Raw genomic sequence first — 57,671 nt, forward strand, 5'->3', positions numbered from 1 at the left:
AGCCGGCAGGCCTGCCGGCGCCACAGATGGAGACAACACATGATGCACGCCCGCATGAATCACCCGGTCATGGTCATCCCCGACGCCATGAACGTCCTGCAATCCCTCGGCAACCTGACCAAGCGGGGATTGCCGGAAAAGCTCCTGGAACTCGTGCACCTGCGCGCCAGCCAGATCAACGGCTGCAGCGTCTGCGTCGATATGCATCCAAAGATCGCCCGCAAGGCCGGCGAGACCGACGAGCGTATCTTTGCCGTCTCGGCCTGGCGCGACACGCCCTATTTCACTGACGCCGAGCGTGCCGCACTGGCGCTCACGGAAGCGCTGACGAGGCTCTCCGATCGTGCCGATCCCGTGCCCGACGATATCTGGAACGAGGCCGACACGCATTTTGACGAAGCCGAGCTCGCCACGCTGATCCTGGCCATCGCCACCATCAACGTCTGGAACCGGCTCAACGTCGCGATCAAGATGCCGGTCGGTGTGTGGAAGGTGTGAGCTTTTTTCGCCTCTCCCCGCTTGCGGGGAGAGGCCGGAATGCGCGCGTAGCGCGGATTCCGGGTGAGGGGGAGTCTCCGCGAGCTCCGTTCTCACCGTCCTTGCGGAAGCTCCCCCTCACCCCACCCTCTCCCCGCAAGCGGGGCGAGGGAGGTCGCGAGCGGCGCTCGCCTCACCCCGCCAAAAACTCCGTCACCACATCGCCAAACGCCTGCGGCGCCTGTTCGAACATCCAGTGGCCGGCGTTCGGGATGACCGCCGTCTTGGCGCCTCGATATGCGCGGCGAGTACGCGCCAGATCGACGACAGGCTGCCCGTGGTGGCGCCGCCGCCGATCAGCAGCGTCGGCGTCTTGATGGCCAGCGCATCGGCGCGCGTATAGGGCTTTCGCTGCTCGTTGATCTGGCCGAGGAACGTGATCACATTGTCGCGCAACTGCTGTTTTGCGGCCGCCGGCACGCGCCGCCATGAGCCGTCGCCCTCGATGCCCTCGAAGAAGTTTTGCAACGCGCCCTCGATATCGCCGGCGCGCAGCATCTCGACCGAGCGTATCGTCCGTGCGGCGAGCGGCGGATGCGCCGGCGTGCCCTCGGGCAGTGGCAGCGTCGCATCGAGATCGCCGCCGGGCTCGGCCAGCACCAGTTTTCGCACGAGCTCAGGCCTAGCCTGCGCGACACGGAACGCGATGTGTCCGCCGCGGGAATGGCCCATCAGATCGACGGGCGCGGGTTTGACCTGCTCGATGAAGGCGGTGACGTCAGCGACATGCTGCGCCATCTTATAATCGTCGCCGGTGCCGTTCCAGTGCTCGGGAAAGAAGTGCCTGAGACTCACCGAGATCACGCGATGCGTCTTCGACAGCGGCCCGAGCACGGAATACCAGGTACGGAAATCGCCGAGCGTGCCGTGCACGCAGACCAGCGGCGGGCCTTCCCCGACCTCGAGATAGGCCATGTCGTATCCGTTGACGCGAAATGTCTGCATATCAGCCTGCCAGGAAGTCGAGAACGATTTCGGAGTATTTTTGCGGCGCCTGCTCGAACATCGGATGCGTCGCTTTCTCGATGATCGCCGTCTTGGAGTAGGGCACATGCGCGGCCAGCGCGTGCAGCACTTTTGGCAGCAGGCCCTTGGTGCGGCCACCGAGGATGAACAGCGTCGGCATCTTGATCGCCTCGGCGTCCGCCTTGGAGAATGGCGGGCGGTTGTCGCGCACCTGGCCGATCAGGGTGGTGGCGTTGTCACGCAGATTCTGCTTCACCTTCGCCGGCAGTCTTGGCCATGTGCCCGGTCCTTCCAGCGTGTCGACGAACACGGCGAGACCGCCATCGACATCGCCTGCCGCGATCTTCTCGGCTGAGGCCGTGAAGCGCGCCAGCAGCGGCGAGGGGCCGCCCGTGTACTCCGGATCAAGCGTCGCATCGAGCTCGCCGCCGGGCTCGGCGAGGATCAGTCGGCGCAACAGATCCGGCCGCTTCTGCGCGACACGGAAGCAGATGTGGCCGCCACGCGAATGACCCATCAAATCGATCGGACCGGTGTCGAGTTTTTCGATGAACGCGATGACGTCGTCGACGTGTTGATCGATCGAATAGGTGTCGCTAACACCGTCCCACCGCTCCGGGAAGAAATGCCGCAGGCTGACGCAGATCAGCCGATGCTGCTGCGAGAGCGGGCCGAGCACGCAGCCCCAGATACGGAAATCGCTGAGCGAGCCGTGCACGCAGACCAGCGGCGGCCTGGAATTGGCCTCGCCGACGTCGAGATAGACCATGTCGTGTCCGTTGACGTGCAGGCTTTGCATTTTGGGACTCGCGGGCAGGGAATGTCGGCTGGAACCAGCCTGTGCAAGATTCCCGGAATCCGGGTGGATCGCAACTATTTCCAAGCCTAGATTTCACGGGAGATCACGATGGGGGCCTGCGACGAGGAACGACCCATGACTGACCAGCATTTTGCCCTGTTCGACACCAAAATCGGCCTTTGCGGCATCGAATGGGGCCCGCGCGGCATCAACGGCGTGCAATTGCCGATGGGCGACGATCAGAAGATCCGCACCCGCATCCACCAGCGCCATCCCGAGGCCAGCGAAGCCGCACCGACGGCCGAGGTGCAGCAGGCGATCGATCGCATCGTCAAACTACTTGCGGGCGGCACCGATGACCTCACCGACATTCCGCTCGACCTCGACGGCGTGCCGGAGTTCAACCGCGGCGTCTACGCGATCGCGCGCAGCATTCCGCCCGGCAAGACGCTGACCTATGGCGACATCGCAAAGCGTCTCGGCGGCGTGGAATTGTCGCGCGACGTCGGCCAGGCGCTCGGCCGCAACCCATGCCCGATCGTGGTGCCCTGCCATCGCGTGCTGGCAGCCGGCAACAAGCCCGGCGGCTTCTCCGCCAACGGCGGCGTGGTGACGAAGCTGAAGATGCTCGAGATCGAAGGCGCGCTCGTCAATCACACGCCGAGTTTGTTTGATTGATGAGCCGCTTGCGCGGGAATCGTAGGGTGGGCAAAGGCGCGTAGCGCCGTGCCCACCATTTCTGCGGAGAGAGAGACGAGGTGGGCACGCTACGCTTTGCCCACCCTACGGCAGCTCGATCTACGCTCCCACGCACACAAACCCGTTCCCCTTGCGCCGGATCTTTCCGGTCGACGGCGAAGGGAAATGCGCGGTGCAGCACAGCGTGTCGGTGTCACAATAGCGCTCGAGAAAGCTGCGGCGGGTCTTGGCGGCTGCGGCCGGGTCGACATCGAACTTGATCGACAACTCCGGATAATGCGTCTGCAGCGGCGAGTGCATGAGATCGCCCGAGAACACGGCATCATCCTTGCCGCGCCCAAAGGTGAAGGCGGTGTGGCCGGGCGTGTGGCCCGGCGTCGGCAGCAGGCGGACATGGTCGCCGATCTCATGGTCGTTGGTCACGACCTCATGCCGCCTGGCTTCGACCACCGGCAGCACGCTGTCGACGAACGGCGGCACCGGAGTCTTCGCGTTCTGCTCGGTCCAGTAGTCGAACTCCTGCTTGGCGAAGACGTAGCGCGCCTTGGGGAAGGTCGGCACCCAGCGGCCGTTCTCCAGCCGCGTGTTCCAGCCGACATGATCGACATGCAGATGGGTGCACATCACGAAGTCGATGTCGTTGACCGAGACGCCCGCCGCGCCCAGCGCGCGCAGATAGGTGTCGTCGGTCTTCATGTTCCATTTCGCGCGGTTCGGCCGCGGCTTGTCGTTGCCGATGCAGCTATCGACCAGGATGGTGTGATGCGGCGTCTTCACCACATAGGACTGGAAGCAGAGGATCAGCGTGTCGGTGTCGTCGAGCGCCTTGGCCTCCTTCATCCATGCCCGATTCTCGGCCAGCACCTCCGGCGTCAGGGAGGGCAACATCTCCAGCGCCGGAACGAAGGTGGTTTCCTGCTCGATGATGCGCTGGATGGTGAGATCGCCGACCGAGAATTTCAGGCTCATGAGAACTCCGTTCGCTTACGCTGCCGGCGGCACCGAGATTTTCACCGACGGCCGCTCCAGCATCTTCTGATGGAAGGCATCGAGCTTTGGAAACGCCTTGCGCCAGCCGCAATCGGCAAAACGAAAATCGGCATAGCCGAGCACGCAGACGAGGCCGATCTGGGCAATGCCGAACGGGCCATTCAAGACCTCGGGCTGGTTTTCGAACCGGGCCATGCCGCTCCAGGCGCGGTTCCAGTGGTCGTCGGCCCAGGCCTGCCATTGCGATCCCTGCGGCCGCACCATCTTCTCGTAGCGGCACAGCAGCATGGAATCGAGCATGCCGTTGAGCAGCGAATGATCGGTCTTGGCCTTCCAGCGCGCCTGCCCGTATTCCGGGATCAGGCTGCCGCCGGCCGTCTCGTTGAGATATTCGACGATGACGTACGAGTCCAAGATGACGTCGCCGTCATTGGTGATCAGCACCGGCAGCTTCTTCAGCGGCGTGATGCGCTGATAGTCCTCGTTGGCCGTGCCCGGCGCGACCGTGGCGGGGACCAGCTCGATCTTGTCGATCACCCCAAGCTCGATTGCGGCAATGCGCACCTTGCGGGCGAACGGCGAGGCGGGGGAGAAGGTGAGTTTCATGGAGATGTCCTGGGTTTGCTCGGCACTCGACGATCGTCATTGCGAGCGAAGCGAAGCAAAGCAATCCAGGAATGTCTACGCGGAGACAATCTGGATTGCTTCGTCGCTTCAGTGCAAAATTGCTTCGCAATTCTGTCACGCGCTCCTCGCAATTGTCGATGTTCAATAATTCGCTGATTGGATCGCGGTGGTCTTGGTAGCTGCGATGGCCTTGGGAGTTTGTCCTGCCAAGGCCTGATGGGGTCTGTGGTTGTTGTAGTAGACGAGGTACTCGAACAGTTCGTTGGCGAAGTGGTCGAGGTTGTCGAAGGTCGCGCCGTCGATGACGTCGTCATCGAGCGTGCGCCAGAAGCGTTCGACTTTGCCGTTGGTCTGCGGCCGATAGGGCCTGGTGTAGCGATGTTTGATGCCGAGCTCGAGCAGCATGGCCTCGAACGGGTGCTCGTCCGGCTTGGTGCGGGCGGCGAACTCGGCGCCGTTGTCGGACAAGATTTCCTGGAAGACGAGCCCGTAGGTCATGTTGAGGGTGTTGATCATCTTCAGGGTCTTGAACATGACCGGCAGCGCCTTCTTGGAGGTCAGGACCTCGGCCCAGGCCAGGCGCGAGCAACTGTCGATCAGACTGACGATGTAGGCCGTGACCGGGGGTGGCGCGAGGAACATATCGCGCGGCAATTGATGCAGATCGACGTGGCCCAGCTCCCCGAGCTTGTCCTTGATAATACGGCGTTTCTCCTCGCGCATCGCCGGCGTGCGGCGGTTCAGGCGGTAGCGCCTCAGCACCCGGTAGATCGTGATCGGCGAAGGTACCGCCTCGCGCGTCTCGCGCAAGACGGCATGAATCTCATAACGGTTCATCCCCCGCTTGCGATGGGCGACGATCTCCGCCTCGATCCCTTCCGGTTCGCGCCGTTCCCGCCATTTGGGGCCGCGCCGCCGCGGCAGAAGATCCGCTTCCTCGCCGCTCTGCAGATAGCGATTGTAATACTTCCGGAACGTCTGCGAGCAGGTCCCATGGTGCCGATAGAAGTCGCCGACCCGCTTAAACAGCGCCGATCGGCCAGCCTTCACCGCCTCATACTCCGGGATCAGAAAACGCCACTTCTGTAGATAGTTCCGCTCGATCGTCCGGTCGTAGCTGTTGTCGCGCATCGGATCGTCCTCCGCTGGAGCGATCCAATCAGCGAATTAGTGAACATGCACAGCAATGACGAGGCTCACGCCGCAATGATCTCCTGGCGCTGCTCGCCGAGGCCCTCGATACCCAGCGTGACGACGTCGCCGACATTGAGGAAGGTCGGCGGCTTCATGCCGAGGCCGACGCCGGGAGGCGTGCCAGTGGTGACGATGTCGCCGGGCAGCAGTGTCATGAACTGCGAGACGTAGGAGATGCAGTGCGCCATCGAGAAGATCATGGTCTTGGTCGAGCCGGTCTGGCGACGCTGGCCGTTGACGTCGAGCCACATCGAGAGGTTCTGCACGTCCTTGATCTCGTCCTTGGTGGCGAGCCACGGGCCGACCGGGCCGAAGGTGTCGTGCGACTTGCCCTTGGTCCACTGCCCCAGACGCTCGGCCTGGAAATTGCGCTCGGAGACGTCGTTGCAGACGCAGTAGCCGGCGACGTAGTTCAGTGCGTCAGCCTCCGAGACATACTTTGCGCGGGTGCCGATGATCGCGGCGATCTCGACTTCCCAGTCGAGTTTTGTCGAGCCGCGCGGCTTCTCGACCGCGTCGTTCGGGCCTGACAGTGACGTGCTGGCCTTGAGGAAGATGATCGGCTCGGTCGGAATGGCCGCGCCGGTCTCCTTGGCGTGGTCGCTGTAGTTGAGGCCGATCGCGACGAATTTCGAGATGCCGGTGACGGGGGCACCGAAGCGCGGCTTGCCGGAGACCGCCGGCAGGGAGGCCGGGTCGATCGCAGCGAGCTTTTTCAGGGATTCCGGCGAATAGGCCTCGCCGGTGAGGTCCTTCACATGTGCCGAGAGGTCGCGCAACTGGCCGGATTTGTCGATCAGGCCGGGCTTTTCCGCACCCTTTTCGCCATAACGAACAAGCTTCATTCTCGTTTCTCCCTGAGTGTGGACTGATCGGTTAAATAGCTTCATGGAACAGGGCGGCGGGAATTTCAACCGCCCTCAGGCCCTCGCATTGCTGCCCTCCTAATTCGGTGGGCGGCCACCCTAGGATTGCAGCGCCACATATCTGAACGCATTGCCATCGCGCCGGATATGGCCGCCGGAAAAGTGCCCGCCGATCACCAGCGTCGGCGTGTCGGCAAAGCGCGAGAACAGCGTGCGGCGGCTCTCAGCCGCCTGGCCGGGGTCGGCGTCCACGGTCGAGGACCAGTCGAGACGGGCCATCTGGCAGGGATGGTGGGCGGCATCGCCCGTGAGCAGGGCCTGTTCGCCCTCGGACTGGATCAAAATGCTCATATGGCCGGGGCTATGGCCGGGCGTCGGAATCAGGCTGATCTCGTCGCTGATCTGGTGGTCGCTCGGAATCAACTCTGCGCGGTCGGCATCGACGATCGGCTTGATCGAGTCCGCGAACAGGGCCGCCTTGTCGGCTTCCGTGGAGTTGTCGCGCCAGTATTCGTATTCAGTCCTGCCGAATAGGTAGTGTGCCTTGGGAAACGCCGGCACCCATTTGCCGTCAACGAGCTTCGTGTTCCAGCCGACATGGTCGACATGGAGATGCGTGCACAGCACGGTGTCAAAACTGTCGGGCGCAAAGCCCGCCGCCGTCATCGTTTCCAGGAACGGCGTGTCGCGATTGTTCCAGGTCGGGACGTTGCGGCCCTGCTTGTCGTTGCCCAACCCGGTATCGACCAGGATGCGCCGCGTCGGCGTCTCCACCGCGAGCGAGTGGATCGCCATCTTCAGCCGGCCTTCCTCAGTGGCGAAATGCGGGATCAGCCAGGGCATTTTCTGGATTTCGTCGTTGGTCGCGGCGGGAAGGATGAAACGGGTCGAGCCGACCGTCTCCATTTCCACGAACCGGGTGATTTTGACTTTGCCGACCGTCCACGACATCCCTGCGTTTCCCCTGTTGTTTTTTGTTGTGTCTATTTTGCGCAGTCGACGATGACAGTGCCGACCTTGTCGCCCTTCTCGACCGCCATGTGGGCTTGAGCCGTCTCCGAAAGCGGAAACTGCCCGGCGATGTTGTGAATGCGTGCGCCTGCGGCGAGCCATTTCGAAATGTCGGCCTGCGCAGCCGTGAGCAGAGCAGGTGGCAGCGCGAACAGCACCAGCGAACGCAGATTGATGCATTTTTCCATGAGATCACGCATCGGCACCGTCGGCGTGCGGTTGCCGTTGGTGGCGTAGACGGCGATCGTCGAGTTGACAGCCATGAGCTTCAATGTGGTCCCAATGTTGCCGCCGAAATCGACATCAACGACATGATCGACGCCGCGCCCGCTCGTGAACGCCATCGCTTTTGCTGCGACGTCGTCGTCCTTGTAGTTGATCACGAGATCGGCGCCGCCGCGCCGCGCCTGCTCGGCTTTCGCGGCCGAACTGACAGTCGTAATCACCTGCGCGCCGCCCCATTTGGCGAGCTGCACGGCATAATGCCCGACTGCGCCGGCACCGCCGGTGACCAGCACCGTCTTGCCGACGATCGGGCCGTCCGAAAACAGCGCGCACCACGCCGTCATCGCGGGGATGCCGAGCGTTGCGCCTTCGGCAAAGGACAGGTTTTGCGGCAGCGGCGTCACCAGCCAATCGGCAAGCGTGATGTATTCCGCCGCCGTGCCAAACGCGCGGCCATTGCGCTGGCCGTTGAACAGCCAGACGCGGTCGCCGATGCTGAAGCGCGTCACGCCGTCGCCGATCTGGTCGATGAAGCCCGCACCGTCGCTGTTCGGGATGACGCGCGGATACTCCATCGCGCGATAGCTGCCGCCGCGGCGGCCGACATCGGCGGGATTGACGCCGGAGGCTTCCAGGCGAATGCGCACCTCGCCGGGGCCGGCGACCGGCGTCGGCGTCTCACCATAGGTGAGAACCTCCGTCGCCGATCCGTTCGTTTCGTACCAGATCGCTTTCACAGCGTTCCCGGGAAGGCGCCGCCATCGAGCAGGATGTTCTGCCCGGTGATGAAACCGGCCTTGGCGCCGCACAGGAAGGCGCAGGCATAGCCGAATTCCTCAGGGTCTCCGAAGCGGCCCGCGGGGTTGAGCTTGGCGCGCTCGGCCAGAAGCTGGTCCGGCGTGATGCCGCGCTTCTCCGATTCCGCCTTCGCCGTGCCGCGCAGGCGGTCGGTGTTAAACGGGCCCGGCAGCAGGCCGTTGATGGTGACGTTGTTGATCACGGTCTTGCGCGACAGGCCGGCGATGAAGCCAGTGAGGCCGGCGCGCGCGCCGTTGGAGAGGCCGAGGATGTCGATCGGCGCCTTCACCGCGGCCGAGGTGATGTTGACGATGCGACCGAACTTGCGCGCCATCATGCCGTCCACCGTCGCCTTGATCAGCTCGATCGGCGTCAGCATGTTGGCGTCGATCGCCTTGATCCAGTCGTCGCGGGTCCAGTTGCGGAAATCGCCGGGCGGCGGGCCGCCGGCATTGTTGATCAAAATATCCGGCTCGGGGCAGGCCTTCAGCACGGCCTCTCGGCCCGCAGGCGTCGTGATGTCGCCGACGATCTCGGTGACCTTCACGTTTGGATAGGCCTTCCTGATCTCGTCGGCCGTTGCCTTCAGGGCTTCGGCGCCGCGCGCGGTCAGCGTGACGTCGACGCCTGCTTCGGCCAGCGCGAAGGCGCAGGCACGCCCCAAGCCCTTGCTGGATGCGCAGACGATGGCGCGGCGACCCTTGATCCCAAGATCCACTGTTTCACTCCCGTAAATGTCGGATGGGGTTTGGATGCGGCACTCTAGCCAACATCGGTGCCGCTGATAAGGGCGCGGGCCGCGTCAAAACGCATGGCGCGCCCGCGTGCCATGAAATGCGCTGCGGCGTTAGATGCGTTGCTCCTTCTTGATGCGGTCGATGGCCGCGGCGGCCTCCGGCGGCAGCGACTTGAAGCCCATCTGGCCTGCCGCCGAGAACAGCGGGCGAAGCTGCGAGCCCACCAGGAACGGCGGCTGCCGGTTGGCCGGCACGAGCTGGTCGAACACCAGCACCAGCGTGGTCGCAACGAGGCCGACCCTGACGGCGCCGAGCGCGGCACCGCCGAGACGATCGGGCAGGCCGGCTGCCGCGGCCGTGTCGTCAAGCGCGAGCCGGCCGAGATGGCCGAGCGCCATGCCCACCACGAGGAATATGCCGAAGAACCACATCCAGTTCTGCAAGAAGGTCGCGGCCGGATCGCGCGCGAGTTGCGGCACAATCACCGGCATCAGCCAGACCGCGATGGGCGCTGCCAGCAGATAAGCCAAAATCGTCATCGCGCTGCGGAGCAGGCCGGTGCGCAGACCCATGCCGACCGCAATCGCCAGTGCCGCATAGACCGCGAGATCGAAACTGTTCATGGCGATACCCTGCCTGTACCAACCTTAGAAACGGCGAACCGATCAATCTGGTTTCAGATCGTTAAAATCGTCTGTAATGATGGGACGGAAAAGTTTCGGGGAACTCAGCCAATGTCAGGGACTTTCGACGTCAGCAGGGAAACCATTCTCGTCACCGGCGCCAGCCAGGGGCTCGGACGCCAGTTCGCCCGCGTGCTCGCCGCCAACGGTGCCGCCGTCGTGCTCGCGGCGCGCCAGACCGACAAGTTGAAGAGCATCGAGGACGAGATCCGCGCCAAAGGTGGCCGTGCAGCAGCTGTCGCGCTCGACGTCACCGACACCGCCTCGATTCCCGGCGCGGTCGATGCCGCAGAAGCCGCCCTCGGGCCGATCACGGTGCTGATCAACAATGCCGGCATCGCCATCGAAAAGCTCGCGACCGATCAGACGGAAGCGGATTGGGACGCCGTGATCGGCGCCAACCTCAAGGGCGCCTATTTCCTCGCGACGGAAGTGGCGCGGCGCATGATCGCGCGCAAGCAGGAGGGCAACATCGTCAACATCGCCTCCGTGCTCGGCACCGGCGTGTTGAAGGCTGTGTCGCCCTACGCGATCTCCAAGGCCGGCATGATCCAGGCGACGAAAGCGATGGCGCTCGAACTCGCCGGCCAGAACATCCGCATCAACGCGCTGGCGCCCGGCTATATCGACACCGAGATGAACCACGATTTCTGGTCCACCCCCGCCGGCGAGCGCCTCACCAAGCGCATTCCCCAGCGCCGCATCGGCGCGGAAAGCGATCTCGACGGCGCGATCCTGCTGCTGGCGTCGAAGGCGTCGCGCTACATGACGGGGAGCGTGGTGACGGTGGACGGCGGGTTCTTGCTGGGGTGAGCCCCACTGTCGTCCCGGACAAGCGCGCCATAAGCGCGCGCAGATCCGGGACCCATACCCCCAGGGAGAAGTTTGACGAAGACTCGGAGTTGGCAGCTTCGCGCCACAACCACTCCCTGTGATTATGGGTCCCGGATCTGCGCTTGCGCTTGTCCGGGACGACAGCGGAGAGCGGGCGCCAGCTTACGCCCGCCCCTCCGCCTGGATCATATCCGCCGCCTTCTCCCCGATCATGATGGTCGGCGCATTGGTGTTGCCGCCGATCAGCGTCGGCATGATCGAGGCATCGACGATGCGAAGCCCCTCGACGCCGTGCACCTTCAGCTTCGCATCCACCACCGCCATCGCATCGCTGCCCATCTTGCAGGTGCCCACCGGATGATAAACCGTGTCGACGCGGCTGCGCAGGATGGCGCGGATGTCGTCGTCGGTCTTCACGTCAGCGGTGAACATGTCCTTCTTCTGCAGCGCGCGCATCGCCGGCGTTTCCATCAGCCGCCGCGTGGTCTTGAAGCCCGCGACCATCGTCTCGACATCCTCCTCCTCGCCCAGAAAGTTCGGATCGATCATGGGGGCGGCCAGCGGATCGGCGCTTTTCAGCCAGACGCTGCCGCGGCTCTTCGGCCGAAGCAGGCAGACATGGCATGAGAAGCCGGCTTCCTTGTGCTTCTTGCGGCCGTGGTCGTCGAGCATCGCGATGATGAAGTGGAGCTGGATGTCGGGCACGTCGAGATCGGGTCGCGTCTTCAGGAAACCGCCGCACTCGGCAAAGTTGGTGGTCATCAGCCCGCGCCGTTCCCTGCGGTACTGCTGGATGGCGCGGAGCAGCGAGGGCAGCCGGCCGAGCGAGGCGTGCACGAAATGCGGATAGTCGGAGGCGTAGACGAACACGAAATCCGGATGATCCTGCAGGTTCTGCCCGACACCCGGCAAATGATGCATGGTGCCGATGCCGTGCTTGCCCAGCGCTTCCCCGTCGCCAATGCCCGACAGCATCAAGAGCTGCGGTGACTGGAACGCGCCGCCCGCGAGGATCACCTCGCGGCGCGCGCGGAGCTGTTTCTTCTGCTTGCCCTGAAGATATTCGACGCCGACCGCGCGCCCGCCCTCGAACAGGATTTTTGTCGCCTGCGCGCCCGTCTCGACGCGCAGATTCGTGCGCTTGTCGATGTGCGGAAACACATAGGCGCGTGCCGCGCTCCAGCGTTCGCCATTGTGCTGCGTCGCCTGGTAGCTGCCGAGCCCCTCATGATCCTCGCCGTTGAAATCCTCGCGGATGCGGAACTGCGCCTCGCGCGCGGCCTGGTGGAAAATGTCGTGGATCGGATTGTCCGTGCGCAGCTTGTTGACGTGCAGCGGGCCGCCCTTGCCGTGATACTCGCCGTCGAAATCGACGTTGTTCTCCGAGCGCTTGAAATAGGGCAGCACGTCCGCATAGGACCAGCCGGCATTGCCGAGCGAAGCCCAATGGTCGTAGTCCCATTTGTTGCCGCGAATATAGACCATGGCGTTGATCGCCGAGGAGCCGCCAAGCCCCTTGCCGCGCGGCTGATAGCCGATGCGGCCGTTCAGGCCCTTCTGCGGCACGGTGTCGAATGCCCAGTTTGCCGCGCTATAGGGCAGCGCGAGCCCGAACGGCGTGGTGATCCGCCAGCTATCGTTCCTGCCGCCGGCATCGAGCAACGCCACGGATGTCGCCGCATCCTCCGACAGCCGCCCCGCCACCGCGCAGCCGCCCGAGCCCGCGCCTACGACTACGAAATCGAATGTATCAGTCACTTCTCGTTTCCCCCATTTTCCCCGTCATTCCGGGGCGCGCCTCTTGGCGCGAGCCCGGAATCCATTTGACCGCAGAGACGGTGGCGCAATGGATTCCGGGTTCGCGACTTTGTCGCGCCCCGGAATGACGAGCTACTCTACGACATGAACCGCATCATCTTCTCCAGCCGCGCGATCTTGCCGCCATAGGGTGGGTAGAGATCGGCGAGCCGGTTGAACTTCGAACGATAGAACACCGGCTTTAGCTTGCTGAACGTCCGAAAGCCCCATTCGCCGTGATAGGCGCCGGTGCCGGATGCGCCGACGCCGCCCATCGGCTGGTTGATTTGCGTGAAATGGAACAGGCAGTCGTTGACCGTGACGCCGCCCGATACGGTGCGCATCAGCACCTCGTCGCGCGCGCTGCGGTCCTTGCCGAACCAGTACAGCGCCAGCGGCCTGTCGTGCTTGTTGATGAAGGCGATCGCCTCCGCCGTATCGCGAACACCCATCACCGGCAGCACGGGCCCAAAAATCTCCTCCTGCATGATCGCCATCTCGGGCGTGGCGCCGACCACCAGCGTCGGCGGAAATTTGCGCCGCGCCTTCCAGTTGGGATCGTCGGCCTTCGCCGGCTGCAGGATCTTTGCGCCGCGCTGCGCGGCGTCAGCGACCAGGCCTTCCAGCCGCGAATAGTGGCGAACCGAAATGACCGAGGTGTAATCCTTGTTGTTGGGATCGGTGCCGAACATGCGCTTCATATGCGCGCGCACCTTTTCGGCGAATGCCTGCAGCGAGGTCTCGGGCACCAGCACGTAGTCCGGCGCGATGCAGGTCTGTCCGGCATTGAGCAGTTTGCCATAGGCGACGCGCTCGGCGGCTTCCTCCAGGTCGGCGGAAGGATCCACGATGACGGGCGACTTGCCGCCGAGCTCGAGCGTGACAGGCGTGAGATTGCGCCCCGCGGCCTCGGCCACGATGCGCCCCACCCGCGTGGAGCCGGTAAACACCAGGTGATCAAATGGCAGCGTCGGAAACGCCTTTGCGACCTCGTCCTCGATGCCGGTGACGAGCATCTCGGTCGCGTCGAACTTTTGCGCCACCATCTCCCGCAGCAATGCGGAAAAGTGCGGAACGAGCTCGCTCGGCTTGATGATGACCCGATTTCCCGCCGCGATCGCACCGATCGCGGGCGCGAGCGTGAGCTGCAGCGGATAATTCCAGGGCGCGATGATGCCGACCACGCCGAGCGGCTGCGGGATCAGCCGGTTGCGCGCCGGCATGAATTGCAGCGCGGTGGCGATGCGCTGCGGCGCCATCCATGTCTTCAGGTGTTTTGTGGCGTGGCGGATTTCGGAGAACACCAGCAGCGTCTCGGCAATGGTGGTCTCGACCGCCGAGCGATGGCCGAAATCGGCCGAGATCGCCTGCTTGAACCGGTCTTCGTTGTCGGCGACCACGGCCCGCAATCGCGCCAGCCGGTCGAGCCGCTCAGCCAGGCGCGGCGCCGGCTCGGCTCGCGACCGCTCGACCATGGCATGGAAGGCATCGTCCAGCGCGCACAGGGGCGCGCTCTTCACGGGCTGGTCCAGTACCCTCCCTAACATGGCGTCCTCCCCTGGGTTGTCTTTTGTTGCCGCAAGCTGGCCCTTTGCGGAACTTATGGCAAGGCTTGGGTTTTTTGTCCCCAAAGACCGTCATTTCACCTGTCATAAAGTGGAAAAAATCGCCCCTGCAGGCCTTTCCAAAGCCAGCCCGGGTTGATAGATAACCCCCGCACCCGACGGCCTCAGTGCTTCGCCGGGTTGCCTTCCAAGGAAGCCCTCGGGACGGGAACACCACGCGACAAGCGCTGGTCCCTCGACCGTCGGCAAATTATGCGAAGGCGCGCAAAGGTTTAACGCGGGGTGGAGCAGCCCGGTAGCTCGTCAGGCTCATAACCTGAAGGTCATAGGTTCAAATCCTATCCCCGCAACCAAGTAACCTTCTGTAAATGAGGGGAAATTGGAAAAGGCCGCTCAGTTCGAGCGGCCTTTTCTTTGAAAGAATCGCCACCTAGTCGCCACCGCACTGTTTTGTCCCGGGTCGCTGCTGAAGTGTTAGCATTCGGACATCTTTGGTTTTCGCGGTTCGCTACCTGCCGCACCAGTTAGGCACCTGCCGCACCAGTTAGGCCGTTCTTGAAGGCGAGAGCGACCAAACAGCGGGTCTCCCCGTTTCGGCCTACATCCGGACGTGAGACTGATTAGCGCGATCCGGGTGCGCCGGTTAGATTAACGCGATGCGGGGCTTGCCTTCGCCTGAGGGTTGCGGAACACTTTTCGAAGCTTGGGGCTCACCGGAATGCGCAATTGAGAAATGGTGGCCCTTGGCGTTGCGCCTGTGCGGGCCGCATCCATCGCCTTGTCGCCAATAGCGCAACTGGCGGCGGCAGGAGGAGCTTTGATTGTCCATTCCTGACTATCAATCGTTGATGCGACCTCTTCTCGCTTTCGCTTCGGATGGATCCGAAAAGAACATAAATGATGCGATCAACCACATCGCTGGTCAGTTAAATCTGACCGACGACGAGCGGCATCAACTTCTACCAAGCGGTAAGCAAGCAATCTTTGCCAATCGAGTGCACTGGGCGCGAACCTACTTGGATAAGGCTGGCGCAATAAAGCGAACTCGGCGCTCTCATTTTCAAATGACCGACCGAGGTAAGCAGCTGCTTGCGGAAAACCCAACTCGCATTAATGTGCAGGTTCTCAAGAAATTCCCCGAATTTATAACTTTTCAGACTCCAAAAGTCACCGACGCTGCGGGGGACAACGTTGCCCCTCTGCTTGCTGAGACTGAGATTCCGGAGTCGGCGGTCACACCCGAGGAGGCGGTCCAGCAAGCAGAATCTCAAATCTTCGAAAATTTGCGAAGTCAACTCTTGATTCGGATTTCCGAGTCTTCGCCGAGTTTCTTTGAAGGATTGGTGGTCGATCTCGTTATCGCGATGGGATACGGGGGATCAAGAGCGAGCGTGGTGCAAAGACTCGGCAAGAGTGGCGATGAAGGTATCGATGGCGTCGTTAACGAAGATCCGCTAGGTCTCGACGTCGTCTACATACAAGCAAAGCGTTACGCAGCCGACAATACAATTGGACGCGAGCGTATTCAGCAATTCGCTGGTGCCTTAGTAGGTCAAGGTGCTTCCAAAGGCGTTTTTGTAACGACAAGTTCGTTTTCGAGAGGCGCTATTGAGTACGCCATCAAGGTTCCGCAGCGCATCATACTAATAGACGGTAAAGAGCTTGCCCGGCTCATGGTTCAATACGGCGTGGGTGTCCGAGTCGAAAGAACCGTAGAAATAAAACGAATCGATTTGGACTACTTTGATGAGGGCGACGATTAAGCAAGAGTGATCAAGAAGGGCGGCGCCCTTAAGAGGCGACCGTCGGGGCGGGATTTCTGTATTCATCCAGAGGGTATGGTCCACTCAAACTGGATGAAAGCCTGGGTAAATGCTACTCATCCGCGTGGGGGTACAGTGACGGATGACAAAAAGTGAGGCTCAGACACGGTCAGATTTGATTGACCGCCAACTCGCGTTGTCCGGCTGGAACGTCAAAGATCCCACGCAGGTTCTCGAAGAGTTCGATATCCTGATCGGCCATTTCAATGGCATGGCTGAGCCGAGTACCCCCTATGATGGCCGTCAATTCAGCGACTACGTCCTGTTGGGCAAGGACGGCAAGCCGCTTGCCGTCATCGAAGCGAAGAAATTCGGTCGGGATGCTGCCGTGGGCCGTGAGCAGGCCAAGCAGTATTGCTACAACATCCAGAAGCAGCTCGGCGGCGAGCTGCCATTCTGCTTCTACACGAATGGTCTAGAAATCTACTTCTGGGATCTTGAGAATGCCGCACCCAGGAGAGTCGTTGGCTTTCCTTCGCGCGACGATTTGGAACGGTTCGCCTACATCCGTCGAAACCGCAAGCCGCTAACGCAAGAGTTCATCAATACTTCGATTGCGGGGCGCGATTACCAGATCCGGGCCATTCGCTCAGTGCTCGAAGGTATCGAGCAGAAAAAGCGCGATTTCCTGCTAGTGATGGCCACCGGCACAGGCAAGACACGCACTTGCATTGCCATGGTCGATGCCTTGATGCGCGCGAGCCATGCAGAAAAGGTACTATTCCTGGTGGACCGTATTGCCCTGCGCGAACAGGCGCTCGCCGCCTTCAAGGAGCACATGCCGAACGAGCCGCGCTGGCCCAATATCGGCGAAAAGCTCATCACTAAAGATCGCCGCATCTATGTGGCCACTTACCCGACGATGCTCAACATTATTAGAGACAACGCCCAGCACCTGTCCCCGCACTTTTTCGATTTCATCGTGGTGGATGAGAGCCACCGCTCTATCTATAGCACGTATGGCGAAATCCTCGATTACTTCAAGACTATCACCTTGGGGCTGACGGCGACGCCAACAGACATTATCGACCACAACACATTCCAGCTTTTTCACTGCGATGATGGCCTTCCAACCTTTGCCTACACTTTTGAAGAAGCCGTCAATCGCGTGCCCCCATACCTGTGCAACTTCCAGGTCACGAAAATTCAGACCAAGTTTCAGATGGAAGGCATCAGCAAGCGCACCATTTCATTGGAAGACCAGAAGAAGCTAATCCTCAAAGGCGAGGACATCGAGGAAATCAACTTCGAAGGCACCCAGCTAGAAAAGCAGGTGATCAATAAGGGCACCAACACCCTGATCATCAAGGAGTTCATGGAGGAGAGCATCAAGGACGCCAATGGCGTGTTGCCGGGCAAGACCATCTTCTTCTGTTCGTCTAAAGCCCATGCTCGTCGCATCGAAGAGATCTTCGACAAGCTCTATCCCCAATACCATGGCGAGTTGGCTAAAGCACTGATATCGGATGACCCGCGCGTATACGGCAAGGGCGGCTTGCTCGACCAGTTCACCAACAACGACATGCCACGCATTGCCATCAGCGTAGATATGCTCGACACCGGCATCGACGTGCGCGAAATCGTCAATCTTGTATTCGCCAAGCCGGTGTACTCCTATACCAAGTTCTGGCAGATGATCGGGCGCGGTACACGTTTGTTGGAAACCAGCAAATCCAAGCCCTGGTGCAAGGAGAAGGATGTCTTTCTGGTTCTCGACTGCTGGGATAATTTCGAGTACTTCAAACTGCAGCCCAAGGGTAAGGAGCTGAAACCTCAGTTACCGCTGCCGGTGCGGTTAGTCGGCTTGCGACTCGACAAGATCGAAAAAGCTATCGACAGCGGTCACGAAGACATTGCCGCGAATGAAGTCACCAAACTGCGCCAGCAGGTCGTCGCGTTGCCTACGAATTCTGTAGTGATCAAGGAGGCGGCCGTTGCACTGGCTCGTGTCGAAGACGAAAATTTCTGGATTAACCTCAATCACCAGAAGCTCGAATTCTTACGAACTGAGATCAAGCCGCTGTTTCGTACCGTCTCGGAGGCCGACTTCAAGGCGATGCGGTTCGAACGGGATGTGCTTGAGTACTCGCTGGCCGTGCTGAACGGAGACAAGGAGCAGGCAGGAACGCTCAAGGAAGGCATCGCTGAGCAGATCAGCACGCTACCGCTCTCGGTCAGCTTCGTAAAGCAGGAGGAAGCGCTGATCCGCGCCGCTCAGACCCACCATTATTGGGCGAAGGCCGATGAGAACAAGTTCGACGAACTGGTAGCCAGACTAGGTCCGCTGATGAAGTTCCGCGAGCAGATGGCCGATTCCGGCCCGGTGCACCTCGACCTTATCGACGTGCTTCACAACAAGGAAATGGTCGAGTTCGGCCCGCAGCACGAAGCCGTCAGCATCAGCCGCTACCGCGAAATGGTCGAGGCGTTGATCGCCGAACTTACCGAGCACAATTTGGTGCTGAAGAAGATCAAGAACGGCGGGGCGGTGAGTGCCGACGAGGCGAATCAGCTGGCCGAGCTTCTGCATGAGGAGCACCCGCACATTACTGAAGACCTGCTGCGCCAGGTCTTCAAGAACCGCAAGGCCCATCTCATCCAGTTCATCCGCCACATCCTCGGCATTGAAGCTCTGAGGAGCTTCCCGGATGAGGTTAGCGAAGCATTTGAGCAGTTCATCCGCACCCACACCACTTTGTCCAGCCGGCAGATGGAGTTCCTCAACTTGTTGAAGAATTTCATCCTTGAACGCGAGAAGGTCGAGAAGAAAGACTTGATCAACGCTCCCTTCACGGTAATTCATCCGCTAGGCATTCGTGGCGTATTCAGTCCGAACGAAATCAATGAGATTTTGCAACTCACCGAGCAGTTGGCGGCGTAAAAAATAGGTTTAGGACGTGCTACAAAACAATCCCGAACTCAAAGGCAAGATCGACCTGCTCTGAAATAAGTTCTGGAGCGGCGGCATCAGTAACCCGCTCACCGCCATCGAGCAGATCACGTATCTGCTATTCATGAAGCGGCTCGATGAGCTGGACCTCAAGCACCAGTCCAATGCTGAATGGGCCGGCGAGACGTACAACTCCAAATTCGAGGGCAGCTGGATTCCTCCGGAATACCGTGCGCGAAAAGACGGAAACGATACCGATGCCGATTGGGCGAAGAAGTTAGAGGACGAGAGGCGATACGCCATCGACAAGCGCTCTTTACGCTGGAGCGAATTCAAGCGCATGCAGGCGGAAGAAATGCTGCTGCATGTGCAGAGCAAGGTGTTTCCGTTTCTGAAGGACCTCAATGGTGCAGAGTCCAACTTCGCTCACCACATGAAGAACGCCGTGTTCATCATCCCTAAGCCGGCGCTGCTGGTGGAGGCGGTGAAGGCCATCGACGAAATATTCGAGGTGATGGAGAAAGATTCGAAGGAAAAAGGCCAAGCCTTTCAGGACATCCAGGGCGATGTGTATGAGTTCCTGCTCTCGGAAATTGCAACTGCAGGCAAGAACGGTCAGTTTCGCACTCCGCGCCACATCATCAAGTTGATGGTAGAGCTGGTGCAGCCGCAACTGGGTCATAAAATAGCTGACCCGGCTTGTGGTTCCGGTGGCTTCTTGCTCGGGGCCTACCAATTCATCGTTACCCAGCTTGCCATCAAAGCCGGCGCCACAAGCCTTGCGCCTGATGAGGATGGCTTCGTACGCACCTCGGTAGCGGCCGCACTTACTGAAAAAGCTCAGGGCGTTCTGGCTAGTTCGCTATGGGGCTACGACATCGACAGCACTATGGTGCGTCTTGGGTTAATGAACCTGATGATGCACGGCCTCGACGAGCCTCACATCGACTACAAGGACACGCTCTCCAAGAGTTATACTGAAGAAGCCGAATACGACATCGTGATGGCCAATCCGCCCTTCACCGGTAGCATTGACAAGGGCGACATCAACGAAAACCTCCAGTTGGCAACCACCAAGACCGAGCTGCTGTTCGTCGAGAATATCTACCGCTTACTGAAGAAAGGCGGCACTGCGTGCGTGATCGTACCGCAAGGCGTGTTATTCGGCTCCGGCGGTGCCTTCAAGACTCTGCGCCAGCTACTTGTCGAACGCTGTGACCTCAAGGCTGTAATTACGCTGCCCAGCGGCGTTTTCAAACCCTATGCCGGCGTCAGTACTGCGATCCTGCTGTTCACCAAGGTCTGGGGGCCCAAAGACAAAATCACTAAACCCGCCACCGAGCACGTGTGGTTTTATGAAATGTCAACCGATGGCTACAGCCTGGACGACAAGCGCACAAAGGAAGAAGGCTTTGGCGACTTGCAGGACATCATTGCGAGATATCATGCCCGGAACGCTGAAGCGGACACTGATCGCACTGCCAAATGCTTCGTGGTGCCTCGCGGTGATATCGAAGCTCAAGGCTATAGTCTTTCGCTTTCCGGCTATAAGCAGGACCTATTCGACGAGGTGCACTACGACGCGCCGGGCGCGATTCTGGATCGGCTACTTCGGGCGGAGGTAGGGAATGTCAATGATACCGACCTGGCCAAGGTTCAGAGCGGCATTGTTCGCGAGCTGTTGGCACTGAAGGGAATGGTCGGGTGAGCTCCTTCGAACCCCTTCGCGAAATCATCACATTTAAGGGTGGCGGTACGCCTTCCAAAGCAATTGCTGAGTATTGGAACGGCCAAATACCTTGGGCGACAGTCAAAGACTTTACGTCGACTAGCCTTCGTGCAACGCGTGATTCCATTACGGAAGCCGGTTTGCGCAATAGTTCGGCGAACTTGATTCCCCGCGGGCACGTAATCATTCCAACGCGGATGGCTCTCGGAAAGGCCGCGATCAACGATATTGACCTTGCGATCAATCAAGACTTGCGAGCTTTAATTCCGAAAAGACCTTTGGACGCCAAATATTTGTTGCATGCGATGTTGTCTCTGAAAGAAGCAATTGTACGCAAAGGATCTGGCGCCACAGTCAAGGGCATAACCCAAGACGAGCTTTATGCTCTTGAGATTTTCGTTCCTCCGATCGACGAGCAAATCCGCATTGCTCATCTGCTCGGCAGGGTCGAAGGGATGATCACTCAGCGCAAACGACACCTGCGGCAGCTCGACGACCTGCTTGAGAGCGTCTTTCTGGACATGTTTGGTGACCCGGTGAGGAATGAAAGGCGCTGGGAGAAGAAGGCCTTTTCAAAGTTACTTATTGATATTGAAAGCGGGAAGAGCCCCATTTGTGAAGCAAGACCAGCTTCCGCCCATGAGTGGGGAGTGCTGAAGCTCGGGGCGGTCACAGGCTGTTATTACGATGAAAGTGAGAACAAAGCTCTTCCTGATAAGACAATCCCCTCTGATCGCCACGAAGTAAAAGCTGGCGATCTTTTGTTCAGTCGTAAGAATACGTACGAGTTAGTAGCAGCATGCGCTTATGTATTTTCAACTAGGCCAAAGCTATTAATGCCAGACCTCATTTTCCGGTTCGTATTTAGGGATGATGCTGAGGTCCATCCGATCTACATGTGGAAGCTACTTACAGCCAAATCCCAACGAAAGAAAATTCAATCATTAGCCGCTGGTGCTGCAGGCTCAATGCCGAACATTTCAAAGATGAATCTCAGAGAAGTTCAGCTTCCGATGCCTCCGCTCCCACTTCAGAACAAGTTTGCTGACATCGTAACTAAGGTCGAGGGGCTTAAATCCCAATACCGGCAAAGCCTCAACGATCTGGAAGTACTCTATGGCGCCCTGAGGCAGCGGGCATTCAGCGGCGACCTAAATCTGTCGCGGGTACCGCTGCCGGAGACGCCGATAAGCGGCGAACAAGCATTGGTCCCCGACTTCTTGCAAGGAGAGGTCGCCGCTCCAGCTATCAATCTGCCTGATGGTGGCCTGCTGCTAGCGGCACTGGAAAATCGAGAACGGATTAAAGATCTGCTGAATAGTTGGTTGGACGCCTATCGTGGCCAGTTGGGTGGTGAAGCCTTCTCCTTGGAGCGCTTTATGGCTGCCGCACAATGTCGGTTGGCAGAATTGCACCCGGACACCGACTTCGAGCTGGACAATAATGACTATGAGCACATCAGGACTTGGGCGTTCGAGGCGCTGGTGTCCGGCAAGCTGATACAAACCTACGACGAGGCGAACAACCTCGTGCTGCTCAAGACCGGGCAGGCATGAAGCTGCAGCGCCTAAAGATCACCGATCCGTCAGGCTTTCGCAGCCTGCCGTCTGGTTTTGAGTGTCACTTTCGCACCGAATGGACTCTGGAAGAGGAGCTAGGCAGGCTCGAGGGTTTTGCTCCCTTCGTCTGCGCCGGGCCCAACGGTAGCGGCAAATCCAACTTGCTCGAAGCGCTGGCTGCCATCTTCTTTCAGCTGGAAGTTTTGCGTGTGCGTCGCAGCTTCCTGCCAGAAGTGTTGCAGAACTCTGATCTTGATTTCTCCCCAGTCGGGTTTGAATTGGACTATCTAATTCGGATCCCGACCGAATACCGTCGCCCTGATGGTCCCGTATGGGCAAAGGTCGGGGTTCGGAAGGTCCCTGGCGAGTCAGCTATTTTTCTTTGGGAGAACCAGAGTGACTTCGACATCGACGGATATGAAGTCACCCAAGGCGGCCATGCCAACATCCTATTGCCTCAGTATGTGCTGGGTTACTCGTCCGGCGAGAACGAAATTCTGAGTCTACCATTCTTTAAGCTGCGCTTCGTTCAATTCGATGAATACTGGAATGCCCTGACTCGGCAGTTACCCTATCCGGGACATCCAGAAACACGGCTGGCTTATCTCGATAGCGGCTTTAGTCAGGCCATCCTGCTTTGCAATCTGCTATTTCAGGACGAGCCGACACTACATCCATTCCGGACTGATGTCGGCATCGAGGTGCTAAAAGAATTTCGCATTATCCTCCGGCGCAGTATTCCTCTGCAGCCCGAGCAACTCACTGTCTTTGCAAACGAAGACCAGTACCAAAGCCAGTCGCTCGACGATATTGTTGAAAGCAACCCCGCCTTGCGCGCTGAGACTAACGATCAGGGCACAACTAGTTACCGCTTAAACCTGGTCCAATTATTGGAGGGTGACCAGAAATCCTCACTGATGGTGACAGCATTGAAGCGCTGCGCCACACTGAGCTATTTGGATGAGGTCTCCGACACGCTGATCCTAGATTATTGGGTGAATGACGCCACCAAGAAGGCGTTCCGCGAAAACTTTGACAGCTCGCCGCTAGCGCTCTTCCAAGCCTTTCAGGTGTTGCTGACTTTGAACCTGTACTCAGTTGGCGCTTCGCTAAAGGCCGACCTGTACAAGTCCACCAGCCATTATGTTAGCGAAACGGTGCCAACTCTGGCATCGGACCAGCGCGTTATGCGCTTCAAGTTTGTACGCTTCAGTAAGCGGGATGTGGCCCAGCCGATGATGCTGAAGGAGTTGTCAGACGGCGAGCATCAATTGCTACATAGCCTGGGTCTGTGTCTTCTGTTCCGAAATACCAACAGTCTTTTCCTACTCGACGAGCCGGAAACTCACTTTAACCCAAACTGGCGCGCCAATTTCATTAGTCGCCTGCGTCAGTGCCTACCCGGCAATGGCGATGTTGGACAGGAGATGTTGATTACCACCCACACGCCCTTTCTGGTCAGCGATAGCAGACCCGAGAATGTATTGGTTTTTAGTAAGGACCCATCCACTGGTAAGGCGAGTATCGAGCGGCCCGACTACAACACCTTGGGTGCCTCGATAAACAAGATCACCATAAACACCTTCGGCAAGCGTGAGACCATCGGTGCCTACGCCCAGGCACTGCTGGACGATTTGCGCGGCCGCCTCGAGACGGGCACCGAAGAGACGTCAGCATTGATCGATGAGGTCAACAGAGAGCTTGGCGACTCGGTGGAAAAGATCCTGCTGATGAAGGCCATGCTCGACAAAGCAGAAGGCGCGGCTGCGGAAGGACAAGGTTGATGCTGTTTTCCTACACCTACGTGCCGCATCAGATGGAGAAGATGCAGGAGTTCATCGATTTCATCTTTTTTGAGGTGTGGTGCAAGGCGCCAGACAGTGGGCTTTTTGACCTGAGCTTGTTTGCAACCAAGCCTGAACTGCACGAAGTGATGCAGGCCTTCTTCTACTCGGATGCCAAGGGCGCAGATTTTTTCTATGGGCACGTCGAGCGAATATACGATCTATTCTCGAAATTGGACGAGCCGCAGATCGAGCAGTTCAAGCAATGGTACTGGGGCAATAACAATGTCGAGAAGGTTTGTGCCAACGATCCGGCCACGCAGCTAGTGCGGTATGCCGATATTCCAGTCGCCCTCAAAGACCTGAGCGATCAGCTCTCGTCGTTTTTCAAAGGGCTGTATTCACAGTCACTGCTAGATTTGGTCACTTTGAGGAATAAGATCGGCGACATCGACGATCACTACAGCTCTTTCCTGAAAGCGAACAAGGCAGGCAAGTGCCCGTTTTGCGGCATCAGCGACTTGCACGGTCCATACCACACTAAGCGCGAGGCCTATGACCATTACCTACCCAAGGCGCTCTATCCCTTCAACTCGATCAATCTCCGGAATCTTGTCCCGGCCTGCCACAACTGCAACAGCAGCTATAAGACCAGCAAAGACCCGGCTCACCCCGTAAAGGACCCTACGGGTAGTACCAAGCGGCGGAAGGTATTTTATCCGTACTGTACGGACGCCCAGCCTATCGAGATTGTGGTTAGCATAACAAAGTCGGACGTTTCGGCGCTCACCCCGCAAGACGTCAGCATACACTTCGGCCCGGCGACATTGGTCGATGAGATTGATACTTGGCGTGACGTCTACGGCATTGACGAACGCTACAAGGCCAAGGTGCTAGGCGAGAATGACGGCAAGTACTGGATCACCCAAGTCTTGGATGAGTGGAAGGATGAGGGCAGATCGCCAGAGGCGTTCCTGCAGATGCTCGCTAAGCAAACGTTGAAGAGCCCATTTGCTGAAGCCAATTTCTTGAAGATGCCCTTTCTCGAAGCGTGCCGGGCCAAAGGAGTGTTCGATGCGGCCGATCCGTTGTGATTTTCGTAGCCTGCCCCTTTGCATCAATGGGTCGCGAGCTGCCTTAGGCATTCTGTAAGACGTTGAGGAGGACGCCTAACGCCGCAGGGGCAACCGACCTTTCGCTTGGTTTTGTGGGAAGACCTCAGATGCGCAAATTAAAAGGGGATTGGCGCAGATGCTCCGAAGCCGGGCACAGCCGTGGGCTGATAGTCAATTTGCTAGCATAACATGTCTTCGTACGAACGTCGTTCGAACCAGCTTTCCCGCCAAACTACCTCCGAAATGAGTCAAATTATCAAGTGCTCATCTGCGCAGCGCGAGCGAGCAGGCGATCGGCACTCTCAGATGCGGTTCAACAGAAGGATTGTCGTTATTGTTTATACGCTCCGACCAATTTTCCACCCAGCAGGGTGGCGTGACTGAGGCCGAGCAGCCACAAGAACGTCGCGCTGACTGGCGGCATGCTCGAGAAGACCTGACGCGCTTCGGCGAGAGCTCCGGTTGCAGACAATCCGCCGATTCGTTCGGCCGCCTCTAGGGCCAGGCTCACATAGATCGCTGCGAGCACGCCTGTGATGACGATCGTTTGCACCCTTGTAGAATCGACAACTCCATCATCCTCCTCCGTCTCACCATAGACAAGGTCTGCAAGCGCGGCATCCTTCGGATCATCCTTTGTGAGGATGCGCGTCCTTCGTGGCGGAAGCACAGGCGTGGCGCCGCCAGGGGCAGCGGACGTCGGACCGGGCTGGGTTATGAAGCTAGACAGAATGGTTGTTCCACCTGAGATTCCGAGCAGAGCCCATAATGTCGTTTCCATGCTGGGAGTAAAATCCAGCAAGCCGGACAATTTATTCTCCCAAAGCTTTAGCTCCGGTTGTTGTTTGGCTGCATTGGTCGCGTATGCCGCGCCTTGCTGGATGCGGTCCAAACTCTCCGCCCAAAAACCGACGTTGAACAGAGCGTAGGCCGCAAGCGGTCCCATCAGGATCACGAGCCAGATCGCGAATTGAACTCTGGTGAGGCTCATTCGGTTGCGCTTGTCAATGAACAGGCCAAGCGGCCGACCCATCACGCCGAGACCAGCCGCAAGCGCCATCATGATAATCGATGCCATTGCCAGAAGGATCGGCATTCGCAATGAGAATGCGTATCCTGAATCAGAGACGGTCCATTTTGCCAACCATACCTTGGTCCGCGACCACCAGTCGCGATTGGAAGCGTTCTGCACATCGCTAACAACCTTTAGCCAATCCGTGAGGCAAACGCCGTCGTTTCCTGCGGTTCCTGGCAACCAGTCTTGCGGCGCGCCGAACAGTGTGGATGGCCGCCTAACGTCAAATTGGGTTGAGCACTTTGTCTCAGGTGTCGAAGGGGCGGCAACGGCCGCCGGAGCTGCTGCGGGGGCTGCGGGAGCTCCAGCGGCTGGGGCTGCAGGAGCGGCAGGGGCAGGCGCTGCAGCGGGTACATTAGTCGCAAGTCTGGCCGCAAAGGCGTTCCCAGCCATTCGCGTCACGTCGCCCACACTCATCGACCACAGACATGCCATGGCAAACAGGGCGACCGAGGCGACGGCGAGCCAAAATGCCACTCGTGCTGCTTTCGTATCGACCGGCTTGCGCCGAACCTCGCGCGGCACATACACGGAGGTACCAGGCGGCAGGCCTGTCCCGGTCACCAGCGAAACCAAGCGGGACGCATCTTCATTCGGGCGAACTGCGCGCGAAAATGCCGACACATCGTGGCCATCGACCGTGAAACGTCCAATCAGCTCCATTGTGTCCGGTGTCGCGGTATCCCATGGCGCGGGAAGGGCTTCATCCTTGGTCAGCGTCTTGCCGTCAGCGCTGGGCCACAAGATCACACGCATGTTCTTCAGCGCGTCGGGTACTGCCGCCTCCGCCGCGGCTGTGCAAGCGGCAACATCCGCTCCATACAGATCATCGTCCTGGGCCGGGACGGACTCGAAGCGCGAAAAGCTCTTTTCGGCTTCGCTGGCGATCGCGGCCACTTGCTGCCGAAGTCTGGCTAGCGTCGTCGCATCTCCGCCGGCGGGCACCTGCAGGTCCTTCGTCTCGGTCCACACGATCTGAAATCTCGTCAATGCACTCATTTGTGCCCCCCTAATCCACGTCCTTATGACGCTCCATTGTCAAATATCGGTCCTCGACGAATGCCCCCACCAGATCAATTGAGCGAGGCAAAGCGTTCGCAAGGCGCTACCTCTGCTTTCGGTGGCGCGAAAAAGTATTTCAAGCAAACCAGCAGCACCTCTGGCTGCGAGACGGCGGCGCCGACGGGCGCCGCAATTTCAAGTTGGACTGAGGTACTCGAGGTCCCGGCTTGAATGACCGGTGGCGAGAGCGACAGCCTGCCGTGATAAACGGGCCCGTAAGACTGATCGACAAGCGCGGCCTCGCAGGGTTGGCCGTTCACCTTGATTTCCAGGAGTGGCGGGAGGCTCGCTCCAGCCTCGGGCTTGAAGTAGACGTCGAGCTCTTCGACAACGACATTCTCGTTGTTCCGACTCCAGGGGAACATGTCGCGATCGATCTGTACAGAGAGACGGGTTGCGCTGCCTTCGCGCAGATTGGTCCACTGGGCCGGAAAGTCGTGCTGGATGTCCAGATACCGGTTCGCAGGATTTCCCTCCACGGGGAGATTTTGCCTGGCTGTGGTTCGCGCCTGTTCGCGCATCTCCGCGCTCCCCTCAATGGCGGTGTAGCGGAAGTGCAGCACCACGTCGGTCAAGGAGTCCGGGTCGAACTGAGTCGTAGTCGGGTCCATTTCGATTCGCCACCGGCTAATCATGCCGGCGCCTTCGAAGGGCAGATAGCGTTCGTCGCGCAGATTGGTCTCGAACAGGCCGGTATCGTTCTGAGCCGACGTTGTGACGATCGATTGATGCGCGGCGTAACGGCGCACGAACCGCGGATCGCCTGCCAGCACGACCTGCTCTGGATACTGCGGGTCGACCTGAGGCGACAACCTCACCGCATCCGACAGCAGGGTCAACTTAGCGTTGACGGTCTGATAGGGGCCTGTCGCGCAAAGCACGCTCAACGCCACGTTCTTGATCCGGCGCCGATAGTGTCCCGGCATTTCCAGATCTAGCATCCACTCCGGCAGATCGACCTCACAGTTGCCCGTCAGTCGCAGGCTGACGAGCGCGTCCGGCGCGCAGAGCCGTAGCGAAACACTCTTGCCGAGTTCGTATTCGCGCACGTTCTGCTGCAGGTATGTCTGCTCCATGCGGCGAAGAGCCATCAGTAGGTGATCACCCGCGGTCATGCCCTCGCGATAGTTGGTCCAGGATACCGACGCGAGAAAACAGGAGGATGCATAGTGTCGCTCGTAGCGGAAGGCGTTTTCGGCGTCCCTTGCTGCCGCAAGCGCGACGTCAAACATCTCGCGGTAGAGCCCGGCGAGATTGTCCTGAAGCCAGCAGAAATGTTCAGCATTGGTGAACTTGCTCTGCTGGAAACGCTGGATTTCCTGCGCATTCAGGACGGTGTCCTGATGGATATTCAACTCGCGTAACGCAATATCCTGCCGCCGGTCCGCAGCGAGAATCTGACGGCGCACCTGTTCGAGCTCGATCTTCAGAACCTCCAGCTGGTGGCGCCATTCTTCCTCGCGGCGGGCAAACGACCCTCGCATCGAGTCGATGGAGGCGTCCATACTGTTGACCGAAGCCAGCATGTGCAACAAGCTGGCGCCAATCTTCGAGCTGGCTGAGTACTTCTGCCCACTGACAAACTTCACCATCGAGCAAACGCCGACATACACCTCGGGGACAAGGAGGAGTACCTGCGCGGCAATTTCGAACCCCTCGGTGGCCGCCGTGAGCATCTTCGCCACTTCCATGTGGGCGAAATACGACTGCTCGTCCGAAATAAGCCCCACCTGAATGAGGTGTTCGATATGCTGTTTCTTGGTCTCCAGGATCTCTCGCGCCTTCTCCAGCGCCTGCAGTTGCCAGTCGGCCTCACGCCACTGCGAGCGTCGCACATCGAGTAGCAGGCGATTGATCTGAACTTCGTGCCTGGAGCGCAGCAGGGCGAGCTCTTCTGCATCGCCCCTTTCGAAGGCCGACATCAGTGCCGCACCGAAGCCGCGTGTCTCGGCGCACAGCTCGATCGCCTTCTGCAGGACGACATTGAACCGGTAGTGCGGTGGCGGCAGCAGCCATTCGTCGCGATCGCGTTCGGTGCTGTCGTAGGCATCGCGCCACATCCAGCCGTCATGCAGTCGCATGTCGCCATAGGCCGGCATGGCCGCAGGAGACCGGGACAGGGCGGGCTGTGTTCGATCGTTGCGGATCTGCCGGCTGTTCTCGCAACGCTGGATGGCGGTCGCGAGCCGGTCGGTCCGATCCCAGAGCAGGACAAGACGCCGGTTCAGGGGCGGCGGTTCGGGTACGAAGCTTCGAAGCTTATCCGCAGTGTCGGGATCCTGGTGGCGCAGCCGGCGCGGCCGTTCACCGAGCACCTTGCGCGCCAGGGCGAACGTCTCGCGGGCAAGTTCGGTGGTCGAAAGTCGCTGGCCGGCAAGCTGGGACTCGCCGATATCAAGGATGTTCTCCAGCCAGTTGAGGACGAGGACTCTGGCGTTCGGACGGCCGAAGAGCCCCTTGGGATCGAGCCAGCCGTTGGAGCAGGCGAGCGGCTTGTGCAGGAACTCCAGCCACTCACGTGCCGCGTCGCCGCGGTCGTGCAGGCGCAGATGCTTCTGCACAAGGAGAGCCGGCGCGTGGAATGTCGCAGGCCCCGCTGCGGCGCCGGGCGCCGCCGCCATGAAATGCGGAAACGAGGACAGTCCGCCGGCGGAAGGAGCGGTGCCCGCGCTCCAAGTCGTCTGCACCAACACCCGTGCGATATTCGCGTCGGGGTCATAGACAAAACGTTGGTCGATTTTCGCCGCGCCATCGACTTCGAACACCAAAAGGTCGACATCGCGCTTGTCGAACTTCAACATGCCGTCGCTTGCGACCGGGACGCCGTAATCCGAAACGCGGACATCGTCTGCGATGCCGTCGCGTATCCGGCACCACGCCAGCCGCACCGTCTTTCTCGTGTTCCAGGCCAACAGGTTTGCGGGAATCCCGGCCAGATGGTCGTTGCTGTCGTACGGATGCTCCCAATCCTGGCCGGCATCCTGTGTCGGTTTGTCGTAGGCCGCACCATCGACCAGCCAGAAGTAGAAATCGTCCTGCCTGTCGGTCGTGCTGCATTGCAGGCGGACGAACCTGGGGTCCAGCTCGAGCGGTGCATCGCTTAGCATCCGCATCGAGTTGGTCTCGCGGTTGTCCACCGTGTTCTTGACCTCGGGAGGGCTCAATACGGTCCGGCTAAGTGCGCGGTCGCGCCTTGTCAGCTTCTCATAACCTTCGGGTTTCATCGGAAGCGCCTCGGACACCGAAGGCAACCTGTCGATCCAGCGGATCAGCCCGGGAATCGACGGCATCAGCGGCGCCACGAGATCGTCCCAGTCCTGATCGGCCGTCAGGCTCTCCTGCTGAAGATGGCGCTCGAGAAATTCGAAGGTTTCGGTCCTCGAGGCCGCACTGATCAGATAAGCCTCGCGATAGTTCTCGGGGTAGGCGCCCCGATACTGCCACGCCTCCCACCTGCGATATTCCGCAAGGCGCAGGTCCCAGTCTTCGAGGAAGTCGCGGCTGACATCGTCGGTCGAGACTTTCTCAAGCCCCAATCGCAGCCGCTGGACGTAGGTGCGCAACGCCGCGGCTGCCTCTTCGATGCGAGGCGTCGCCGCGCACGTTCCCGTTTCCACGTCCAGCAGCAGCCGCTCGGACAGATCGCGCGCGGAGCAGGCGTAAGGAGGCCCTCCGTTCATTTGCGGCATCGTACAGCGCTCGAGCGATGCAAGATATCCGACAAGCGCGAAGCGTGCCCTTTCGCGCAAGGGGCCGTTCAGCTGCGCGAGGTTGGCGTAGCGGCGGACCGGACCGTTTTCCAGGTAGGCTTCGTTGATGTATTCGCGCAGCGAAGCCACGTTCGGCTCGAACCTCGCCCATTCCCGATATTTCACCGGCGCAACACCGTGCGCTGCTGCAAACCGTCGCTGCCGGGCGTACTGCCACTGCGCTGCCTGCCAGACGCGGATCGGCCACTCCTCGGTCTTGAGCGCGGTCTTCGCCAGCTCCGGATAGTCGGGACTGGCGTCGATCGTATAGAGCAGGGCGTCAGGTGCCACCTTCGCCTTCAGGCCGAGATGATCGCTGACCAGCTGTTGCGCGGTCGGCGGCGTTACTGGGTTAGCCGCGTCGTTGAAGAGTTGCCACAGCGGCGTGGCGACGCCGGGAACCTCCGAGCGGAGTTGCACATAGTCGTGAAAGCGCTCCCACTGGTCGAACAAGGGCCAGACGCGGTCCGGCATGTGCGTTTCCGGATACTGACGCACATCCTCGCCGACGGGGCGGGGCCGGAAGGCGTCGCCGACGCTCCATTGGTTGAAGTCGAAATCGAGCTTTCGCGACTCCCAGTTCCCGGTTGCCGTCGCGCGTGTGTGCGCGATGCCGCGGAAGTCGGCGCCCTTGCTCAGGAGGAAATCGACTTCCTTCTCCACCAGCCGGAAGCGGTGGCAGAACAGCAGCGCCTTGAAGGCACGCTGGTAGCTGCGGCGAATGTCGCGGATCGAGCTGAAATAGTATGGCTCGGGATAGAAGAATGGCGCGGCGCCGGCGTATCCCGGAAAGTCCTGTGCTTCCTTGAGCTCGATGAACAGCGACTGGGCCAGCACTTCGAAGAATTCTGTGGAAGTTGTGTCGCCGCCTCCCGGTGGGTTCTTCGGAAAGCTCCGCGACACGGCGATTTCGCTCAAGCCATGCAGAGGGGAGGCCTCGGGCGAATTCACGAAAACGCCGAGCCATGCGACATGCCTGTCCTTGCTGCCGCTCGGACCCTTGCTGATCTCATAGATCGAGGGATCGACCGAGTAGTCGACGAAGGTCAATTTGACGTCATAGTGGCCCTGGTCCAGAGGAGCGGCGACCGGAGCCGCGTGGAATGCGCCGTCCGCGTCGTTGCCGAACAGGACCAGCGAATCGGACGCGCCGCCGGGCGTGTGCAGAGGCACGATCTCCTTCGTGTAGGTCGCACCCGCAATCTCGATGCGCATGCCGTCGTCGGTCAGATTTGGAATATTGGTGGTACCGAGAGGTCCGTCTTCTCCATTGGGAAGCTTGAAGGAGGTAACAAATCGGTGCTCGCCCTTGATCGTGACCTGCAGTCGGCCCTTCCACTCGATATGGTAGGGAACTGCACCGCCATAGCGCGCCTTGTCGGCCGGATCGAAGCGCAGCTGGTAGCCGCTTCTCAGTTCAACTTGCTGCTGCCCGGCTGGCACCGGCTGCAGGAATTTGTGGTCAATCGGCTCGGGTACACGCAGCGGCTTCGGAACATTGTAGAGCCAGTCGTTGCTGTTCGGTCCGACGTTATCCCCGTACTTGTCGTTCGCATGATCGAGATAGTTCAGCGAGCCGGAAATCTCGCGCATCAGCGCGGTGGTCTGAGGCAGATTTGCGAACGGCGGAAATACCGGGAATGCGGGGGGCGTCTGCAGCCGCTCGTAGTTTGCATTGGGCAAGCCTGGGGCTCCAGGCACTTGCGCCACATACCTGTCGAAGCGCTGATTGAAAATGTCGGTGTAGGGGCCGGGTGGCTTGAACGACGAGAACGTCGTCCAGATGCCGGTGCCGCGCAGGCCGAGGATGCCGGCGATCGCCTTGGCGTTCGGATTGGCCAGGTACTGGAAGGCGCCGCTGTTGTCCTTCCAGTTTTCGTCCGCCTCGATGTGATGCAGCAGCAAGTAGCGCGCCGTCGTGGACAGATTGTCGAGTTCGACGTCGGGATTCTTGCCAGGCTCGCGCTGCAAGACGTGGGCTGCAAGGTGGTCGGCGACGACGAGATGCTGACGAAAGAAGACGAAGAAATACCGCACGAATAAATTCATGCGGTAGGTCGCCTTCTTGGGACGGAGCAGGCGGCGTGCGGCCTCGCGCTGGTCGGGGAGTATCAGGGAGAATTTGGCCAGCGTGCGCCGCGGCTGTTCGAACAGGTCGCGGATCGCCGTCACTTCGCCGGGGGAGCAGGCTGGAAACAGGGTTGTATCGGTCGTGTCGGTTTTTCTGAGCCTCGTGGCTTCTGTCAGGATATCGACCGGATCCAGCAAGCCTGTGCACGAAAGCTTGTTGGCCGCAGGGTCGAAGGCGAATACCGCAGAGAAATCGTATTTCTTGGGTTGGCCTGCTTTTTGTGTGTACCGCGTGACATCCGTCTCAAGCAGGTCGGTGGTGAATTTCGGCTTGTCTTCGGTCAACAGACTCTTCAACGCGTCGAGATCGGAATAGCCGAGCGCCGTCAGTTCTTCCGCAAGCCTGAGCCACAACTTGTTCAGGTCGTCATTGGTTGGATTCGGCCGCCAGAGTCCGCCGGGCTGGCGATCGGCTGCGAACACGCGATCGAGGCGGCTGAAGTCGTCGTCGCTAAGCGCGAACTTGCCTTTCAGCCTACTTTTTTCGCCGTCGTTCTGGTCCCATGTTGGCTTGTGGCCGTCGCTGGCGTCGGGCCGGGTCGATATCATCGACCCATACGCTGCGCCGCGGAGCAGCCGCTGCAGGCGCAGCATCGACGCGTCGGTGCAGTCGGAAAACTTGTCGGCAAACGGGTTTTCCCTGATCTTGTTCTCGACGGCCTCGACGCGGAACGGATCGTCCTCGAACGTGGTCAGGTGCCGATTGAGATAGAGGAAGGAAAGCTCGCCGACGCTGAAATCCGAATGCGCGACCTTGAAGCAGACTTCGACGAACCGCAGCGTATGGGTGGGTCGCAGGAATGCCGGGTAGTTGTCGTTGCCGCCATCCGAACGAAGGCTGGTGAGGTCCTCAATTTCGCCGAACTCCTCCGCGTGCAGGATGCGTTTCTTTGGTTCCTTGCGGAAGCAGTTCGCCCGCTCCTGAACGACCGCGGCGAGGTCCTTCTTCGCCTGTTCGGCGACGGGAGTGTCGACTCCTCCCGCCGCCGGCAGCCATAGCGGCAGCACGTCGGTCACGCACAGCGCATAGTCGTCGCGCAGCATCTGCATGGCGGCGAGCTGTCTGATGAAATCGGCGTTGATGTTCGCGCCGTTGTAAAGGCCGAGTACGTCGCAGGTCTGCTTCAGCGCCAGAAACGAGTGATCCCTGGCGGCAAGCTTTTCCCACCAGCCGAGCAATTCCTCGATCTCGCCGAGCGGTCCGGTGAACGACCCGTCGCGTGGCTCGGCATTGATGTGGTCGACGAGGTCCTGAAGGCGTTCGCGAGCCGCAGCGGAGTCGGGGAACGTCGCCGGAAGGGAATCGATCTTCACGCTGACGGGAGTGACGGTATCGCGGATTTCGTCCTGCAGCCGGTCGGCATTGAAGGCGGCCAACAGCGCCTCGCATTTATCGACCGTTGCCTGGGTTTTGAATTGTTCCAGCGGCAGCCGGCGCAACTCCTTGGCAAATGTCTTCACTCGATTTGACGCGGCAGGAAACAGGCCGAGCCGCCCGAGTTGCGCTTTCAATGCGGTTGTCAGCGCGTTAAGCTTGTCCTGAATGGTGGCGCTGTCGACCTCGATCGCTGACGGCCACCACCCCGCGATGGCGTTGTCCATGCCGTGACCGGCAGCGGTTGCAGCAGCCTTCACATTCGGGACTGTCGCCAACTCGGGCAAAACGGCGGCAATCTGCTCTCTTGCGTTTCTGATGACGGGGGCGGCGCTGGTTGCAGGCAGCAGGCCGTCGAGCATCGTCAGGGCGGCTGAGAGATCGGAAAGTGAGTCCAGGCTGTCAATCACGTCAGCGAGGCTGACACGCAGCTCGCGGACACGCTGCTTCAGTGCAGTCCGAATTTCACCGCCGGAGATGGCGACAGCCAGCCCTTCGGCCTGAGCCTCGATGTTCTCAATGCCCTTCCGTGCAACTTCCGATGCGGTCAGGCTCGCCTTGATGCGTCCAGCGTGGGTCCTGACGTCGTCCGTGACTTGTGCGTTGGCGGAGCTCTCCAGGCGTTCGAGCCTCGTTTTCAAAACTGCGATCGAATCATCCGCTGCGGCGAGGTGGGTGTATTCGTTCGGCAACGCCGCGAACGCCGACCTTACGGCGTCGCTGTCAGCTTGCTGGTTCGCCGGATCGATCGGAGTTGTTCCTGCCTTCTCGAAGGCGGCGACGAAGGTGCGTACGGCGGCTTCGATGGTGGCAATCGAGGCCCGGGCGCCGTCCCAGTTCCGCATCTGCTCGCGCGCCCTGCGCAGGCGCTGGAGGATGCCTTCGAGCGAATAGTCGGTGTGCGGGATTTTTCGCAGCAGGCGCCAAAGCCGCAGGAAAACCGCCAGTCGTTCGAGGGCGACGTCCGCGTGGAGCGGGGCAAAGTCGATCGTGTAGGCGCCGATATCGCAGGGCTCGTCTTCGGGCAGCCCCGGCGCCACAATTATCGGGACAAAGCCGCAGGCCACCAGATCGCGAAACTCGCGGTAGCTCAGGCCGCTGCGCAGCAGAAATTCCGACAGGCGCCGGACTCCGGCCGGCCGGGCATTCGGATCGGGCCGCATCACGACCTGATGCGTATCCAGCCAGTCGGCCCATTTCGGCGTGTCATTGTGGCCGGTGCCGGTGGCCGACGGATAGCCCCAGAATTGCCAGAGCTTCTGCCGCGAATTGTTCAGCGTTTCGGTGAAGACTTCGCGGTGCTCTTCCACGTTCAGCTTGAGATATTCGCGGGCCGTATCGATGCGCACCGGGTAGCGACGCAGATGCGTCTGAGTGTCGAACTCCGGGGGCAGGTAGGGCACGAACGCTTTCGCGTTGGCCGTGTCCTGCGGCTGCTTGACGAATTCGTGGACGTCCTTGCGGAACGTCCGCATCGTGTCGTAGCGCCGCGACCCAATGTGTTCGAGGTAGCTGCGGGTAATATCGAGTAGCTGATGATAGGGACGCTCGAACGACGAGAAATCCTCGCGCAGCCGGTCGTATGCAGCCTTTTGCCGCGCGAGGGCTACGGCATCGGCCGGATCGGACGGTGTGGAATGCTCAGGGACGGCCGCGAGTTCGTCGGCCGTCACGCCCGCCGAGGTCTGGAAGATTGCGGGCGCCGCTACCGCCGGCAGCTCGCCGTTGGGATGTGCGTCGATATCCGCTTCGGCGAGACCGACAAGGCTTTCAAGCGCCTCGTTGACCACGTCGACGGCGGGAACGGGCGTGAATGTGTTGGCAGCCGTGACATTGAGCGCGCCGAGGTCGCCGCGCCTGCCGGCAATTTCGGCACCGAGCGAGCTAGCTGTTGGATCGCGTTTGGCGTCGAGCAAGGCGCGCGCATAGCCAGCCGGTCCGAATGGCGACAGCTGATCGGCGGGCATGCAATCGGTGAGCAGGCCGTCATGATTGACCGGCCGGAACACCGACGCGACCGGGCTAGCGTCGTCGCGATCGTCTTGCGGCTTCGGGTACTCAAGGGGGGTGGCAGTCGTGAGCGCAACCGCGCGACCATAAATGGCTTGGGCGTCGGCATGGGCGAGGGTGCCCAGCAGTGCCGCCTCAAACTGCTTATCGGAAAGGCGTGCGATCAGCCACGGATCGGTGAAGCCGCGGAAATACAGTGCCTCCATCTTGAGAAGGAGATCGCTCGCGGGGTCGGTTACGCGGTAGAGAAAATGCAGGATAAGCAGTTGTTGCGTGACTGCTTCATCAAGATTGAAGGCCTTGATGCTTGCGACCGACGTCGGCGGAGCGAAGGTGAATGTGGTATTGGCGTCAAAAAAGTCCTTCAACCCGGCGACGCTGGGTGGCCGGCTGCTGAAAGTGAAATTTCCGGGCGGCGCGAACGCAGCGGCCGCCGCCGGCGGTGTGGCGAGGTAGCGGCGCAAGCGCAGCACGAGATTTTGCCATTGTTGGCGGGCAGCGAGCTCGTCGATATTTCCCCAATACAGCTTGAATGCTGCTGCCCAGTCTCCCTCGTTCTTGTCCTTCAGACCATTGACGGTGGCGACGCCCGCAAAACCCGGGTCGGTTTCGAGATGCGTTGCGAAGCTGGGGCCGTGAGCCGGGAGGGGTTTGGAGATGCCGGCACACACAACCTGACGAATGAGCTCGAAATGCTGTGTCTGTGCGGATCCTGCAATGTTCTTCCAATATTCATCGTCGGGCCTGTCGGCACCAAGCCAGTCATCGAACAGGGTCTTGCAATCGGTGTAAGCAAGCTTGACTGCGTCGCCATCGGTGCTGGGTTGCGGCCGACCGTCGAGGTCCAGCGGCGCCAAGCCGTGCAGTCGACGGGCGGCCAGGCGATCGCTCAGGCTAGGGGATGCTGGATCGATCTTCGCAGCGTCCGTGATCGGAGAATGGGTCTGTCCGATCACTCTTCTGGTCTGCGCCTGCCGGAATTTGGCGCGGAGGCTGACTTCGGTTTTCCCTGCAGCCAGATTGTACCGCTCGAGTGCCGGAGTGCCGGCGTCGAGATCCTTCGATATGGCGTAGAAGTACGCTGCCGGTACCAGTAGCGTCGACGGATCGATGTCGGTTACATCGACACGGACCGCGGCGTTCGAATCCGCCGGCTTCCAGTTCGCGGGATCGACCGGGACCAACCAGGAGAAGCTGCCGGCCGTTGCGGGGTTGGCGGTCCATTGCTGGCAGGTAAATCCCGCGGAGAGCGCTGCAACCAGCGCCGCGCGATCCCGCGCTGCCTGCTCCGAGCCGATCTTGCGCTGCTGGACCTCCGCCTCGAGCGCAAGGCGAATGCCATGCGTCTTCAGCGCCGGCATGCTGTCCGAGTCCGGATTGTAGAGCTTCTTGGCGGGCGTCGGCGGCGGCATGCCGATCACATCGAGACCGCTAACTGATTGTGCCGCGATTTCCGCGATGGCAGTGTCGGAAAGGGCAGTTAGCACAGCGCCTTCGTCGGCCAGCACTTCCGCGGTATCGTTGCGGACGCGTTCGTATTGGACGTCGGTCGAGGCGCTTACGGCACCGGGCAGGCGCTCCTGCCCAGCGCTGGAGACGCCGATCCAGATGAGGCTTTCTCCGCCAAGGGGACTGAGGTCGGTAAGATCGTCGCGGCAGTTTCGAAATAGCTCGGACCGTCCAATTTCCCGGTCAGTGCCGTTGATGTTTCGCTTTACCACGATTTGAAAATCGAAGTTACCCTGCGGTTGTCCAGGGGGGGGCGTTGGCCGCTGAACTTCGATACGTTTGCGGACACGTATGTGCTGGTCGGGTGGTAATCCGACGAAGGGCGCGTACTCGGTCCAGACCTCGGCCCATGGTTTCCACTGCGCGGCCAGCACACCCGGAGTGTTAATGGTTCCGCTCATGTCTGTGAGTGGGTCTTCACCGGTGAATAGCTGGGTCGCGCCGGTTACCTGCAGGCTTGGGGCGTAAGCTCCGCCCACGACACGCACCGGCAATCTCTCGTCTGTGCCGTCAATTTTCCGTTCGTAGAACTCGACGCTGACAGGGCCGAGTTCGTCCTTGCCGGTTTGCTGTGTCTGATCGACCAGATAGATAAAAAACTGCAGAGAGGACATAAAAAAGCCCCGACACACAGGGGGCAACAAAAAGAACCGAGCCCCCACTCGGTTGAAGCCCGCAAAAAATGCGGTGTACGGTTGAATTAGGCCAGAGTAATCGACCGCGCGTCAAGCGGCTACGTTAAGTTGATGCAATTGTTTTTACCCGAGAAGCTAGATCTTACAATCGCGATCCTGCAAAGACGTTTCACTTCAAAGGAAGTCTGGGGGGCTGGGTGCGACCAAAAGGAGGAAGCGGTGGTGCTTGGCCGCCGGTTCTGAACGCAGCCGCTTCTCCCCAAGTGAGTGAGGGGCCGAATCGACCTGTCGGGAAAATCATCTCTATCGGCAACGAAGCCCCGAGCTGATGAATATTTGCAGGAACCTGCGGGATTCCCAACTTAAGCGCAACTGCGGGCCGCGTGTTATCGATCGTGAGAGGCCCCTCAGGCGTTGACACTACGTCAATTGGACCTCCCACATATCCCCCGGCCTTCTCCATTGTTTCTTGCAATGCAGCGGCTCTACCTCTTCCTCCTGCCGTTGTCTGAGACCAACGCAGCGAATCCGGCCCAAGCGATCCCGGCTGGGATTGAGCCGTAACATAATAGCTGTAACCCATACTTGCCCACCCAGTTGCCGCACTAATCCATGCGATAGTTTTTTCCGGCGTGCTTAGAGGTCGTCCACTCTCAAAGTCGCCTGTCAGGAAATTGCCAATGTGACTCCCTGAGCTTTTCTCTGTCGCTACTTCTACCGTGCTGACGCCGGTCTCGTAGCTTCCAGCTAACCCTAGAGTGGCCAATACCGGGGCGCTCGCAATTCCCAATTTCCCCGCCTGAGCCAGAGCGCCAAGTCCCGCAGTTCCCAGTGTTATAGCCGTTGTCGGCGCCAATTCTGGCGTCCAAAGCACTGAGAGCAGGCCTCCCGCCCATCCTTTCGTCTGCTTCCAAGCGCCCGAGAAGCCTCCCTCTTTCTCTCCTTCAACAACAAGGTCTGCATAATATTGGGTTGCAAATACGGCTGCCTCTGTTCCCGGGATCAACGAAGTCTTGGCTGGCTCTTCCGTAGCAGTTAACCCGGTCTGATCAGCAAATCTAAGCGGGTTTCCGTGCGCATACGCGAATCTGTTGGGCCCATCCGCCACGTCACTTGGATCCGCCGATATCCATCGCCCCAGCCACGGTGCGTAGTAGCGTGCGCCGTGATAGCTCAACCCGGTCGACTCATCGCGCTCCTTTGCCGTGAAGCGATAGCGGCGCGCGGCCGCGCCCGATGTCGGGGCATGATAACTGGTGCCGCCATAGGGATAGTATTCTTCGCGCGCGAGGAGTTCGCCGCTGGCTTGGTCGACCTCGATGCAGCACGAGCCGAGATGGTCCGGGATCTGCAACCGCACCTGCGCGTTGGCGCCGCCGGCATGGTCGACGATCGCCAGAATCCCGTTGCCGTCGCGGATCACCGAGGAATTTTTCGCCGAGCCGGTCGAGAAGAATTCGAACTGGCCAAGATAATACCGCGTCCCGCGCGGCTCCGATTTGGCCACGCGCTCGCCGGCGGCGTCATAGGCAAAGCGGCTGTCGTCGCCGCCGCGCCGGGTCAGGACGAGGCGGTCGCGGTAGTCCCATCGTAGATCGGTGAGATGAGCCATGCGAACGACGTTGCCGTGGGCGTCGTAGTCGAGGGTTTCCAGCTCGGTGTTGCCGATCGTGACGCTGCGCAGGCGGTTGTTGACCACCTCGACGTTGAAGCTGCGTGTCCAACTGCCGGGGCCCGCGACGTGACGCTGGCGGACCATGTTGCCGACGGGATCATATTGATAGGTTTCGCGGTAATTGCGGAACGCGTGCTGGTCGTGCGCATGGGCGCAAAGGTCGTAAGGGAAGCCATTCGGCTGCTCGTTCCAGGTCCCCGACGTGCGACTGCAATGCTCGCGCCCGCGTGCGGTGACAAGCCGATAGAGCGAGTCGTAGCTGAACGTGCGAAGCGGATCGACACGCTGACCTGCATTGAACACGACCTCGATACTGCGGTCGAAGATGTGGGTGATGTTGCCGACAGGATCGAAGACGTGACGGATATTCTGAAAATCGCCGGCGCGCTGGCTGTGCAGCCGTCCCGTGAGCGGATCGAACACATATTGCAGGCCCGGTCCCGCGCCGCCATGCCGGAGCGACAGGCGCTGGCCGGACGCACGATAGGTGATGCCCGTGACAACCGTGCCGCCCGGAGAGGACGTCACTTCGATCAGTTGCCCCGAGACGGAATACTTCCGGGCAATCCTCGATCCATCGCTTACCGACTCGACCGGACGCGATTGCGCGTCGAACTCGTCCTGACGCGTCTCGGTCCTGGCGGGCTGGCCGGGCAGTACGGTTGTGCGTTCGGTTCGGGTGGGCGATCCATGCCAGTCGTAGCTTGCAATCGTCGATGATCCCCCCTCGTCGTTCTGTCGATACAGACGTCCTCTGAGGTAGTTGGCTGCGCCGTCGGCGACGCTCTCTCCGTAGGCGTAGGATTCGCGGGTGCGTTCGCTGCCTGCTTCGCGCACGGTGACCCTTAGCAGCCGTCGCAGGCTGTCGTATTCATGCACGATGCGACGCTGCATCGCGTCCCATTCGACCACGGTTTTGCCGTCAACGGCCGTGAGCAGTATTCGGCATCCGCTGTCCATGCTGTGGGAGCGCCAGGGCAACCCGATCATCGAGTAGTCCCAGCGCATCACCGCACGCTCCATGGTGTCGATAACGGCGCGCAAATTGCCCTCGACGTCGTATTCTGATCGCGTGCAGATGAATTCGTCCCGCGCTTCTGCATCGCGGCGATGATGCACCACGGAGAGGAACTGCCGCCCGAGCGGATCGAGGAATATGCGCGACGGCGTGGCCGCGTGCACTGCGGTCTGCAAGGCGCACTCGCGTTCGTGTCGTTGCCTCGCCTCGTCGTCCGGCCACGACGCCTGGTTCAGATCTCGGTCGACGCGTTGCTGATACCAGCTAGGCAGCACGTCGCCGGCCGGCAGCTTGCGGAAGAACCCGTGAACATCCGCATCGTGGAGCGGATCCAGCAGCACGGTGTCGTTGGCGTCCCAGGTCTCTTCACCCCAGGGATGGTGAGTCTGCTTCTCGTAGCTGTGGCCAACCGGCGCGGTCGGCGCCACGGCGCCCGAGGCTCGGAACGTCCGGTGCGGCGTCAGCTTCGTGCGCACCCGCTGCAACGCGTCGTAGAATGTCGTGTGCGAGGCGCCTTCGAGCCGGCCGGGCTCAAAGCCGTGGGTCGCCGCGAAGAAAGCCTCGTACTGGCGGACGATCTGGTTCTTGTTGTCGTGGATCTGCCAGCCGGAACCGATCCAGCGAGCGGCGCTTGTGTTCGCGGGATCGTGGATGGGATCGAGCGGACCGGCATTGGTCAGTTGCTTGGTCTGGGCGACTTCGCCAAAGCCGTTGGAGTAGGCGAAAGCGATCTCGATCGTCGCGCCTTTATTTTGTGAGATGTGAAACTGCCGCGCGACTGTCGCGGCCCAAACCGGCTGCATGCGGGACATCGTTTGGCCGGCCGTGACCGCGATCGGCCGCTGCAGATCGCAGGCGGCGAACATGTCATGGACAAAGCGCGAGGTGGCGCTTCCTATCGAGGCAGGTACTCCGGAGCCGGGCTGCGCCAGAGCCAAGGGCGTGTCGAAGAATTTCGCGATGTCAGCCGCCGCGAGATTGACGCTGATGCCCCCCAGACTATCGCCGGTCGGGCGATGCTGGTTACCGCGCAGGGCTGTCGCAGCCACCATTCCGCGGAGGTCGAATCGCACCTCGGCTACCAAGCCGTTGGGATCGGTGATCTGCCGGGGTCGAAGCAGGCGGTAGTCGTTCCTGATCTGGGTCTCGTTTCCGACGGGATCGACGATGCGTTCCGGCATCAGGACGCCGATGCCGAATTCCTGGATGGTCTTTTTGTAGAACGCGTCGAAATGCGTAACGGGAACGAAAAATGCCTTGGGGTCGTATTGCTGAAACGGCGAGGGCGCCCACCAGCTTTCACTATCAGCGTCATCCGGCCAGGCTGCGGCCGGAAAAAGGGACGAGGACACCACGTCGCGGCGCCGCTGGTAGCCCGCACTGAGCAGGCGATCGGCACCGACGGGCTCCCGGGCCTCGTCGGCCAGTCTCTGAATCATCTCTGGCGTAGATGCGAGCTTGAAACTCTGATGGGCGAGAGCCGGCAGCGCGAGGCTGCCGAGCGGCAAGGCCTTGTCTTGCGCTGCGTTCCAGTAGTGCAAGCGGTTGTGCTCGATCCGCCGGCGCGTCGCGCTGCCGTCTTCAACGGACTGGTAGGGGAAATCGACAATTGCGACCGTCGTATCCAGTGCGCTTGCGTCGACCGGCCGATAGAAGCCCTTCGGACCCGTGGGAGGAACGCCCGTGATCTCCCAGTCGATGCTTTCGGCGGGCAGTGCCGCCTGATGATCGAGCGGGTTGGCGAGCGGGTCGGCGACGCCGTTCGTGTAGCGTTTGCGTGAGTAGGTGAGGGACGTGCGGCTCTGGATCTTCCGTGCTTCGTCGTTGAGGAAAGCAAGATCCCGAATCAGGCCCGCCGCCCGTCGTCCGTAGGCGGCGTGCGCGGACTGCAACACGTTGCCCCACTCGTCCGTTTCCAGCGTGAACAGGTGCTGGACGCGCGGATCATCCGGCCGCTGCTCGTAGCTGTAGTCGATCTGCTGCGCTGGATTGACCTGGAAGACGGCATGGCGATTGCCGGCCGTCGGCTGGCAGCGACGAACGGAATAGCTGCGTTCCGAAACGGTGTAGGGCCACGCGCCGGGCAGCACCCCTCCGTCCTCTTCGCCGGAGTAGAGTTCCTGCCGCAGCACCGAACCGCGCAGTGCCAGGATCGCGTCGCGCGTCTCGGCCTCATTCAGTTCAGGCACGGCGGTGTCGGGCAGCAGAAGCGCCTCGGGATCGGCGTCGAAATATTCCATCGCCAGCCGTTCGTTCAGTGTCTCGTCCTTTAACGTTGCCCCGGTGTGAAACCACGTGCGGGTGACAGTCGGAGGAAGCTCGAAGGCGGCGTTTGCGCCGAACTTGGGTGATGGCGCGCGATCGGCCGTGGCTTCGTATCGCACCGCATCTCGCTGTTCGACATGCGCGAAGCCGCAGAACTCGCGTTCCTGTCCGTCGTAGTGACCGTGCCTGTAGCGATAGCTGTTGGTCAGGATCTTGCCGGTGACGAGATCATGATATTCGACGCGTTCGATGACCTGCACGGGGAAGCCGAGGTTGGTGATCCACGGTCTGCTATTGTCTCGGTCCTCGATGCAGAACTGTGCCGACGTCGTATAGCGGAAGTGCGTTTCGCCGCCGAGGTTGTTGGTGTAGCGAACGAGCAGATGCGGTTTTTGCGATCCGCGCGTATCGGCGGAAACGCCGGGATCGGACGACTGGCCTCCGACGAAATGCAGATAGCGAAGCGGTGCCGACGGGTCGGGACTGCCCGGCGCGAACACCAGGCAGGAGGTGCCGTTGGCAAGCAAATCCACGACCGATACCGCGCCGGGGTCGTCGACCGGCGGAAACGGGATCGTGACGGCGCGGCTGAAGCCATTGCCCGACTGGTTGCGCCAGCAGCGCAGTCCGTCGGCGCCAAGGTAGATAAGATCGGTCGAGCCGGAGCCATCGACGTCGACCAGCCGGATGCGGCTGGCGCTGAACAGTTCCGACCGGTCGAATACGACGTGCTCGCTGGTTTCGCTCCCGTCCGCTTCGCGAATGGTGAGGGGGGTGCGCGCTCCAAAGCGTCCTGCGCCGAGGTTCGGCCAGTAGCAGATTTCGCCGTTGCGGATCCGAACGAGGTCTGTCAGGCCATCGCCTGACATGTCTGCCAGATACACTGTGTTTTTTCGATCGGCGAACAACAGGCGCGGCCCGTTCTTTTCCTCGCTCGCCCAGCTCAAACGCTCCGGGGGAGCGAAGCCGTTTTCGCCGAGCGAACGCTGCCAGACATAAGCTCCTTGTTCAGACCACACGAGGTCGGAAAGTCCGTCGCCGTCCAGGTCGAAGAGGCGCACGTTCGGATCGTCGGGATCGAGCGCCGGACTGTGGGCGAAGGGGACGAATTGATCCCACTTGTAGTCGGCCGTGCGTTCGCGAAAACCGGCGGCAGGCCGACCGAACTCAACGGCCTCGAGTTGGCCGTCACCGCCGAGGTCGAGCAGCGCAACCGAGCCGCTACTTCGTGACGTCGTTGCGCCCGATAGCGGGGCTGGATAGCCGACCGGCTGCGGCGCGCTGAACCGCCCACCGCCGCTGTTGCGCGCGTATAGCCAGGTGCCGTCGGGCGACCGGAACAGGGCGCCCGGGGCTCCCTCGGCGTCGAGATCGATCCAGGAATAGTGGGGTCTGTCCAGCGCAGCGCGTAATGCCGGCAGGGCGTCGGGCGCGAGCCTCTCAACGCGCGCCTTAGCAAGGTCCGGCACGCCGGCATAGGCAAACTGCAGGGGTGGAAATGCCTTGCCAGTAACCCCGTCCCAGGCCACCTGGGTGACCGCCGCGAGCTTGCTGAGGTAAGGATTCTCTTCGTAGGTCAGCTCAAGCGAGCGAGTGAGCCCCTCATAGGCGTCTGACAGATGGTGATATGAGAGAATTCGCCGGCACAGCCGGCGAGTCCGGATGGCAAATCCGCTTCGATAGGACGTAAAGCTGTCCTGCCGGAAACGGCCTGCCGCCGGCAGGACGCAGCGGTCCTTGTCGACCGGCCGTTCCACGAGCGTGAGGATATCGGCGATGCTCTTCGAGGGATCGCCGATCGCATCGCCATAGTCGAACTTCAGTTCGAACAACCAGGCACTATGCTGCGAAACGGCAGGAAACGCCGCCGTCAACCAACCGTGACGATTGTAGGGCGTAGCGTTTCCGTATTTAACGGAGACGAGGTAGCGCGGCGATGCAAAGGGCGGACTGACACGTCCGTCGTCGTCGGCTGCGTATCCGTAGAGAACTGCGTTGCCGCGATCATCGAAAGAGCGCTCCAGCTGCCACTGAAATATTTTTTGCGTATCGTCGGCGGCGCCAGGGGCACGAAGCTGCGAGGCTGCTGAAAAGCCATACAGGCTGGTGACGTTCGACCGGCTGATGATCCGCCAGAAGCTATGCGGGCACGATCGCCTGCCGTTCTCACCGGGCACGATCCTGCGCCACCACTCGATGCGGCTGCGTGTGTTGTCCACGCGCGGTAGGTAGGGACGCACCTCGTAATATTCGGATGCAGGAGGTGACGAAATGAGTTCACCGTCGAGGGAGTAATACCGCAAGACCGCCGCACCTGCGCCATCGACTAGGCGAACAAGCTCGTCCGAACCTGCAGCCATGAAGCGGTCGGAGTCGATCTCGTCCTCGTAACGCGGAATTCCCTTGTCCGTCCTTCGGGAAATTGCGGGGGCTGCAACGTTCCAGCCGATGCCAAACGGACCATTGCCCGAGCCGGATTCGTAGTTCAGCGAGAGCTCTGGGACGACACCCCCGCGTACTGCATCGATGCCAAGAGGCACCGAAAGCCGTGCGGTTCCGCGATAGGCATCCACGCTGGCCTTTTCATCAATGCTACGAATAGCCCCGCCGCCCTTGGGAAGGTTGGCCGCAAAGCTCCGGCTTTGAGTTGCTGCCTCGGCAGATAGGGGCGTCGGTCCGGAGGCTTGTCTTGCTCCGCTCGCAACAGGGTGAGGTGGGAATGCATTGGACATCGGCTGTTACCTGAGCCGCGAGCGGCAATCTCTCATTCAATTCGTCTACCAAGCAATCGAGAACATCTGGAATCGTTATGAAGCCGCCAATCGAAGGATCTATTGAGTTTACGTGCTACTCTGCTTTCGGCAGTACTAGCCCCGTCATTTTGGTGCCGTCCACCGACCGAGTGGGCCGCGCTCAAACATCCTAATCCCATCAGGTTCTACCAAGGCGTGTACAAAAGCAATCTCTATTCGAACCGGCGCGGGCCCAAACCGTCATGGCCATTGACTTCGTCAATGAGCAACGGGCCACAAGCTACGTTTGTGGCGAGTGTCGATGCGGTCTCGCCCTTCTCGTCCTCCAAAGTTCGGTTGACCTTCCGCGACACTGACCTAGGAAATATCGGAAGGTGCTCGTGAAGCAGGGCATTCCGGGCAACGATCCGGGTCGATCAACGACGGAGTGTCGCGGCACCTGGACCTAACCGGCGAGGGCGTTATGGAGTGTCGCATTCGCCCAGCCTACAGCACATCTTACGCGAGTAAAAATTTTCAGTTACACTATCCCCAGCGCGGTCGAGGTTGAGGGGCGCCTAGCTGTTTTTCGCGTTGGCGCCGTGGGTGACGGAGTGGGGGCTTGATGACGGACATCGCAGCCGGGTCGCCGGTGCTGCCGCTAGGGCGGAAGTTCGTGATCTTCGCCGACGGCACCGGCAACGCATTCAGCACTCAAGAATCGAACGTCTGGCGCCTCTATGACGCGCTCGATCGCACCAAGACGGACCAGGTCGCGTACTACATCAAGGGCGTCGGCACCGCCGGTTGGAAACCGTTCACCCTATTCGACGGCGTAACGGGCGTTGGCGTGCCGTCGAACGTGCGCACTCTCTACCGCTTTCTCTCCTGGAATTGGCAGCCGGGTGACCACATCTACATATTCGGTTTCAGTCGCGGCGCCTTCACCGCGCGCACGCTCGCTGGCATGATCGCCGCGCAGGGGCTGATGCCGGCTGTGATAGACGGCAAGAGCGTCTCGCATGCCGACATGGCGCGTAACACGAAGGCCGCCTGGCGCGCCTATCGCAGCGCCAGCGTGACATGGCGCAACGTTTGGCCGACGGTCACTCTCGCCCGGGTCGTCCGCGACGTGTTGCTGTGGATATGGCAGGAGACCGGCGGCCAGCTGCTCGGTCACCAGCGTTACAGCGATGTGCTCGACAAACGGAAGGAGCAGGACGACAAGCTCACCGACGGCGGCGCCAATTCCGAGAGCCGGCGCGATAATGTTCACATCGAGTTTCTCGGCCTGTTCGACACGGTCGAGGCGTTTGGCGTGCCGATCGAGGAGCTGCGCGTCGCGATCGACTATGTGATCTGGCCAATCTCGTTCCGTAATGGCAAACCGAGCCCGAAGGTCAAGCGGGTTCGGCACGCGCTGTCGCTCGACGACGAGCGCGAGACCTTTCATCCACTGCGGTTCGAGCGCGAGGTTATCAAGGACCAGGACGGCAAGGAGTCCATCAGCCCAGCAGAGCAGGAGCGCATCAAGGAGGTTTGGTTCGCCGGCGTGCATTCCGACGTCGGCGGCGGCTACCCGGACGGCAATTTGTCGTATGTGCCGATGACGTGGATGGCAAGCCAGGTCGAGGGTCAGCTGCGCTTTCAGGACGGGCGCATCGATTATTTCCGCGCCTATCAGTCGGCGATCGGTCCGGTGCACGACTCGCGCGCGGGCGCGGCTGTGTTCTATCGCTACAGCCCGCGCGGTATCGCAAGCGACTTGAAGGATGGTGGGCCGCCGGTGCTGCATCACAGCGTCGTGCAGCGCATGCTCAAGGGCTGCGACAACTATGCGCCGGTGACGCTGCCGGCGAAGTCGCTGGTCTGGCTCCCCGGACCGACCGGCGCAACGGCGGAATTGATCTTGCCACCGGAGAAGCGCGCGCGGGTCCGCTGGCAGCCGGCTGCCAATGCGGCGCAAGCGCGGCGCGACAATGCTGCGGCCGGCGAGGCCGCGATCGACCAGTTGCCGCCGCCCAGCGAGACGATCGTCGAACGGACTCTCGATACGGTGTGGTGGCGGCGCGTTTCCTATTTCTGGCTGCTCGCGCTCGCCGCGGTGGCCCTGGCCTGGCCGGTTCTCGCGCCGAAACTTGTGGCCGTACTGCGCGGCCTCGCCGTTCTGGCGGGACTTGGAGGGGTCTTTGGACAGCTCGAGGAGGGCAACGATCGGTCCGTTCGCGTTCTCGCGGTGCCCTTCGATCTGTTGCAGGCTTTCCTGCCTTCGGCAGCCGCCGCGTGGCTCGAGACGGCACGCACCTATCCGTTGCTTACGCTCTTGCTCGCCACCTTCATCTTTTTTGCCTATCGATGGTCGACGTCGCTGCGTGACAGGATCCGCGAGCGCGCGCGACTTGCTTGGTATCACCCGGAGCGCATTGTCGCGGGCAAAGAGCGCGAAACGCGCGAGGCAGTGCGGGAGCATGCCGGCCGACGCAGCTTCGCGCGCGAGATGCGCAACTGCCGTCTCGCGAACGGGCTGGCGATGCTCGTATCGACCTGGGTCTTTCCGGGGGTGCTGCTTACCGCTCTTTTCGGCTCCGTATTCATCGCTGGCAACCGCTCATTGTTCGACTGGTACGCCGGACGCAACACCCCGATGTGCGCGACCGCGGGTGAATTCGTAGTCGACGAAACGCCGAAGCGAGCCGGCAAACTGTTCGAAACGAGCGCGATGTGCTGGGGTAGCGGGCTTTGGATCGAGAAAGGCCGCCAGTACCGCCTATCGATGAAAGTCGTGGAGCCATGGTTCGACCGCACGACCATGTCGGGCACGAACGGCTTCACGACGCCGCTTTTCACCTCCCACGGCTGGGGCCTCGCTAGCCGCCGCTGGTATCACGCGGACTGGTTCCAACCGATTGCCCGTGTCGGCAAGTGGGGCACCTCCGAATGGCCGTTGGTTGCCAATAACAAGCGACCGGCCGATGAACTGCCGCGCAAGGCCGCGCCGGCGCTGACGCAGGAGCTGCCGTCCAGGTTTGCCTACGCCCCCACCCCCGACATGGTCGCGAAGAACAGCAACAAGGACTGCCGGCTGATCCCGACGGACAAGATTGATGCGTCGAAAATGGACGACGCGATGCAGGAGTGGAACGAGCAGAACCTCGCGCGCGAGCTCGTTACCGATTTTATTGCGCCGGAGTCGGGCGAGCTGTTCCTCTACGTAAACGACGCGATCCAAATCGTGCCGCTGCTCGGGCCCTACGGCTGCTACTACGCCAATAACCGCGGCACCGCTGAGGTCGCCCTGCAGCGCCTACCGCTGCCGCCGATGCCTCCAGCGGCGGCCAACTGAGCACCACGGGGCCGGACAACATGAGCGGGAATATCAAGGACACCGGAGACGTGTTGCTCGAGGAGCTGGAGTATGTGCGCTATCGCCGTTCCGGTGTCATCGTTCCGGCGCCGCATTACCCGGCCGACGCCGCGGTAAAAATTGATCGCTATCACAGGCAGGTCGAGGATCTCGCTACGCCGCTTGCGGCGCTGTGCCTTTCGGGTGGCGGGGTCCGCAGCGCTGCCTTCGCGCTCGGCATCACGCAGGGCCTGGCGAAGCGGCAAATTCTGGAAAAGTTCGACTACCTGTCGACTGTGTCCGGCGGCGGCTATGTTGGCGGTTTCCTCGCTGCCTGGATCCAGCGCCATGGATTCGACGACGTGCAGGGCCAGCTCAGCGGCGACGAACCGATGCGGACGAATTCGCCGCTGCGGCACCTGCGCAACTACAGTAACTACCTGACGCCGCGCACCGGGCTATTCTCGGCCGACCGGTTGACGATGGGCGTGATCTATGTCCGCAATCTGCTGCTCAACTGGATGGTGCTGCTGCCGGTGGTTATGCTGGTCGTCGCAGCGGTGAAGCTGATCGCGGTCGGCGCATGGAATGCTCCACCGGAATGGCATCCTACCATCGCCATCATTGCGGTCGCCTTCATGGGCATGTCGTTCGTCGATTCAGTCGGGCAGCGGCCGGGTCCGCACGGCGACATGGCCGAGTCGGGCCTGTTCAACTTCTACGCTTTCGAGATCATTCCGATGCTGATCGGCGCGACGTTGATCACCGTCGCAGCCATCGGTTTCGTTCTTCCGCCGAACATCCCGAACGCGCCTGCGAACTCTCCTGTCCCCCTCAGCATCGTCCCCTATCTCGCCGGCATCAGCGCCGTCACCGGGCTGCTTGCCTGCCTGATCGCGCTGTATTTTTCGAGCTTCGCGCGCCAGGCTGGCGATGCGCCCCCGATCGGGCCGCGGCGGCTCGCGATCGTCACCAGTGCCATCGTGCTGAGCTGGGCGGTGGGTGCGGCCCTAATCGGACTTGCCATTTTCGGCGGCGACCGGCTGCACGACCTACCGTCGCCGCTTACGCCGCGGCACATTTTCATCGTCGCAGGACCTCCGGTCGTCATGCTCACCCTCTTCCTCGGCGAAGTCATCTATGTGGCGTTGACCCATATGACAGACTGGAGCGACGGCGAACGCGAGTGGCTGGCGCGCGCGGCCGGTCATCATCTGCTGGCGGCAACGGCTTGGCTCCTGCTATTTGGCCTCGTGCTGCTCGGATCGCTGATCGTCTTCGACTTTGTGGAGCACCCAACGAGGTTGCAACTGGCAGGCCTCGCTGGCGTGGGCAGCCTTGCCGGCGCAACTACCGCGCTGCTCGGTTGGGCGAAATCGACGACGGCGACGATCAAGGAGAACGTCAAGTCGTGGATAGAGCTGCCGCGCGACCTGGTGATGGCCTTAGCGACTACGGTGTTCACGGTCAGCCTGTTTGTGCTGACGTCGGTCGCGCTCGACTGGGACATCCACGACGGCAAGGCGCTCGTTCCCGCTCACACCGACACCGGCTTGACCTGGATCGTAACCGGCCTAGCTGCAACGATTGCCTTTGCGACGTCGTACATTGTCGACATTAATCGCTTCTCGATGCACGGGGTCTATCGCAATCGCCTGATCCGGACATTCCTCGGCGCCTCGCATGATCCGCGACAGGCCAACGAACTGACCGACTTCGACCGCAACGACGATCTCGGCCTTGCAACGATCTGGCCCGGGACGGGGCAGATGGAGCCGGCGCCGGAGACAACGCCGGGTCAGCGCCCGCCCATGCTTGTGGTCAACATGGCGCTGAACGTCGTCGGCAGCTCGCAACTCGCCTGGCAGGAACGGAAGGCGGTGTCGTTCACGGCAACGCCTCTCGCGGTCGGCACCGGTGACCTACCATCGACGGGGCACTCGGGGGCCTTGCCGACCGGCTATTTTCGTAACGCCGGAGACTATGGTGGCGGCATCACGCTCGGCAGCGCGATGACGGTTTCCGGCGCCGCCGTCAGCCCGAATATGGGCTACAGTTCGTCGCCCGCCTACAGCATCCTGATGACGCTCTTCAACGTCCGTCTCGGCGCGTGGTATGGAAATCCAGGACCGATGGGCGACAAGAGCCACCGCAATCCGGGGCCGCTGGTGTCGGTGATCCCGCTGATCTCTGAAGCGCTCGGGATCACCACTGCAGATCGGCGTTACGTCTACCTGTCGGACGGCGGCCACTTCGACAATCTCGGTATCTACGAAATGTTGCGCCGGCGCTGTCGGCTGATCGTCGTCAGCGACGGCGGCGAGGATAGCAAGATGACGTTCGAGGATCTCGGCAACGCGCTGCGACGGGCAGAGATCGACCTTGGCGTCACGGTTCGCTTCGAGTCGTTCAACATCGCCGCCACGCTGACCGACACCACCTCGACCTGCGCCGTGGCCACCATCACCTATCACCGGCCGGAGCGCACCACTGGCAAGCTACTCTATATCAAGCCGAGCCGCGACGATCGCGCACCCCTGTCGGTGCGCAGCTATGCGCTGTTGCACGAGAAATTTCCGCACGAACCGACGACGGACCAGTTCTTCGGGGAGACCCAGTTTGAGGCTTACCGCGCGCTCGGCGAGCACGTCATCGACACGATCGCGCCGACCGCCACCGATGGCAGCGTCGGCGGTTTCATCGCTGCGGTCGAGAAGGCGGCGAAACAGCGTGCGGCGAAGCAGAAGAAGGCGGGAAACCGGGAACGTCAATGAATGCTGAGCACTATCCTTCTAAACTTTCAGGCGCGAATATGAGTTCGTGCACCTTGCGATTGACCGAGGTCAGGAGCCGTTCGATATGAATTTTGCTCGTCTATTGCGGATACCGATGATTTTTGCCACGTGGCTCGGGGCTCTTGCTCCGGCGGCCGCACAGGTCCCCAGCTGGAACGACGACCAGACGGTCTGCACCGGGCTCAGCGCTACGCGCGGGTTGTTCCTGCTCTACCCGGCCCACATTGCGGCCACGCCGGGCGAAGCCGGCCGACTCGGGGACGGTCGGCGCTATTATCGCGTCAACGGCGCAGCCCTGACATATCACCCCGAAGCGCGCTTGTTCATGATCGGCGGAAAGGTACTGGCGGGCCGGGAAGAAGTCTGGAGCGTGCGCACCGAAACCATCGAGGAGCCCCGGGTGGACATCGGGAGCCGGATCGAGGCCAACACGGTCAAACTCTGGCGGCCCGGGATCGCAACCGAGTGCTCAGGCGGCAAGGCGCTACTGCAGTTTGGTGGTGGTCGTTGGCTCAACAGTCGCAGGGTCAGCATGCGCGAATATGCCCAGAATCATGCCGATGACATTTCGCGCAACCCGCTGGGAACGAACATAAGCGATCGTCTGCACCTCGACCTGAAGGATGGCGGCGCCGACTGCGTCGGAAGCAACAGCGATGCCGTCACTGGCGGACAGCGCTGGAAGACTTACGGTTTCGAGAGGTTGCCCGACGACATGGAGGTGCTGCGGACCGTGTTCGGCGCTGACGCCGAGAGGCGGCGCCAGAAGAAGGATGCGGAGACACGCGGCTCCTATACGACTGAATTCGCTATCGTTTCGGCAGGGGACGGTGCGGCGCCGGCTTGCTTCGGCTTCAGCGTCCCGACCCAGGATTCCTTGTCGTTCAGGACTTGGCAACCCTATCGGACCATGATCAGGTTGTGGCGCGTGAGCAAGAATGGCGATCGCACGCCCATGGTACGGACCGTCACCTGGAAGACCTCTTCGGACCGTTAAACGGGAGCTATCGATGCCGAACAGCACTATGTCCGCAGCTGTGCTTGCCAGCGAGGCGATCGAGGCGGAGGCCGAGCCGTCCAGCCTGCTGCTCGCGCGCTTTCCTGGCCGCGCGATGCTAGGTGACCGCCGCATCGAACGTGGACTAGCCGCGCTGATCTGGCTGTCGCTGCCGTTCCTGCTGCATCTGATGCGCGTGCACCCCGGCGGATACGGCAAGCTACTCGGAGAATATCCAGAATACTTCTTTCTCGCCGCCGTCGCCGCTCTCTTGGCCGTCTTCGGACTGTTTGTTCTGACTCGAACGTTCGTGAGCTACGGGTATGACAAATCGCCGCTGCAGTCCTTGACGCACCGAGTGATGATGACATCGATTGTGTCAGCGTTTTCAGTCACGGTAATCCTGTTGTCGCTGTCGTTTCTGCTTGCTGAGAAGCTCCAGTCCGGCCAGACCGAGAACCATGCGATCGATTCAATCAGTCTGCTATTGCGGAGCCTTGACTTGAAGGGAGACCAGTACGAGATCGTAGCCAGCGCTGCGCATGCCCTAGTTGCAGCACTGCTCATCAACCTTGGTGTCAGCGCGCTGGCCCAATGGCTGAAAACGAAGCCGGTACAGACAAGTTACGCCTCGGCTCGCAATAGCGGTAAGGCAGTAGTCGCCAAGGCGCCTGAACCACTTCTCGCTTTCGTCGTACCATTCGCATGGCTGACGCTAATCGTCATCCTATGGCTCACGACGCTGTCGTCGGGCTGGCTACTTTCTTGGGCGCAGCGCTGATATTGCTAGATGCGCACTTTCTCTTCCGTTGGACCATCCCAATCAATGTAGCGCAATAGTGTGCCGAACTTAAGGAGGGTCGCGATAATGAATTGTCTTAGTGATCACTTGTTGTCGACTGTCAACGTGTCAACCTTGTCAACCCAGCTTCCGCCCTCTGCGGCTGGTGATTTTCTGGGGCGCGTTTGTGCCGTAGGGGGTGGCGTACTCGGAGGGACCCGCATCTCCCTCAAACCGCGAGACTTCGGTTGGGGCTAACAAGCGATAGGTCCTGAACTCAATCCGCAGTCTGCTAATCGCCCGGAAGCAGATTCTTTGCGAGGCCGATCACGCACCATTTGCAGACTCATTTTCCGCACATTCAGGCTTTCCGCCTGAGTTTCTGAACGCCTCGATGATCGCGGGGCGGCGGGTGTTGTGCTGCCGCGGCCCTTCGCTCCGTTGCGCAATTGACCGGCTCTTCGCGACGCTGGGGCGTAGCACAGGTCACGATTGTGAATTAAATTACATGCAGCCGACCGTTGACGTGTCGCCGGGGCACGGTTTCACCTGCCTCGACCTTGAATGCCGGCACGAGGGCGATGCAATGCAAGAACTCGCAAGTAACCTCCATGACCAGATGGCGGACCTTGAACGGGAGATCGCAGCGCTCGAGGCTGCCCGAAATAAGCCGCATGTGACATCCGTCTCATCAAGCGCGTCGCCGTCCGAGGGGCCTGGATGGTCAAAGACGTCGCGGCAGATCGAATTGGAAAGTCAACTCTCAGAATTGCGCCGGAGGGTCGATCGACGCACAGGAAAGGCGAAGAACGAGAGCGAATCCGATTTCGACGAACAAGCGGGTAGCAGAGAGCAGCATGCTGCTGGTGAAGAACCAGACACGCTGCAGGAGACCAGCACGATCGGTCAGAACGGTATCGCTCCTCTGGCGGATCCGCTGGCGCCGGCACGAGACCGTGGCGCTGCTCTACAGGACATTCTCGCGTTCACCTGGCCTGGAAGCGCCGTGCCCTATGTTTCGGCAAACCTTGGACGGCTGCTTCGGATTGCTGCGACCCGGCTCGACCACGATCGGATTTTGCGGCCACGTCAGGTATTCGATGCGCTGCTGCACCGGCAGATTGGGCAAGGTATGACGAGCAGGCCGAGCGTATTCCTGCCGCGGATAGTGCGCGAATATTCCAGTGCAACGCCCACTCAGCTTGGGCAGTTCGATTTCCCGTCCGAAACGACAATTGATGCGAGTGCGAGCAACGTGATCGTTGGTCCGGAACTCGTAGCCATTCTCCTTCGTATGTCCTTGCTGCGCGAAAAGACAAATGTCTCGTACCTTGAAGGCGGCGTGCGGCACTTCCTCGCCGGACTCGTCCTTGAAGAGATAGGGCGTGTGGCCAGCGATGCCGCTGGACTGAACTTTATCAGTTGGCGCGATACATTGACGCGGATTATTCAGGACGAAATTAAGAATTACGTAGACTTGGGCGACAAGCTCGAATCCTGGGGCCCGATCTTAGACGAGATGCGGCAGGTAAGCCTGCCCTCCCAAGCCGCTGGCGAAACCCATGCGTTTGCGAATGATCGGACTGAGGCCGACTTGCTCAACACCGGGAGCGATGCGGCGGCGCTTGCCGATCTGTTACTGCTCGATGACCTCAAGCCGCCGGTCGCGGTCGGAGTGTTCGGTCCTTGGGGGTCGGGAAAGAGTACGCTTATCCGCCTACTAAAGGATCAAATTGCCGCGCGCACGTCGCCGGAACCGAATGTGCCGGCGGCGCCGAAGGTGGTGCAGATTAACTTCGACGCTTGGAGTCATGCCGATGCCGAAAACCTCTGGGCTTCCCTTACAGCAGAGCTGTTCGATCAGCTTGCCGATGCCATCGACGGCCGCGCACCGGACGGTAAGCTTAGGACCGGCCTGATCACAGAGATTGCCAAGCGACTGCGCAGGGACGCCGAAGCTTCGCCGCTGGTAGAGGGCGCTATCGAACTTCAGCGTGAGGCTATACAGGCGGCCGAGACAAAGCTCGCAGGCCTCGAGCACGAGCCAGTGGCAGCGACCGTGGCGGGCGAGATGGCCAAAGAACTCATCACAAAAGCAACCCCGAAGGAACTCAGCGATAAAGACAAAAGGGACCCGAACAAGAGGCGCGAAGCCGAAAAGGCCGAAGCCCACAAGAAGCGTCTCGACGAGTTATTGCAGGCGTGCGGTGTACCGACCGGCGAGCGCGATCCGGAAAAGCTTGCGTCGCTCCTGTCGGGGTTGTTCGATCTGCCGAGCCGCGCCGGGCTACTCTTCGTGCTGCTGCGCCGCAGTCTCAGCCGGGGCATCATCTATGGGCTCACTGCAGCCCTCGCCGTTCTTACGATCGGAGTCGGCGGAGCCATCTGGTATCTCGGCTGGGGACGTTTCCCGGAGATTTGGACCTACATCGTTAGTGCCTTTCCATCCGTTGCCGTGCTCGGAACGCTGATCGGCACGGCTGCGATCGCGATCCGCACGGCGACGCCGATCCTCTCGCTCGCCGCCGAATTCCTCGCCCGCAAGGAGAAGCGAGCTGCCGAGCTAAACAAGGAGCGGCGCGAAGCATCAGAGTTGGTCAAGAAGGAACGCGAGAAGCTCGACGCCATGATCGCCGAGCAGAAGAAGGCGACGGAGTTCGCGGCCTCTTACAGCCTCGCGGCCGAGGGTCGGTCTCGCGAAGGTCTGCTGCGCTACTTCATTACCTATTCGCCGGAGCTTGCCGAGGTGCGCAAGAAGCTTGGGCTTCTCGCGACGGTCAGGCGGTGCTTCGAAACCCTCGAGCAGATCATGCACGAGAAGCGTGCGGCAGCGCCGGCGGAGGTCAAACCCGCCGAAGGCAACTCCAAGCCCGCAGCAGACAAAGTAGCCGATCTCACCCACGTTCCCGAGGTGCGACGCATCATCGTCTATATCGACGATCTTGACCGCTGCTCCGAGCAGCACGTTGTGCAGGTCCTGCAGGCAATCCACCTTCTCCTTGCCTTTGACCTTTTCGTCGTAGTCGTTGCCGTCGATGCCCGCTGGCTGCATCGCGCTGTCGGCAAGGTCTACAGCGGCCAGCTTGCGGTGCCCGGGCAACCGGGTGATGCCGACCAACCGGTACAGCTCGCTGGCGCAACTGTCGCCGACTACCTTGAAAAGATTTTTCAGCTGCCGATCTGGATGCAGTCCATCAGCAATCCCGGAATGGTCGAGACATTCGTTAGCGGCATCGATAGACCGGAGGAAGAGCCCACAGACTCTGCGGGGCAAGCCGCCGGTGACAAAGGC

Annotated in this window: 28 protein-coding genes, 1 tRNA gene and 2 pseudogenes (1 of these 31 running past the window's edge); 16 read left to right on the forward strand and 15 right to left on the reverse strand. The window is 60.8% G+C overall.

Annotated features, from left to right (window positions below):
- The first annotated feature begins 42 nt into the window (after positions 1-42).
- Positions 43-498, forward strand: a complete 456-nt coding sequence (locus tag C2U70_RS01430; RefSeq protein WP_140976128.1) for a carboxymuconolactone decarboxylase family protein — start codon at positions 43-45, stop codon at positions 496-498.
- 172 nt (positions 499-670) lie between these two features.
- On the opposite strand, the pseudogene C2U70_RS01435 reads toward C2U70_RS01430, so the two are convergent.
- Together C2U70_RS01435 and C2U70_RS01440 are read right to left on the reverse strand one after the other, a co-directional pair.
- A pseudogene (locus C2U70_RS01435) lies at positions 671-1,482 on the reverse strand (alpha/beta fold hydrolase).
- Between the two features lies 1 nt (position 1,483).
- Positions 1,484-2,302, reverse strand: a complete 819-nt coding sequence (locus C2U70_RS01440) for an alpha/beta fold hydrolase (protein ID WP_140976084.1) — start codon at positions 2,300-2,302, stop codon at positions 1,484-1,486.
- 135 nt (positions 2,303-2,437) lie between these two features.
- Here C2U70_RS01440 and C2U70_RS01445 point away from each other — a divergent pair, with 135 nt between their 5' ends.
- Positions 2,438-2,980: a methylated-DNA--[protein]-cysteine S-methyltransferase gene (locus tag C2U70_RS01445; RefSeq protein WP_140976085.1), complete on the forward strand. Its 543-nt coding sequence runs from the start codon at positions 2,438-2,440 to the stop codon at positions 2,978-2,980.
- A 120-nt stretch (positions 2,981-3,100) separates the two neighbouring features.
- On the opposite strand, the gene C2U70_RS01450 is transcribed toward C2U70_RS01445, so the two are convergent.
- From C2U70_RS01450 to C2U70_RS01485, 8 genes are all read right to left on the reverse strand, one after another.
- Positions 3,101-3,970, reverse strand: coding sequence for an MBL fold metallo-hydrolase (locus tag C2U70_RS01450; RefSeq protein ID WP_140976086.1), 870 nt, complete (start codon positions 3,968-3,970; stop codon positions 3,101-3,103).
- 15 nt (positions 3,971-3,985) lie between these two features.
- Positions 3,986-4,597 carry a glutathione S-transferase family protein gene (locus C2U70_RS01455; RefSeq protein ID WP_140976087.1) on the reverse strand — a complete coding sequence of 204 codons (612 nt, stop codon included), beginning with the start codon at positions 4,595-4,597 and terminating at the stop codon, positions 3,986-3,988.
- A 162-nt stretch (positions 4,598-4,759) separates the two neighbouring features.
- The gene (locus tag C2U70_RS01460; RefSeq protein ID WP_140976088.1) at positions 4,760-5,749 is read right to left on the reverse strand and encodes an integrase core domain-containing protein; all 990 of its coding nucleotides are present in this window, start codon (positions 5,747-5,749) and stop codon (positions 4,760-4,762) included.
- Positions 5,750-5,814: 65 nt separating this feature from the next.
- Complete coding sequence (locus C2U70_RS01465; protein ID WP_140976089.1) at positions 5,815-6,657, reverse strand: fumarylacetoacetate hydrolase family protein; 843 nt, start codon at positions 6,655-6,657, stop codon at positions 5,815-5,817.
- 120 nt (positions 6,658-6,777) lie between these two features.
- A complete protein-coding gene (locus C2U70_RS01470; protein ID WP_140976090.1) occupies positions 6,778-7,629 on the reverse strand; it encodes an MBL fold metallo-hydrolase in 852 nt (283 codons plus the stop codon).
- Positions 7,630-7,661: 32 nt separating this feature from the next.
- Positions 7,662-8,651, reverse strand: coding sequence for an NADPH:quinone reductase (locus tag C2U70_RS01475; protein WP_140976091.1), 990 nt, complete (start codon positions 8,649-8,651; stop codon positions 7,662-7,664).
- Complete coding sequence (locus C2U70_RS01480; protein ID WP_140976092.1) at positions 8,648-9,430, reverse strand: SDR family oxidoreductase; 783 nt, start codon at positions 9,428-9,430, stop codon at positions 8,648-8,650. The genes C2U70_RS01475 and C2U70_RS01480 overlap by 4 nt, the downstream gene beginning before the upstream one ends.
- A 129-nt stretch (positions 9,431-9,559) precedes the next feature.
- On the reverse strand, positions 9,560-10,072 hold the full coding sequence (locus C2U70_RS01485) for a CvpA family protein (RefSeq protein ID WP_140976093.1): 513 nt from the start codon (positions 10,070-10,072) through the stop codon (positions 9,560-9,562).
- A gap of 111 nt (positions 10,073-10,183) precedes the next feature.
- On the opposite strand from C2U70_RS01485, the gene C2U70_RS01490 reads away from it, so the two are divergent.
- A complete protein-coding gene (locus C2U70_RS01490) occupies positions 10,184-10,945 on the forward strand; it encodes an SDR family NAD(P)-dependent oxidoreductase (protein WP_140976094.1) in 762 nt (253 codons plus the stop codon).
- A 183-nt stretch (positions 10,946-11,128) separates the two neighbouring features.
- On the opposite strand, the gene C2U70_RS01495 is transcribed toward C2U70_RS01490, so the two are convergent.
- Both C2U70_RS01495 and C2U70_RS01500 read right to left on the reverse strand, forming a co-directional pair.
- Entirely contained in the window at positions 11,129-12,724 is a 1,596-nt protein-coding gene (locus C2U70_RS01495) for a GMC family oxidoreductase (protein ID WP_140976095.1), read from the reverse strand.
- Positions 12,725-12,861: 137 nt separating this feature from the next.
- Positions 12,862-14,310 (reverse strand): coniferyl aldehyde dehydrogenase, encoded by a 1,449-nt coding sequence (locus C2U70_RS01500; RefSeq protein WP_140976096.1) that lies wholly within the window; start codon positions 14,308-14,310, stop codon positions 12,862-12,864.
- A 294-nt stretch (positions 14,311-14,604) separates the two neighbouring features.
- On the opposite strand from C2U70_RS01500, the gene C2U70_RS01505 reads away from it, so the two are divergent.
- The 8 genes and pseudogenes from C2U70_RS01505 (at position 14,605) to C2U70_RS01535 (ending at position 25,207) form a co-directional block, all read left to right on the forward strand.
- Positions 14,605-14,681: transfer RNA gene (locus C2U70_RS01505), tRNA-Met, on the forward strand.
- 468 nt (positions 14,682-15,149) lie between these two features.
- The gene (locus C2U70_RS01510; protein ID WP_140976097.1) at positions 15,150-16,091 is read left to right on the forward strand and encodes a restriction endonuclease; all 942 of its coding nucleotides are present in this window, start codon (positions 15,150-15,152) and stop codon (positions 16,089-16,091) included.
- A gap of 142 nt (positions 16,092-16,233) precedes the next feature.
- Complete coding sequence (locus C2U70_RS01515; protein ID WP_140976098.1) at positions 16,234-19,032, forward strand: DEAD/DEAH box helicase family protein; 2,799 nt, start codon at positions 16,234-16,236, stop codon at positions 19,030-19,032.
- Between the two features lie 76 nt (positions 19,033-19,108).
- A pseudogene (locus C2U70_RS33620) lies at positions 19,109-19,525 on the forward strand (type I restriction-modification system subunit M N-terminal domain-containing protein); the annotation flags it as partial.
- 30 nt (positions 19,526-19,555) lie between these two features.
- Positions 19,556-20,749 carry an HsdM family class I SAM-dependent methyltransferase gene (locus tag C2U70_RS01520; protein WP_283810325.1) on the forward strand — a complete coding sequence of 398 codons (1,194 nt, stop codon included), beginning with the start codon at positions 19,556-19,558 and terminating at the stop codon, positions 20,747-20,749.
- Complete coding sequence (locus tag C2U70_RS01525) at positions 20,746-22,326, forward strand: restriction endonuclease subunit S (protein WP_140976099.1); 1,581 nt, start codon at positions 20,746-20,748, stop codon at positions 22,324-22,326. Before C2U70_RS01520 ends, C2U70_RS01525 begins: the two co-directional genes overlap by 4 nt.
- Complete coding sequence (locus tag C2U70_RS01530; protein WP_140976100.1) at positions 22,323-24,113, forward strand: restriction system-associated AAA family ATPase; 1,791 nt, start codon at positions 22,323-22,325, stop codon at positions 24,111-24,113. Before C2U70_RS01525 ends, C2U70_RS01530 begins: the two co-directional genes overlap by 4 nt.
- A complete protein-coding gene (locus tag C2U70_RS01535) occupies positions 24,113-25,207 on the forward strand; it encodes an HNH endonuclease (RefSeq protein WP_140976101.1) in 1,095 nt (364 codons plus the stop codon). The genes C2U70_RS01530 and C2U70_RS01535 overlap by 1 nt, the downstream gene beginning before the upstream one ends.
- A 352-nt stretch (positions 25,208-25,559) precedes the next feature.
- On the opposite strand, the gene C2U70_RS32775 is transcribed toward C2U70_RS01535, so the two are convergent.
- The 3 genes from C2U70_RS32775 to C2U70_RS01550 all read right to left on the reverse strand — a co-directional run bounded on the left by C2U70_RS32775 (position 25,560) and on the right by C2U70_RS01550 (position 46,463).
- Positions 25,560-27,302, reverse strand: a complete 1,743-nt coding sequence (locus C2U70_RS32775) for a hypothetical protein (protein ID WP_186293996.1) — start codon at positions 27,300-27,302, stop codon at positions 25,560-25,562.
- A 74-nt stretch (positions 27,303-27,376) separates the two neighbouring features.
- Complete coding sequence (locus C2U70_RS01545; RefSeq protein ID WP_140976102.1) at positions 27,377-38,752, reverse strand: neuraminidase-like domain-containing protein; 11,376 nt, start codon at positions 38,750-38,752, stop codon at positions 27,377-27,379.
- 190 nt (positions 38,753-38,942) lie between these two features.
- Entirely contained in the window at positions 38,943-46,463 is a 7,521-nt protein-coding gene (locus C2U70_RS01550; RefSeq protein ID WP_140976103.1) for a SpvB/TcaC N-terminal domain-containing protein, read from the reverse strand.
- Positions 46,464-47,088: 625 nt separating this feature from the next.
- On the opposite strand from C2U70_RS01550, the gene C2U70_RS01555 reads away from it, so the two are divergent.
- The 5 genes from C2U70_RS01555 to C2U70_RS01575 form a co-directional block, all read left to right on the forward strand.
- Positions 47,089-49,806, forward strand: coding sequence for a DUF2235 domain-containing protein (locus C2U70_RS01555; RefSeq protein WP_140976104.1), 2,718 nt, complete (start codon positions 47,089-47,091; stop codon positions 49,804-49,806).
- Positions 49,807-49,826: 20 nt separating this feature from the next.
- Positions 49,827-52,580, forward strand: a complete 2,754-nt coding sequence (locus tag C2U70_RS01560) for a patatin-like phospholipase family protein (protein ID WP_140976105.1) — start codon at positions 49,827-49,829, stop codon at positions 52,578-52,580.
- Between the two features lie 85 nt (positions 52,581-52,665).
- A complete protein-coding gene (locus C2U70_RS01565) occupies positions 52,666-53,598 on the forward strand; it encodes a hypothetical protein (protein WP_140976106.1) in 933 nt (310 codons plus the stop codon).
- A 13-nt stretch (positions 53,599-53,611) separates the two neighbouring features.
- Entirely contained in the window at positions 53,612-54,379 is a 768-nt protein-coding gene (locus C2U70_RS01570) for a hypothetical protein (protein WP_140976107.1), read from the forward strand.
- 508 nt (positions 54,380-54,887) lie between these two features.
- Positions 54,888-57,671 carry the 5' portion of a P-loop NTPase fold protein gene (locus C2U70_RS01575; protein ID WP_186293997.1) on the forward strand. The gene runs 675 nt beyond the window's last position, so the window shows 2,784 of its 3,459 coding nt (coding positions 1-2,784); the start codon lies at positions 54,888-54,890; its stop codon lies beyond the right edge, outside the window.

Source organism: Bradyrhizobium guangdongense, assembly GCF_006483445.1.
In the GTDB taxonomy this organism is placed as follows: Bacteria; Pseudomonadota; Alphaproteobacteria; order Rhizobiales; family Xanthobacteraceae; genus Bradyrhizobium; species Bradyrhizobium guangdongense_A.

What these genes read in the sequence shown, in the direction of transcription:
- C2U70_RS01430 (WP_140976128.1), top strand. Translation starts at nt 43, where the DNA reads ATGCACGCCCGCATGAATCACCCGGTCATGGTCATCCCCGACGCCATG.
- C2U70_RS01440 (WP_140976084.1), bottom strand. Translation starts at nt 2,302, where the DNA reads ATGCAAAGCCTGCACGTCAACGGACACGACATGGTCTATCTCGACGTC.
- C2U70_RS01445 (WP_140976085.1), top strand. Translation starts at nt 2,438, where the DNA reads ATGACTGACCAGCATTTTGCCCTGTTCGACACCAAAATCGGCCTTTGC.
- C2U70_RS01450 (WP_140976086.1), bottom strand. Translation starts at nt 3,970, where the DNA reads ATGAGCCTGAAATTCTCGGTCGGCGATCTCACCATCCAGCGCATCATC.
- C2U70_RS01455 (WP_140976087.1), bottom strand. Translation starts at nt 4,597, where the DNA reads ATGAAACTCACCTTCTCCCCCGCCTCGCCGTTCGCCCGCAAGGTGCGC.
- C2U70_RS01460 (WP_140976088.1), bottom strand. Translation starts at nt 5,749, where the DNA reads ATGCGCGACAACAGCTACGACCGGACGATCGAGCGGAACTATCTACAG.
- C2U70_RS01465 (WP_140976089.1), bottom strand. Translation starts at nt 6,657, where the DNA reads ATGAAGCTTGTTCGTTATGGCGAAAAGGGTGCGGAAAAGCCCGGCCTG.
- C2U70_RS01470 (WP_140976090.1), bottom strand. Translation starts at nt 7,629, where the DNA reads ATGTCGTGGACGGTCGGCAAAGTCAAAATCACCCGGTTCGTGGAAATG.
- C2U70_RS01485 (WP_140976093.1), bottom strand. Translation starts at nt 10,072, where the DNA reads ATGAACAGTTTCGATCTCGCGGTCTATGCGGCACTGGCGATTGCGGTC.
- C2U70_RS01490 (WP_140976094.1), top strand. Translation starts at nt 10,184, where the DNA reads ATGTCAGGGACTTTCGACGTCAGCAGGGAAACCATTCTCGTCACCGGC.
- C2U70_RS01500 (WP_140976096.1), bottom strand. Translation starts at nt 14,310, where the DNA reads ATGTTAGGGAGGGTACTGGACCAGCCCGTGAAGAGCGCGCCCCTGTGC.
- C2U70_RS01515 (WP_140976098.1), top strand. Translation starts at nt 16,234, where the DNA reads ATGACAAAAAGTGAGGCTCAGACACGGTCAGATTTGATTGACCGCCAA.
- C2U70_RS01520 (WP_283810325.1), top strand. Translation starts at nt 19,556, where the DNA reads ATGGAGAAAGATTCGAAGGAAAAAGGCCAAGCCTTTCAGGACATCCAG.
- C2U70_RS01530 (WP_140976100.1), top strand. Translation starts at nt 22,323, where the DNA reads ATGAAGCTGCAGCGCCTAAAGATCACCGATCCGTCAGGCTTTCGCAGC.
- C2U70_RS01535 (WP_140976101.1), top strand. Translation starts at nt 24,113, where the DNA reads ATGCTGTTTTCCTACACCTACGTGCCGCATCAGATGGAGAAGATGCAG.
- C2U70_RS32775 (WP_186293996.1), bottom strand. Translation starts at nt 27,302, where the DNA reads ATGAGTGCATTGACGAGATTTCAGATCGTGTGGACCGAGACGAAGGAC.
- C2U70_RS01545 (WP_140976102.1), bottom strand. Translation starts at nt 38,752, where the DNA reads ATGTCCTCTCTGCAGTTTTTTATCTATCTGGTCGATCAGACACAGCAA.
- C2U70_RS01550 (WP_140976103.1), bottom strand. Translation starts at nt 46,463, where the DNA reads ATGTCCAATGCATTCCCACCTCACCCTGTTGCGAGCGGAGCAAGACAA.
- C2U70_RS01555 (WP_140976104.1), top strand. Translation starts at nt 47,089, where the DNA reads ATGACGGACATCGCAGCCGGGTCGCCGGTGCTGCCGCTAGGGCGGAAG.
- C2U70_RS01560 (WP_140976105.1), top strand. Translation starts at nt 49,827, where the DNA reads ATGAGCGGGAATATCAAGGACACCGGAGACGTGTTGCTCGAGGAGCTG.
- C2U70_RS01565 (WP_140976106.1), top strand. Translation starts at nt 52,666, where the DNA reads ATGAATTTTGCTCGTCTATTGCGGATACCGATGATTTTTGCCACGTGG.
- C2U70_RS01570 (WP_140976107.1), top strand. Translation starts at nt 53,612, where the DNA reads ATGCCGAACAGCACTATGTCCGCAGCTGTGCTTGCCAGCGAGGCGATC.